Origin of the sequence: Streptomyces minutiscleroticus, assembly GCF_014650875.1 — a bacterium.
Lineage (GTDB): Bacteria > Actinomycetota > Actinomycetes > Streptomycetales > Streptomycetaceae > Streptomyces > Streptomyces minutiscleroticus.
This window is the reverse complement of record NZ_BMVU01000005.1, coordinates 57672-115342: the sequence shown is the minus strand read 5'-3', so window position 1 is coordinate 115342 and position 57671 is coordinate 57672. Positions and strand designations below refer to the sequence as shown.

44 protein-coding genes, 1 tRNA gene and 2 pseudogenes (2 of these 47 cut by a window edge) are annotated in these 57671 nt (G+C 73.4%); 19 read left to right on the top strand and 28 right to left on the bottom strand.

What is annotated here, in order from left to right; translation table 11 throughout:
• From IE271_RS09150 to IE271_RS09140, 3 genes are all read left to right on the top strand, one after another.
• On the top strand, positions 1-50 hold the 3' portion of the coding sequence (locus tag IE271_RS09150; protein ID WP_190189702.1) for a response regulator transcription factor. Its footprint begins 652 nt before the window's first position; 50 of the gene's 702 nt are visible here — the last part of the coding sequence; its start codon lies off the left edge, out of view; its stop codon occupies positions 48-50.
• Positions 47-1420: a sensor histidine kinase gene (locus IE271_RS09145; protein ID WP_190189701.1), complete on the top strand. Its 1374-nt coding sequence runs from the start codon at positions 47-49 to the stop codon at positions 1418-1420. The genes IE271_RS09150 and IE271_RS09145 overlap by 4 nt, the downstream gene beginning before the upstream one ends.
• 321 nt (positions 1421-1741) lie before the next feature.
• Entirely contained in the window at positions 1742-3247 is a 1506-nt protein-coding gene (locus tag IE271_RS09140; protein WP_190189700.1) for a glycoside hydrolase family 18 protein, read from the top strand.
• Positions 3248-3654: 407 nt separating this feature from the next.
• On the opposite strand, the gene IE271_RS09135 is transcribed toward IE271_RS09140, so the two are convergent.
• The 4 genes from IE271_RS09135 to IE271_RS09120 all read right to left on the bottom strand — a co-directional run bounded on the left by IE271_RS09135 (position 3655) and on the right by IE271_RS09120 (position 8503).
• Entirely contained in the window at positions 3655-5106 is a 1452-nt protein-coding gene (locus tag IE271_RS09135; protein WP_190189699.1) for a GH1 family beta-glucosidase, read from the bottom strand.
• Between the two features lie 95 nt (positions 5107-5201).
• Entirely contained in the window at positions 5202-6113 is a 912-nt protein-coding gene (locus IE271_RS09130; RefSeq protein WP_190189698.1) for a carbohydrate ABC transporter permease, read from the bottom strand.
• A 12-nt stretch (positions 6114-6125) separates the two neighbouring features.
• On the bottom strand, positions 6126-7136 hold the full coding sequence (locus IE271_RS09125; RefSeq protein ID WP_190189697.1) for a carbohydrate ABC transporter permease: 1011 nt from the start codon (positions 7134-7136) through the stop codon (positions 6126-6128).
• 5 nt (positions 7137-7141) lie between these two features.
• Positions 7142-8503, bottom strand: coding sequence for an ABC transporter substrate-binding protein (locus IE271_RS09120; protein WP_190189696.1), 1362 nt, complete (start codon positions 8501-8503; stop codon positions 7142-7144).
• A 510-nt stretch (positions 8504-9013) separates the two neighbouring features.
• Here IE271_RS09120 and IE271_RS09115 point away from each other — a divergent pair.
• A complete protein-coding gene (locus IE271_RS09115) occupies positions 9014-10069 on the top strand; it encodes a LacI family DNA-binding transcriptional regulator (protein WP_190189695.1) in 1056 nt (351 codons plus the stop codon).
• 111 nt (positions 10070-10180) lie between these two features.
• Here the strand turns inward: IE271_RS09115 and IE271_RS09110 are convergent.
• The 4 genes from IE271_RS09110 to IE271_RS09095 form a co-directional block, all read right to left on the bottom strand.
• Positions 10181-10253, bottom strand: a tRNA-His gene (locus IE271_RS09110).
• Between the two features lie 111 nt (positions 10254-10364).
• Positions 10365-10973 carry an oligoribonuclease gene (gene orn / locus IE271_RS09105; RefSeq protein ID WP_190189694.1) on the bottom strand — a complete coding sequence of 203 codons (609 nt, stop codon included), beginning with the start codon at positions 10971-10973 and terminating at the stop codon, positions 10365-10367.
• A 220-nt stretch (positions 10974-11193) separates the two neighbouring features.
• On the bottom strand, positions 11194-12447 hold the full coding sequence (locus IE271_RS09100; RefSeq protein WP_190189693.1) for a helix-turn-helix domain-containing protein: 1254 nt from the start codon (positions 12445-12447) through the stop codon (positions 11194-11196).
• 378 nt (positions 12448-12825) lie between these two features.
• On the bottom strand, positions 12826-13158 hold the full coding sequence (locus IE271_RS09095; RefSeq protein WP_229919210.1) for a hypothetical protein: 333 nt from the start codon (positions 13156-13158) through the stop codon (positions 12826-12828).
• A 376-nt stretch (positions 13159-13534) separates the two neighbouring features.
• Between IE271_RS09095 and IE271_RS09090 the strand changes: the two genes are divergently transcribed.
• Complete coding sequence (locus tag IE271_RS09090; RefSeq protein ID WP_190189692.1) at positions 13535-14062, top strand: universal stress protein; 528 nt, start codon at positions 13535-13537, stop codon at positions 14060-14062.
• A gap of 323 nt (positions 14063-14385) precedes the next feature.
• Here IE271_RS09090 and glmS read toward each other — a convergent pair whose 3' ends face one another.
• On the bottom strand, positions 14386-16203 hold the full coding sequence (glmS, locus tag IE271_RS09085) for a glutamine--fructose-6-phosphate transaminase (isomerizing) (RefSeq protein WP_190189691.1): 1818 nt from the start codon (positions 16201-16203) through the stop codon (positions 14386-14388).
• Positions 16204-16264: 61 nt separating this feature from the next.
• Positions 16265-16522 carry a hypothetical protein gene (locus IE271_RS09080; protein WP_190189690.1) on the bottom strand — a complete coding sequence of 86 codons (258 nt, stop codon included), beginning with the start codon at positions 16520-16522 and terminating at the stop codon, positions 16265-16267.
• Positions 16523-16718: 196 nt separating this feature from the next.
• On the opposite strand from IE271_RS09080, the pseudogene IE271_RS09075 reads away from it, so the two are divergent.
• Positions 16719-17093: pseudogene (locus IE271_RS09075) on the top strand (phosphoesterase); the annotation flags it as partial.
• A gap of 85 nt (positions 17094-17178) precedes the next feature.
• On the opposite strand, the pseudogene IE271_RS09070 reads toward IE271_RS09075, so the two are convergent.
• Positions 17179-18064, bottom strand: a pseudogene (locus tag IE271_RS09070) (DUF4429 domain-containing protein).
• Positions 18065-18189: 125 nt separating this feature from the next.
• Between IE271_RS09070 and IE271_RS09065 the strand changes: the two are divergent.
• Entirely contained in the window at positions 18190-19788 is a 1599-nt protein-coding gene (locus IE271_RS09065; protein WP_308435164.1) for a beta-N-acetylhexosaminidase, read from the top strand.
• 67 nt (positions 19789-19855) lie between these two features.
• Here IE271_RS09065 and IE271_RS09060 read toward each other — a convergent pair whose 3' ends face one another.
• The 9 genes from IE271_RS09060 to IE271_RS09020 form a co-directional block, all read right to left on the bottom strand.
• Positions 19856-21649, bottom strand: a complete 1794-nt coding sequence (locus IE271_RS09060; RefSeq protein WP_190189688.1) for an IucA/IucC family protein — start codon at positions 21647-21649, stop codon at positions 19856-19858.
• Entirely contained in the window at positions 21646-22191 is a 546-nt protein-coding gene (locus IE271_RS09055; RefSeq protein ID WP_190189687.1) for a GNAT family N-acetyltransferase, read from the bottom strand. Before IE271_RS09055 ends, IE271_RS09060 begins: the two co-directional genes overlap by 4 nt.
• Positions 22188-23468 (bottom strand): lysine N(6)-hydroxylase/L-ornithine N(5)-oxygenase family protein, encoded by a 1281-nt coding sequence (locus tag IE271_RS09050; RefSeq protein WP_190189686.1) that lies wholly within the window; start codon positions 23466-23468, stop codon positions 22188-22190. The genes IE271_RS09055 and IE271_RS09050 overlap by 4 nt, the downstream gene beginning before the upstream one ends.
• On the bottom strand, positions 23452-24894 hold the full coding sequence (locus IE271_RS09045; RefSeq protein WP_190189685.1) for a pyridoxal phosphate-dependent decarboxylase family protein: 1443 nt from the start codon (positions 24892-24894) through the stop codon (positions 23452-23454). Before IE271_RS09045 ends, IE271_RS09050 begins: the two co-directional genes overlap by 17 nt.
• A 254-nt stretch (positions 24895-25148) precedes the next feature.
• Positions 25149-26192: an ABC transporter substrate-binding protein gene (locus IE271_RS09040; protein WP_190189684.1), complete on the bottom strand. Its 1044-nt coding sequence runs from the start codon at positions 26190-26192 to the stop codon at positions 25149-25151.
• A 371-nt stretch (positions 26193-26563) separates the two neighbouring features.
• Positions 26564-27724, bottom strand: coding sequence for an acyl-CoA dehydrogenase family protein (locus IE271_RS09035; protein ID WP_190189683.1), 1161 nt, complete (start codon positions 27722-27724; stop codon positions 26564-26566).
• A gap of 3 nt (positions 27725-27727) precedes the next feature.
• Positions 27728-28657 (bottom strand): hydroxymethylglutaryl-CoA lyase, encoded by a 930-nt coding sequence (locus tag IE271_RS09030; protein ID WP_190189859.1) that lies wholly within the window; start codon positions 28655-28657, stop codon positions 27728-27730.
• Positions 28658-28770: 113 nt separating this feature from the next.
• Positions 28771-30723: an acetyl-CoA carboxylase biotin carboxylase subunit gene (locus IE271_RS09025; protein WP_190189858.1), complete on the bottom strand. Its 1953-nt coding sequence runs from the start codon at positions 30721-30723 to the stop codon at positions 28771-28773.
• A gap of 25 nt (positions 30724-30748) precedes the next feature.
• Positions 30749-32365 carry a carboxyl transferase domain-containing protein gene (locus IE271_RS09020; protein ID WP_190189682.1) on the bottom strand — a complete coding sequence of 539 codons (1617 nt, stop codon included), beginning with the start codon at positions 32363-32365 and terminating at the stop codon, positions 30749-30751.
• An 86-nt stretch (positions 32366-32451) separates the two neighbouring features.
• Between IE271_RS09020 and IE271_RS09015 the strand changes: the two genes are divergently transcribed.
• The 4 genes from IE271_RS09015 (at position 32452) to IE271_RS09000 (ending at position 36440) form a co-directional block, all read left to right on the top strand.
• A complete protein-coding gene (locus IE271_RS09015) occupies positions 32452-33054 on the top strand; it encodes an SACE_7040 family transcriptional regulator (RefSeq protein ID WP_190189681.1) in 603 nt (200 codons plus the stop codon).
• A gap of 196 nt (positions 33055-33250) precedes the next feature.
• Positions 33251-34408: an acyl-CoA dehydrogenase family protein gene (locus tag IE271_RS09010; RefSeq protein WP_190189680.1), complete on the top strand. Its 1158-nt coding sequence runs from the start codon at positions 33251-33253 to the stop codon at positions 34406-34408.
• A 32-nt stretch (positions 34409-34440) separates the two neighbouring features.
• Positions 34441-35313, top strand: coding sequence for an acyl-CoA thioesterase II (tesB, locus tag IE271_RS09005; RefSeq protein WP_190189679.1), 873 nt, complete (start codon positions 34441-34443; stop codon positions 35311-35313).
• A 146-nt stretch (positions 35314-35459) separates the two neighbouring features.
• Positions 35460-36440 (top strand): cation diffusion facilitator family transporter, encoded by a 981-nt coding sequence (locus tag IE271_RS09000; protein ID WP_190189678.1) that lies wholly within the window; start codon positions 35460-35462, stop codon positions 36438-36440.
• Positions 36441-36564: 124 nt separating this feature from the next.
• On the opposite strand, the gene IE271_RS08995 is transcribed toward IE271_RS09000, so the two are convergent.
• A complete protein-coding gene (locus IE271_RS08995) occupies positions 36565-37359 on the bottom strand; it encodes a phosphatase (protein ID WP_190189677.1) in 795 nt (264 codons plus the stop codon).
• A gap of 325 nt (positions 37360-37684) precedes the next feature.
• Positions 37685-39502, bottom strand: a complete 1818-nt coding sequence (locus IE271_RS08990; protein ID WP_190189676.1) for a PucR family transcriptional regulator — start codon at positions 39500-39502, stop codon at positions 37685-37687.
• Positions 39503-39685: 183 nt separating this feature from the next.
• Between IE271_RS08990 and IE271_RS08985 the strand changes: the two genes are divergently transcribed.
• From IE271_RS08985 to IE271_RS08975, 3 genes are read left to right on the top strand one after another with little or no spacing between them, the layout of a single operon-like run.
• Entirely contained in the window at positions 39686-41179 is a 1494-nt protein-coding gene (locus IE271_RS08985) for a sodium:solute symporter family protein (protein WP_190189675.1), read from the top strand.
• A gap of 51 nt (positions 41180-41230) precedes the next feature.
• The gene (gene speB / locus IE271_RS08980) at positions 41231-42211 is read left to right on the top strand and encodes an agmatinase (RefSeq protein ID WP_190189674.1); all 981 of its coding nucleotides are present in this window, start codon (positions 41231-41233) and stop codon (positions 42209-42211) included.
• Positions 42208-43905, top strand: a complete 1698-nt coding sequence (locus IE271_RS08975; protein WP_190189673.1) for a thiamine pyrophosphate-binding protein — start codon at positions 42208-42210, stop codon at positions 43903-43905. The genes speB and IE271_RS08975 overlap by 4 nt, the downstream gene beginning before the upstream one ends.
• 308 nt (positions 43906-44213) lie before the next feature.
• Here IE271_RS08975 and IE271_RS08970 read toward each other — a convergent pair whose 3' ends face one another.
• The 4 genes from IE271_RS08970 to IE271_RS08955 form a co-directional block, all read right to left on the bottom strand.
• A complete protein-coding gene (locus IE271_RS08970) occupies positions 44214-45038 on the bottom strand; it encodes an endonuclease I family protein (RefSeq protein ID WP_190189672.1) in 825 nt (274 codons plus the stop codon).
• Between the two features lie 300 nt (positions 45039-45338).
• Positions 45339-47651 (bottom strand): ArnT family glycosyltransferase, encoded by a 2313-nt coding sequence (locus IE271_RS08965; RefSeq protein ID WP_190189671.1) that lies wholly within the window; start codon positions 47649-47651, stop codon positions 45339-45341.
• Positions 47648-47950, bottom strand: a complete 303-nt coding sequence (locus IE271_RS08960) for a DUF397 domain-containing protein (RefSeq protein WP_190189670.1) — start codon at positions 47948-47950, stop codon at positions 47648-47650. Before IE271_RS08960 ends, IE271_RS08965 begins: the two co-directional genes overlap by 4 nt.
• A 216-nt stretch (positions 47951-48166) precedes the next feature.
• Positions 48167-48412 carry a hypothetical protein gene (locus IE271_RS08955; RefSeq protein ID WP_190189669.1) on the bottom strand — a complete coding sequence of 82 codons (246 nt, stop codon included), beginning with the start codon at positions 48410-48412 and terminating at the stop codon, positions 48167-48169.
• A gap of 544 nt (positions 48413-48956) precedes the next feature.
• On the opposite strand from IE271_RS08955, the gene IE271_RS08950 reads away from it, so the two are divergent.
• The 5 genes from IE271_RS08950 (at position 48957) to IE271_RS08930 (ending at position 56274) form a co-directional block, all read left to right on the top strand.
• On the top strand, positions 48957-49202 hold the full coding sequence (locus IE271_RS08950) for a GntR family transcriptional regulator (protein WP_190189668.1): 246 nt from the start codon (positions 48957-48959) through the stop codon (positions 49200-49202).
• Between the two features lie 85 nt (positions 49203-49287).
• The gene (locus IE271_RS08945; protein ID WP_190189667.1) at positions 49288-50397 is read left to right on the top strand and encodes an esterase-like activity of phytase family protein; all 1110 of its coding nucleotides are present in this window, start codon (positions 49288-49290) and stop codon (positions 50395-50397) included.
• Positions 50398-50485: 88 nt separating this feature from the next.
• A complete protein-coding gene (locus IE271_RS08940) occupies positions 50486-54220 on the top strand; it encodes an ABC transporter ATP-binding protein (protein WP_190189666.1) in 3735 nt (1244 codons plus the stop codon).
• A gap of 116 nt (positions 54221-54336) precedes the next feature.
• Positions 54337-54729, top strand: a complete 393-nt coding sequence (locus tag IE271_RS08935; protein ID WP_190189857.1) for a hypothetical protein — start codon at positions 54337-54339, stop codon at positions 54727-54729.
• A 93-nt stretch (positions 54730-54822) separates the two neighbouring features.
• Positions 54823-56274, top strand: a complete 1452-nt coding sequence (locus IE271_RS08930; protein WP_190189665.1) for a S28 family serine protease — start codon at positions 54823-54825, stop codon at positions 56272-56274.
• 137 nt (positions 56275-56411) lie between these two features.
• On the opposite strand, the gene IE271_RS08925 is transcribed toward IE271_RS08930, so the two are convergent.
• Both IE271_RS08925 and IE271_RS08920 read right to left on the bottom strand, forming a co-directional pair.
• The gene (locus IE271_RS08925) at positions 56412-57056 is read right to left on the bottom strand and encodes a hypothetical protein (RefSeq protein ID WP_190189664.1); all 645 of its coding nucleotides are present in this window, start codon (positions 57054-57056) and stop codon (positions 56412-56414) included.
• A 232-nt stretch (positions 57057-57288) separates the two neighbouring features.
• A protein-coding gene (locus tag IE271_RS08920) for a glycoside hydrolase family 3 protein (RefSeq protein ID WP_190189663.1) crosses the window boundary here: on the bottom strand, positions 57289-57671 show its 3' end. Its footprint extends 1552 nt past the window's final position; 383 of the gene's 1935 nt are visible here — the last part of the coding sequence; its start codon lies beyond the right edge, outside the window; the stop codon is at positions 57289-57291.

The window sequence follows — 57671 nt, the reverse complement described above, 5'->3', positions numbered from 1 at the left end:
GCGGGGTGGGCGTGAAGCTGGAGCCGCCGGGAGCGGAGCCGCCGCGATGAGGTGGGCACTGGTCAAGGTGTGCCTGGCGGTCACCGCGATGGTCGTGGTCGCCTTCGCGGTCCCGCTCGGTCTCGTCGTCCGCGAGATGGCCCGGGACCGGGCCTTCTCCAACGCCGAGCGGCAGGCGGCCACGCTCGCGCCCGCGCTCTCCATCACCACCGACCCGGAGCAGCTCGACCGGGTCGTCGCCTCCGCCGACGCCGACCTGCAGATGGCGGTGCACATACCCGCCGTCGACGGCGAGGAGGACCTGGACGTCGGCCGGCAGCGCGCCACCGCCGAGGAGCTCGCCATGACGCGCGAGCTGGGCCGCGCCTCCATCACCGAGGTGCCCGGCGGCTCCACGCTGCTCCAGCCCATCGCGCTCAGCTCCGGCGCGATAGCCGTCGTCGAGGTGTACGTCCCCGAGTCCGAGGTCACCAACGGCGTCGGCACGGCCTGGGCGGTGCTCGCCGGGGTCGGGGTCGCGCTGATCGTCGGCTCGGTCGCGGTCGCGGACCGGCTCGGGGTGCGCATGGTGCAGCCCGCGCAGCGGCTGGCCGAGGGCGCGCACGAGCTGGGGGAGGGCAAGCTCGGGGCGCGGGTCCCGGAGGAGGGTCCGACCGAACTGCGGCTCGCGGCGGCCGCCTTCAACTCGATGGCCGACCAGGTCGTCCAGCTCCTGGCGAACGAGCGGGAGCTGGCCGCCGACCTGTCCCACCGGCTGCGCACACCGCTGACCGTGCTCCGGCTGAACGCGGCCTCGCTGGGGGAGGGGCCCGCGGCCGAGCAGACCCGGGCGGCGGTCGAGCAGCTGGAGCGCGAGGTCGACACGATCATCCGTACGGCGCGCGAGGCCAAGCCGCAGACGGCGGCCGTCGCGGCGGTCGCGGGGTGCGACGTGGCGGAGGTGGTGCGCGAGCGGATGGACTTCTGGTCCGCGCTCGCCGAGGACGAGGGACGCAAGGTGCGGGTGGCCGGGGTCGACCGGCCCGTGCGCATACCCGTGCCCCGGGCCGACCTCGTGGCCGCCCTCGACGCGCTGCTCGGCAACGTCTTCCGGCACACGGCGGAGGGCACCGCCTTCGCGGTCGACGTGCACAACGGCGAGGACGCGGTGATCGTCCTCGTCTCCGACGCGGGACCGGGCATACCGGATCCCGAGGCGGCGATGGCCCGCGGCCGCGGCTCGGGCAGCGACGGCTCCACCGGCCTGGGGCTCGACATCGTGCGGCGGCTCGCGGAGTCGACGGGCGGCGACGTGCGGATCGGGCGGTCGGTGCTGGGCGGCACGGAGATCCGCATCTGGTTCCAGCTCGACGCCCGCGCCCCCGTACGGCGCGGCCACCGGGGCGCGGTGCGGCGCCGCAAGCGCCTGGCACTTCGCTGAGCACGCCGGGGCCGGGGACGGGCGGACTCCGGAGGCGGGCGGATTCCTGGGACGGGCGGACTTCGGAGGCGGGCGGTCGCCGGGGACGGGCGGGGTCGCGAAGTCCCTCGCCCGCTCCCGCGGAGCTCCTTCACCGCCCCTGTCCGGCCGCTATCTTTAACCGCTTCCGATGGCTTCCTTAAGCGCGCCCTAAGATCCGCGGCCGCCGCCCGGATCAGGGCTTTCGCCCGAATCCACCTCGCTAACGTCGCTGCCGCACCCCACCCCCGGAGCACCGCCGGGCACTCCCCGGCGAGGCAGCAGCGAAGGCAGGCACGCGAGATGAGCAGTACGCACCGGCGCAGAGGCAGCGGCAGGAACAAGGCGATCGGCGGCCTCGTGGCCGCGGCCGTCGCGGGCGGCGGCGCCTTCCTGTTCACCGGGACCGCGCAGGCGGCCGGCGTCGGCGCCGCGTACACGAAGACCAGCGACTGGTCGACCGGCTACACCGCGCAGTACGTCGTCACCAACGACAGCGACCGGGTCAAGGAGGACTGGTCGCTGGAGTTCGACCTGCCCTCCGGGAGCAGGCTCAGCTCGCTGTGGAACGCCGAGTCCAGCGTGAGCGGTCAGCACGTCACCGTGAAGCCGCCGTCCTGGGACAAGGACGGGCTGGCCCCGGGCGAGTCCGTGACCGTCGGGTTCGTCGTCAACGGCAGCGCGGACCCCACCGGCTGCCGGGTCGACGGCGCCACGTGCTCGGTGGACGCGGGCGCGACGCCGGAGCCCAGCGGCCGCCCGACCGGGACCCCCGAGCCCACCGGCGAGCCGACGTCCGGTTCCTCCCCGTCCGCCCCCTCCTCGCCCGACCCCACCGCATCGGAGGGCACGGGCGGCGGCAGCGGCGGTGACGCCGGCAGCGGCGGCGGCACCGACGCCGGCAGCGGCTCGGCGGCCACGGCCGGCTTCGCCCCGTACGTCGACACCTCGCTCTACCCGGCCTTCGACCTGCTCGGCGCGGCCGAGGCCACCGGTGTGAAGGAGTACAACCTCGCCTTCGTCACCGACGGCGGCGGCTGCACGCCCAAGTGGGGCGGCGTCTCCGACCTGGGCAGCGACGCGGTCGCGTCGCAGATCGGAGCCCTGCGGGACAAGGGCGGCGACGTCCGTGTCTCCTTCGGCGGCGCCGCCGGCTCGGAGCTCGCGACGACCTGCTCCTCCGCCGACGCGCTGGCCGCGGCGTACAGCGAGGTCGTGGACGCGTACGACCTCACGAAGGTCGACTTCGACGTCGAGGGCGGGGCGCTGCCGAACACGGCAGCCAACACCCGCCGCGCCCAGGCCATCGCCCAGGTGCAGAAGAGCCACCCGGACCTGGAGGTGTCCTTCACCCTCCCGGTGATGCCCGAGGGGCTCACTCAGGACGGGGTGAACCTGCTCTCCGACGCCAAGTCGAACGGCGTCTCCGTCGACGTCGTCAACATCATGGCGATGGACTACGGCGCCGCGTACAGCGGTGACATGGGCACCTACGCCGAGCAGGCCGCCACCGCGACGCAGGCGCAGATCAAGAGCGTCCTCGGGCTCTCGGACGCCGAGGCGTGGAAGTCCGTCGCCGTCACCCCGATGATCGGCGTCAACGACGTGGCCAGCGAGGTCTTCAAGGTGGAGGACGCCACGCAGCTGGTGGACTTCGCGAAGTCCAAGGGCCTCGCCTGGCTCTCGATGTGGTCCGCGACCCGCGACAAGCAGTGCGCCGGCGGCGCCAAGCCCACCGCGGACGCCACCTGCAGCTCGATCGTCCAGGACGGCAACGCGTTCGCGAAGGCCTTCGCCGCCTACCAGTAGGCGGAAGCCCCGGCGGGCCGGAGCCCAGGCAAGCGAGAGCTCCGGCCGGACGAGAGCCCCGGCGGGCGGAAGCCCGGCCGGACGAAGGCTCCGGCACGCGAAGACTCCGGCAGGCAGTGGCCCGGCAGGCGAAGGCCGGCGGGCGGAAGCCTCCCGGTGCGGCGAACCGGTGAGCCCCGGGTCCCCGACGGTCCCCACGGCCGTGTCCCGGTGATCCCCCCACACCCCCCAGAAAAAGAACGCGCCCCGGCCGGCTCACCCCCCACCCGGCCGGGGCGCGTCCCTTCCCCGGTCCCCCTTGCCTCCCCTCGGCCCTCACCGCTCCCTCCCCCCGGAGGGAGCGGCGGGGGGCCCGACGGCCGCCGGCGGCGCGTGTCCCGCCGGCGGCCGTACGTGCGTTCCGCGTCCTACTCGGCGGCGGTGCCGACGGCGTCCACCGTGCCCACGGCGTCCACCTCCGGCAGCGTCCCCGTGCGGGCGGCCTGCCCGTACCAGTGCGCGCTCGACTTCGGCGTCCGCTTCTGCGTGGCGTAGTCGACGTACACCGCGCCGAAGCGCTTCTCGTAGCCGTACGCCCACTCGAAGTTGTCCATCAGGGACCACAGGTAGTACCCGCGCACGTCGGCGCCGTCCGCGATGGCCTGGCGGACCGCCGACAGGTGGCCGTGCAGGTAGGCGATGCGCTCCGGGTCGTGCACGCGGCCGTCCGGACCGGGCTTGTCGTCGTAGGCCGCGCCGTTCTCCGTGACGTACAGCGCGAGGCCCGGGACCATGCGGGAGTAGCGCATGATCAGCTCGTGCAGGCCGGTCGGGTCGATCGTCCAGCCCATCTCCGTGCGGTCGCCCGGCGTCTGGTGGAACGCCACGTCGTCCGCGGCCGGCCAGGGCGAGTGCGCGCTGGCGCCGTGGCCGTCCGCGCGCGGCCCGTCCGGCGCGGACGCGGCGGCGGAGACGAGCGACGGCGTGTAGTAGTTCAGGCCCAGCGCGTCCAGCGGCTGGTGGATCGTCTCCAGGTCGCCGTCGCGCACGTACGACCAGTCGGTGACCGAGGCGGTGTCCGCGAACAGCCGCTCCGGGTAGGCGCCCTTGAGCATCGGCCCGTGGAAGACGCCGTTGGCGAGGTTGTCGATCCGCAGGGCCGCGTCCAGGTCGGCCGGGTCCTGCGTGAGGGTGCGCACGACGGAGGAGTTGAGGCTCACCGCGACGGAGTTGCGGGCCGGCGTCACCGCGCGCAGCGCCTGGGTGCCCAGGCCGTGCGCCAGGTTGAGGTGGTGGGCGGCGCGCAGCGCGGCCGCCGGGTCCGTGCGGCCGGGGGCGTGCACGCCGGAGCCGTAGCCCAGGAAGGCGCTGCACCACGGCTCGTTGAGGGTGATCCACTGCTCCACGCGGTCGCCCAGCGCCTCGCCGACGATCTGCGCGTACTCGGCGAAGCGGTACGCGGTCTCGCGCTCGGGCCAGCCGCCCGCGTCCTCCAGCTCCTGCGGCAGGTCCCAGTGGTAGAGGGTGATCGCGGGCTTGATGCCGTGGCTCAGCAGCTCGTCGACCAGCTTGCGGTAGAAGTCGAGCCCGCGCTGGACGGCCGGCCCGCGCCCGGTCGGCTGCACCCGCGACCAGGAGACGGAGAAGCGGTACGCGGTGAGCCCCAGCTCCGCCATGAGCGCCACGTCGTCGCGGTAGCGGTGGTAGTGGTCGACCGCCACGTCGCCGGTGTCGCCCCCGGCCGTCTTGCCCGGCGTATGGCTGAAGGTGTCCCAGATCGAGGGCGTACGGCCGTCCTCGCGCACGGCGCCCTCGATCTGGTACGCGGAGGTGGCCGCTCCCCAGAGGAAGGCGGGCGGGAAGGTCACAGGCTCAGGCATGGAAGCGCTCCCATAGAAGGTCGCGGAGACCTTCGGGTCGAAGAGAGAGGGGAAGGCGGGGCCGGGGCGGCGATGGCCCGGCCCCGCCGGGGGCGTCAGCCCTTGACGGCACCCTGCATGATGCCGCCGACGATCTGCTTGCCGAAGATCGCGAAGACGACCAGCAGCGGCAGCGTGCCCAGCAGCGCGCCCGCCATGATCAGGGACTGGTCGGGGGTGTAGCCGCGGCCGAGGCCGGCCACGGCGACCTGGACGGTCGGACTGCCGTTCTGCGTCAGCACCAGGAACGGCCACAGGAAGTCGTTCCAGGTCTGCACGAACATCAGCATGCCGAGGACGGCCATCGCGGGCCGCGCGGCCGGGAACACCACGTGCCACACCACGCGCCAGCTGCTGGCGCCGTCGACCCGGGCGGCCTCGATGATCTCGTCCGGCAGCGCCTGGAGCAGGTACTGCCGCATGAAGAACACACCGAAGGCGCTCACCAGCGACGGCAGGATGACCGCCTGCAGCTGGTCGGTCCAGTCGAGCTTGGCGACCATCATGTACAGCGGGATGATGCTCAGCTGCGGCGGCACCATCATCGTGCCGACCACGATCAGCATCAGCGCGCCGCGCCCCTTGAACCGCAGCTTGGCGAAGGCGAACCCCGCGATCGTGGACAGGAAGACGATGGTGAGCGCCGAGATGCCCGCCACGATGGTGGTGTTGAGGAACGCCTCGCCCAGGTTCGCGTCGGTCCAGGCCACCTCCAGCTTGTCGAAGAGGTTGGCCCCGAACCAGAACGGCGGCGGGTTCTGTGCCAGCCGCTGGTTGTCGCGGGAGGCGGCGATCGCCGTCCACACCAGCGGGAACAGCGAGCCGATGGTGAACAGGGCGAGGATGACGTAGGCGACCGGGCCGGCGTGCAGCTGTCCGCCGGCCCGGGCGGCCTTGGAGATCCGGGTCCGCTTGGGCGGCGGCGGGGGCACCGCGTCGGCCGGGGGTTTCGTCAGGGTCGTCGTCACGGCCGGTTCTCCTTAACTACTGGCGCGCAGCCGGCGCGAGATGACGGAGTTGACGATCCCGATCACGATGAGGATCAGGAACATCGCCCAGGCGATCGCGGAGGCGCGGCCCAGGTGCTGGTTGACCCAGCCCTGCTCGTACAGGTACAGGCCGAGCGTCTGGAACTGGTGCTGGGAGCCGCCGGACGCGCCCTTGTTCGCGTCGAACAGCAGCGGCTCGCCGAACACCTGGCTGGCGCCGATGGTCGACACGACCACGGTGAACAGGATCGTCGGCCGCAGCGAGGGCAGCGTGACGTGGATGAACTGCTGCCAGCGGCTGGCGCCGTCCAGCGCCGCCGACTCGTACAGGTCCTGCGGGATCGCCTGCATCGCGGCCAGGTAGATCAGCGCGTTGTAGCCGGTCCAGCGCCAGATGATGATGGAGGAGACGGCGATCTGGGAGTACCACTTGTCGTTCTGCCAGTCGATCGCGTCGATGCCGACGAGGTCGAGCGCCCAGTTGATCATGCCGTAGTCGCGGCCGAAGAGCAGCACGAAGACCAGGGACGCGGCGGCGATCGACGTCGCGTACGGGGCCAGCATCACGACCCGGTAGAAGGTCGAGCCGCGCAGCTTGTAGTTGAGGATGTGCGCCAGGCCCATCGCCATCAGCAGCTGCGGCACGGTGGAGATGATGCCGATGGTCAGCGTGTTCCGCGCCGCGTTCCAGAAGAACTCGTCGTCGAAGATCCGGGTGTAGTTGCGCAGGCCCACCCACTCCATGTCGGTGGGCGCGGTCAGCTCCACCGTGTGCAGCGAGGCCCAGCCGGTGTAGATCAGCGGGAACAGGCCGAACGCGAGGAAGAGCAGGAAGAAGGGCGAGACGAAGGCGTACGGGCTCCAGCGGATGTCCCGCTGCCAGCGGCGGGAGAGCCGGGCGCGCTTCTTCGCGGCCTCGGCGGCCGCCGCGTCGACCGGTGGACGGCCCGGGGCCGCGCCCCCCTTCACGGGGGGCGCGGCGGTGTCGTGCCGGGTGGCCATACCGGTCACTTCTCCAGGTTGTTGTCGATGGTCTTCACGGCGTTCTTCCAGGCCTCCGCGGGCGACTTGCCCTGGGTGACGAGGATGACGCCGTTGTCGGTCAGGCCCTGCTGGACGATCTGGTCCTTCGGGCCGATGACCTGGGCCGGGATCTCCTTGGCGGCCTCGGCGAAGATCGTGCCGATCGGGGAGTCACCGGTCATGTCGTTCTTCGCGTCCGTCACCTGCGGCAGGTCGTAGGCGGCCGGGGCGCTCGGGAAGCTGCCCTGCTTGGCGAAGAGCTTCGCCTGCTGCTCGGGCGCGGTCAGCCAGGCGGCCAGCTTCGCGGCCTCCTCGCTGTTCTTGCCCGACTTGGGCACGGCGAGGAAGGTGCCGCCCCAGTTGCCGGGCTTGGGCGCGGCGGCCACGTCCCACTTGCCCGCGGCGTCCGGCTGCGACTTGCCCTTGATGTAGCCGAGCATCCACGGCGGGCAGGAGATCGCGGCGAACTTGCTGTTGGCGATCGTGGTGTCCCAGGCGGGCTGGAACTGCGTCTGGTTGCCGGTCAGCCCGTCCTTCGCGGCCTTGGCCGTGAGGTCGAAGGCGTTCTTCACGGCCGGGTTGGTCTTGTAGATGACCTTGCCGGAGGCATCGTAGAACTTCTCGCTCTCACCGCTGAGGATGGCGTTGATCAGACCGCCGGGCGAGTCGAGGAAGGTGGTGTCCTTCGGCGCCTTCGCCTTGTAGTCCTCGCCCACCTCGACGAGCTTGTCCCAGCTGCCGGCCCACAGCTTGCCGACCTCTTCGCGGTCGGTGGGCAGCCCGGCCTTCTCGAACAGGTCCTTGCGGTAGCAGATCGCCATCGGGCCGACGTCCGTGCCCAGGCCGACGGTCTGCCCGTCCTTGGTGGTGGCCTGCTTCCACTTCCAGTCCAGCCAGCCGCTCGCCTTGACGCCCTCGACCTTGGACAGGTCCATCAGCTTCGAGGCCTGGGTCTCCACGACCTCGGCGATGTTGCCGACCTCGACGGCCTGGATGTCCTGCAGGCCGCTGTTGGTGGTGAGGTGGTTGACGAGAGCCGGGTAGTAGTTCTCGTTCCGCTCGACCACGTTCTCCTGGATCTTGATGTCCGGGTTGAGCTTCTCGTACTCGGCGTAGAGGCCGGCCTCCTTGAAGCCCTGGGTGCCGAACAGCCCCAGAGTGATCACGGTCTTGCCCTCGCCGCCGCCCGACGACGAGCCGGACTCGTCGCCGCCGTCGTCGGCACAGCCGGCCAGCAGCCCCATGCCCAGCGACACGACGGCCGTGAGGACCACCGCCTTGCGCCGGGTGGTGGCGGTTCCCCTGCTCGAACGCAGCTGAGACTGGGGGAGGGTACGTGCTCGCATTGCGTGTCCTCCTGTTGCCCTGACGTGCCGACCCCCCGGCCAACTGCTTTGTTGGGCCCGTTGGTTCACGCTGCGGCTCGGGCGGGGAACGTGCGGGTTGTGTATGTGCCAGGTACCGTGGGAGCGCTCCCACAGGTGATTGGTTGAAGAGTCGTCTCTCGGCGCTGGGGTGTCAAGGGAGCGAACAATGAGATCTCACTGGAGTTATCGGGCTGTTACGAGCCGACCGAAGCGTCGGGAAGGACGTCGCGCCGGGGCGTGAGCGCCTGATGTTACGGGTGAGGGGGCGCGGACGTCCCGGGGTCCGTTCGGGTTCCGAAGTCTGGCCGGAAGAACGCGCCCGGGCCGGAAGCACCCGGCCGCCCCGGGAGGGGCCGGCCGGGGCCCGCCGGCGCCGGCTCCGCGCCCCCGCGGGCGGCCGGGACCCGCGGCGCCGGGAGACCGGCTCGGGGCAGGCTGTTAGATTCCAGGCCAGAGGCGGTGCGAGCCGCGGCGGACGGGAGGCGGGCCATGGCAGTCCACGGAGCACGGGGACGGAGCGGCGGGCGGCCGACCCTGGAAGAGGTCGCCGCGCGCGCCGGCGTCGGCCGCGGCACGGTCTCCCGGGTCATCAACGGCTCGCCCCGGGTCAGCGACGCCACCCGCGCGGCCGTCGAGGCGGCGGTGGCGGAGCTCGGCTACGTACCGAACACCGCGGCCCGCGCCCTGGCCGCGAACCGCACCGACGCCATCGCCCTCGTCGTCCCCGAGCCGGAGACCCGCTTCTTCGCCGAGCCGTACTTCTCCGACATGCTGCGGGGCGTCGGCTCGGAGCTGTCGGAGACGGAGATGCAGCTGCTGCTGATCTTCGCGGGCAGCGACCGGGAGCGGCGCCGGCTGGCCCAGTACCTGGCGGCGCACCGCGTGGACGGCGTGCTGCTGGTCTCGGTCCACGCCAACGACCCGCTGCCCGACCTGCTGTCCCAGCTGGAGATCCCGGCGGTGATCAGCGGCCGCAGGTCCGCCGAGGAGACGCTGCCGTCGGTGGACTCGGACAACTACGGCGGCGGCCGCCTCGCCGTCGAGCACCTGCTGTCCCGGGGGCGCCGCACGATCGCCCACATCGCGGGCCGCCTGGACGTGTACGGCGCCCAGCGCCGCGTGGACGGCTACCGGGCGGCCCTGCGCGAGGCCGGCCAGGAGGACGACGAGCGGCTGATCGTGCCCGGCGACTTCACCGAGGAGGGCGGCCGCCGCGCGATGGCGGAGCTGCTGGAGCGCCGCCCCACGCTGGACGCGGTCTTCGCGGGCTCGGACGTGATGGCGGCCGGCGCCCGCCAGGTGCTGCGCGAGCGGGGCCTGCGCACCCCGGACGACGTGGCCCTGGTCGGCTACGACGACTCGGCGATCTCCCGTCACATGGACCCGCCGCTGACCAGCGTCCGCCAGCCCATAGAGGGGATGGGCCGGGCGATGACCGGCCTGCTCCTTGAGGAGATAGCCGACCGCCGTCCGGCGTCCTCGCGGAGTCTGGACCGACGCCAGGTGGTCCTGCCCACGGAGCTGGTGGTCCGGGAGTCCTCGTAGGCGGTCGCGGACCGGCGCGGGACCCGGGGCGCCCCCGGCCGCGGCGCGCCCGCGCGGGGCGGCGCGGATGCGGCGAGGGCCGGTCCGTACGGACCGGCCCTCGCCGTTCAGGGTGAGTGACGGGACTTGAACCCGCGACATCCTGGACCACAACCAGGTGCTCTACCAGCTGAGCTACACCCACCACGACCGGTGGTTCTCCGAGTGGTCTCCCCGACCGGCCGAGAAAAAGTGTACAGGGTCCGAAGGGGTGCTCGCGCCAACGTTTCCCCCGGGGCGTCGGCACGCCCCGTCGTCAGCCCCGCTCGGCGGGCAGGACGTGCTTCGCCGCGATGGCGCGCGCCGTGTCGGAGTCCGGGCCCGGCTGGGGCACGAAGACCGCCTCGCGGTAGTAGCGCAGCTCGGCGATCGACTCGCGGATGTCGGCGAGCGCCCGGTGGTTGCCGTTCTTCTGCGGACTGTTGAAGTACGCCCTCGGGTACCAGCGCCGGGCCAGTTCCTTGATCGAGGAGACGTCCACGATCCGGTAGTGGAGGTAGCCCTCCAGCGTGGGCATGTCGCGGAGCAGGAAGCCGCGGTCGGTGCCGACCGAGTTGCCGCACAGCGGGGCCTTGCCGGGCTCCTTCACGTGCTCGCGGACGTACGCCAGGACCTGCTCCTCGGCGTCCGCGAGCGTGGTGCCGCCGGCCAGCTCGTCCAGCAGCCCGGACGCGGTGTGCATCGTGCGCACCACCTCGGGCATGGTCTCCAGGGCCGCGTCCGGCGGGCGGATCACGATGTCCACCCCTTCGCCGAGCACGTTCAGCTCCGAGTCGGTGACCAGCGCGGCCACCTCGATGAGCGCGTCGTCGGACAGCGAGAGCCCGGTCATCTCGCAGTCGATCCACACCATGCGATCGTTCATGTGTCTCACCCTACGGCCCGGCCCGGCCCCGCGGACCACTCGTGCGGCGGGGTGATCGGCGACGGCGCGGCCGCTCGGGGGTGGAGAAGGGGACCGGGGCCGCCCGGGGTCCCGGGGACGGCCCGTCCGGGCGACCCGGGGTCCCGGGGCCGCCCCTCAGCGGCGCGGACGGCCGGCCCGCTCCGTACGGCGGGTCCGCGGCGTCCGGCCGCCGGCGGTGCTACGGCGCGCTGCGCTGGCCCGGCACACCGGCCCGGCTCGCGGCGTACATCTCCCGGCCCGGGTGACCCGGGTGCCCGGTGTGGTGACCCGAGTGCGCCGGGTCGGCCGCCAGGGAGGCCGCGGCGGGCCCCATGGTGTGCGCGGCCGCGGTGCGCCGCGTCTGCATGGGCAGCGGCGCCTCCGTCACCGGCGGCGGAGGCGGCGTGCTGTCGGCGTCCGAGGGCTTGTCGCCCTGCGGCCGCCGGGCCCGGTAGGCGGCCCGGTAGGCGGCCGGGGACGAGCCCAGCTGCCGCCGGAAGTGCCCGCGCAGGGCCACCGGGGAACGGAATCCGCAGCGTCCGGCGACCTCGTCGACCGAGTAGTCGGAGGTCTCCAGCAGCCGCTGGGCCTGCAGCACGCGCTGAGTGATCAGCCACTGCAGGGGAGCGCTCCCGGTGAGCGAGCGGAACCTCCGGTCGAAGGTCCGCCGGCTCATGTACGCACGCGCGGCGAGCGTCTCCACGTCGAACTGCTCGTGGAGGTGCTCCAGCGCCCAGGCGACGACCTCGGCCAGCGGGTCGGCGCCGATCTCCTCGGGTAAAGACCTGTCGAGGTAGCGCTCCTGGCCGCCGCTGCGCCGTGGCTGGACCACCAGGCGGCGGGCCAGCGCGCCGGCCGCCTCGTTGCCGTGGTCGGTCCGCACGATGTGCAGACACAGGTCGATCCCTGCCGCGGTGCCCGCGGACGTCAGCACGTCGCCGTCGTCCACGAACAGCTCACGGGGGTCGACGTGCACCGACGGATAGCGCTTGGCCAGCGTCGGCGCGTACATCCAGTGCGTGGTCGCCGGCCGCCCGTCGAGCAGTCCGGCGGCCGCCAGCACGAAGGCGCCCGTGCACAGCCCGACGATGCGGGCGCCCTCCTCATGCGCCTGGCGCAGTGCGTCGAGCGCTTCCTCCGGCGGCGGCGAGGTGATCGACCGCCAGGCCGGGACCACGACGGTGCCCGCCCTGGAGATCGCCTCCAGCCCATGTGGTGCGGTGAGTTCCAGCCCCCCTGTGGTCCGCAGAGGGCCCTCTTCCCCCGCGCACACCAGCAATCGGTAGCGCGGCACGCCGGCGTCCTGGCGGTCGATCCCGAACACCGACAGCGGTATGGAACTCTCGAAGATGGGGCCGCCGCTGAACAGCAGCACCGCGACGATCTCCTTGCGGCGTCGCCCGGAGAGTTTCCGGGCCGCGGCGTCCGGCGCGGCAGTGGAGTCGTGGCTCATCCTGCTAAGCCCCCCTCGGTGGTCGCGGCTCCTCGGTTGTGTCGCTCCTGCACGTTTCCCCTCGGTCCTGCACGAGTCCCCCGCCGTAAGACAGTCAAGATCGAATCTACTGTGTTGCGCAGTGCCGGCGTGACCAGTTCAGCACGCGGCACATTGTCGACATGGCAACTTGGCGTGAAGCATTCGATCACGAAGCGTTGCACTCGTGAGCCGCACAGGGAAGTGCGTCTCGGGTCAGTGGCCGGTCCCCGTAGGGTGTGCGGCCCCCGCGTACCCCTTTCAGTGCAGGTGGAACGGGGGGTGGGACCCCATTCCTGCAAGTGATGCCTATGACCCACAAGTTGGCTGAAAAGCGGTGGGAGGGGGTGCGGAAATCAGTCAGCCGACCGGCGTATTTCGATCGGTGCGCCACTCTGCCGCACGGGCTCCGGGGTCCGCCGCACCGGGCCGGCCGCGCGGTGGCGCGTGCTCCCCGGCGCCCTGTCGCGCCGCCCCGCGCTCGGAGCGGCGCAGCAGCAGCCGGCAGGCACCGGTGACCGCCGCGAGACCCAGGGCGGTGCCGCAGGCGCCCGCCAGAGAGGTTCCGTACCCCACCAGGACGACGGGAACCAGGACGCAGCTGAAAGCGCCCCAGCGGGCCACGTCGCCCGCCGCGTCGTGTGCGGCGGGCGGCCGGACGGAGGGCGGGGAGGTGGGCGGGGGACCGGACACGGAGGGCTCCTTGGGCGTGGCTTGTCCGGTTCAACGCGTGTTCGAGCGCGCGGTCACCCGCCGCCCGGCCCCGCCGTCCGCCCGGGGGCCCGTCCCGCGCGGGCGGACGGCCGGAATCCCGGGCCGGACGCGCGGTCCTCCCGGGCCCGGCGCCCGGGGGCGAAGTCCGCACAAACCACCTGTACGGGGCAGCGACCATTGCGCCGAGGGCGTCCCTCGTGCATGCTCCGGGGAACCCCACGAACCGTCAGCGGGATCTGGGCAGTGGAGGAGTGTCGCCGTACCCTGGAGGGTATGGCCTTGGGAAGATGATTCCCGGACACAGCTCTGCCGCACGTTGTCGTCCCCTCCAGAGGATCCATACGCCGAGACACTCATGGCCGGTCACGAATTCTTCGATCCCGCGGACCGCAACCGCCCCGTAGCCGATCCCACGGCGGACGGGCCGTTGGCGGCGGAAGAGCCGCGCAGCTCCTGCGACCCCGCCTTCAAGCACGGCGTCGTGGTCGGCTTCGACGGGTCCACCTCCAGCGAGCGCGCCCTCGCGTACGCCATCGGCATGGCCCACCGCTCCGGCGCGGGCCTGATCATCGTGCACGTCGCCAACCGGCTGCCCACCACGGTCTGGGCAGGCTGCGAGCCGCCCGTCTTCGTGGAGGTCCCGGACCACCGCACCGAGGTCCTCGGCCTCGAACTGGCCTGTGCCGACTACCTCGCCGAGGTGCCCTGGATCCTCGTCGAGCGCGGCGGCGACATCTGCCACGAGCTGGAGGAGGTCGGGCGGGAGTACGAGGCGGACGCGATCGTCGTCGGCTCCACGCACGGCATCGCGGGGCGCCTCTTCGGCTCCGTCGCGGGACGGCTCGCCAAGCGCGCGCAGCGCCCCGTCGTCGTCATCCCCTGAGACGCACCCGCATCCCCCGGGGACTCTCCCGGAACGCCGCGGGGCAGCGGTCGCTCCTCTTGCCTGACGCCACGTCAGTTCCCTTGCGTACCGGCATAAATCTACCCGTGCGTAGAGGTGCCGCGCGCCCTCGGGGCGGGTACCAACCGGGCAGCCGAGACAACCGCGCACCGGGAGCGGGGCGAGCGGACCCCGTTCCCGGCGGGCCGGGGTAATTGGGCGGCTCCGGCCCGTGCGGAACGATCCCCGTGCGCTGGTGGCACGCACGGGGATCGTTCATGTTCCGGGGCAGGGCCCGGCCGGACCGGGCCGCCCCGGTCCGGCTACTCGACCGTCACGGACTTGGCGAGGTTGCGGGGCTTGTCGATGTCCCGGCCCAGCGCCAGCGCCGTGTGGTAGGCGAGCAGCTGCAGCGGGATGCCCATGAGGATCGGGTCCAGCTCGTCCTCGTTCTTCGGCACGACGATCGTCCGGTCGGCCTTCTCCTGCTCGCGGTGGGCCACGGCGAGGATCCTGCCGCTGCGGGCCTTGATCTCCTCCAGGGCCGCCCGGTTCTTCTCCAGCAGGTCGTCGTCGGGGACGATCGCCACGGTCGGCAGGGCGGGCTCGATGAGCGCCAGCGGGCCGTGCTTGAGTTCCGAGGCGGGGTAGGCCTCCGCGTGGATGTAGGAGACCTCCTTGAGCTTCAGCGACGCCTCCAGGGCCACCGGATAGCCGCGGACCCGGCCGATGAAGAGCATCGAGCGCGCCTGGGCGTACTCCTCGGCGAGCTTCTTGATCTCCTCCTCCTGCTCCAGGATCTCGGAGATCTGGGCGGGCAGCCGGCGCAGGCCCTCGATGATCCGCCTGCCGTCGGCGACCGACAGGTCGCGGGTGCGGCCCAGGTGCAGCGCGAGCAGCGCGAAGGCGACCGTGGTGTTGGTGAAGCACTTGGTGGAGACCACGCAGACCTCGGGCCCGGCGTGCACGTACATGCCGCCGTCGGCCTCGCGGGCGATCGCCGAGCCGACGACGTTCACCACGCCGAGGACGCGGGCGCCCTTGCGCTTCAGCTCCTGGACCGCGGCGAGTACGTCGTACGTCTCGCCCGACTGGGACACGGCGACGTAGAGGGTGTCGGGGTCGACGACCGCGTTGCGGTAGCGGAACTCCGAGGCCGGCTCGGCGTCCGCGGGGATGCGGGCCAGCTCCTCGATCATCTGGGCGCCGATCATGCCCGCGTGGTACGAGGTGCCGCAGCCCAGGATCTTCACGCGGCGGATCTGGCGCGCCTCGCGGGCGTCCAGGTTCAGGCCGCCCAGGTGGACGGTGGAGAACCGGTCGTCGATGCGGCCGCGCAGCACCCGGTCCACGGCCTCGGCCTGCTCGTGGACCTCCTTGTGCATGTACGTCTCGTGGCCGCCCATGTCGTAGGACTCGGCCTCCCACTCGACGGTGGTCGGCTCGGACGTCGTCCGGGTGCCCTCGGTGGTGTACGTGCGGAAGTCGTCGGCCTTGAGGGTGGCCATCTCGCCGTCGTCGAGGGTGACGATCTGGCGGGTGTGCATCACCAGCGCGGCGACGTCGGAGGCGACGAACATCTCCTTCTCGCCGATGCCCAGGACGACCGGGGAGCCGTTGCGGGCCACCACGATGCGGTCGGGGAAGTCGGCGTGCAGGACGGCGATGCCGTACGTGCCCTCGATGACGCGCAGCGCCTCGCGGACCTTGTCCTCCAGCTTCTCGGCCTGGGCGCGGGCGACGAGGTGGGTGATGACCTCGGTGTCGGTCTCGGAGAGGAACTCGACGCCGTCCGCCTCCAGCTTGCGGCGCAGGTCGCCGGCGTTGTCGATGATGCCGTTGTGGACGACGGCGACCTTGCCCTCACCGTCCAGGTGCGGGTGGGCGTTGACGTCGGAGGGGGCGCCGTGGGTGGCCCAGCGGGTGTGGGCGATGCCCGTGGTGCCGGCGAAGCGCTTGGGGACGCGGGCCTCCAGGTCGCGGACGCGCCCCTTGGCCTTGACCGTCCTCAGGCCGCCCGCCTTGGGGCCGGTGACGGCGATGCCCGCCGAGTCGTAGCCCCGGTACTCCAGGCGCTGGAGCCCCTCGAGCAGCAGAGGCGCCACATCGCGCTTGCCGATATATCCCACGATTCCGCACATGTGAGGCTTTCCCCGTCCCTAGGTCGTCAGGTGGTGTCGATCGAGGAGCGCGTCCGGCGGCTCAGCCGTAGACGATGCGGCGCAGCTGCCTCAGGGAGAGGCCGGGCGGCGCGACCGCGCGGTAGCGCAGCTCCTCCGCGATCCGCTCGAAGATCGTCGCGTTCACCAGCCCCAGGCTCTGGAGCTCCCGGTGGCGGCGGCGGACGTAGTCCTCGGTCGTCTCGTCGAAGTAGGCGAGGACGTCCTGGACGACCCGCAGCGCCTCGCCCCGGCCGAGGGGCGTGGTGCGTGTCAGATGGTCGACCAGTTCGTCGTGCACTCGGATGATCCTGAAGTACCGAAGGCCGTTTCGCAAGAATTCTGCCCGATATCGGGCAAGCCTCTGTTGAAGCTCTCATGAGGGGCTGTTCGCCGGCTGTCCACCCCGTGTCCCGCGCCCATTTATATGTAACGAGCAACTTCTTCCCCCCGTGGACACTCCACGCAGGGGGATACCCGAGGAGCTCGCCGGCCGCATGAGCATGGCCGAGCGGCACGAGTATCTGCGCGCCAGGTTCTCCCGGCGCAGGGTGATCAGGGGCGGCGCCGTGACGCTGGACGCCGTCGCGGGCGGCGCCTTCGTCCCCGGCGCCGTCGACCCTCCCGGCGGTCCGGCCGCCGTGCCGCGCGCCGGCCGGACCGCCGAGAGGGTCGACGGCGCGCTCGTCGCCCCCTTCGGCCGCCACCTCGCCTACGGCGCCGACCCGCGCACCGAGATGACCGTCTTCTGGCGGGTCCCGGTCGCGGTACGGAAGCCGTTCATCCGTATCGGCGCCCACCCCTGGGACCTGTCCCGCAGGATCGAGGCCGAGGTGCGCACCCTGCACACCCCGGCCGGCGTCGGCGCGAGCCGGGTACGGACCGCCACGTGCGGACCGGCGGGTCCCGGCGAACCGGGCCCGTCGGCGCCTTTCCCGGACCGGGGGAGGCGGTCCCTCAGAGGCGTTTGAGGACCGCCTGCTTGGCCACCGTGAACTCCTCGTCCGTCAGGACGCCCGACCGGTGCAGCTCGCCGAGTTCGCGCAGCCGGCGCAGCAGGGCGTCGTGGTCGGACTCCGCGGGCGGCGCGGCCTGCGCGCCCGGCCCGAGCGCTCTCAGGGGCGCGTCCGCGGGCGCGGGCGCCGACGGGTGCGGCAGCCGCGCCTGCACCGCCGCCGCGACCAGCGCCATCAGCGGGTCCTTCTTGAAGCCGTACAGCTCCACGGCGTTGGGGTCGTACTTCGGCGGGGCCTTGGTCGCGGCGGCGCGCACGTGGAAGCGCAGGTACCCGTTCTCCAGGCCCGCCGCCGGGTGCCACTCCACCGAGCCGATGTCGGCGAGGGCGAGCACGCGGGTGCCCGCGGCGGCCTTGGCCTCCTCGGTCTTCCAGTTCCACTCCAGGCGGACGTGCTCGCCGTCGAAGCCCGCCGTGCCGTCCCCGGCCGAGGCCGACACGGGCACCGGCGGGCCGGGCAGCAGGTACCGGTCGACGGGCGTCGCCGGGACCTGCTCCAGCAGCAGCGCGGTGCGGATCTCCTCGGCGACGTACTCCGCGACGCCGTGGCGGTCGGCGTCCACGGCCAGTTGGTACGGGTCCTGGGCGTCCGGCAGCCGGCCCCGGGTCCACCTGCAGCAGCGGGTCGGCGCCGTCGCGCAGCCGCAGCCTGAGCCGCCCGGACTTCCTGCCCGGCTCGAAGGAGACGCCGGCCACCGCCTCCAGCGGCACGGTGACCTCGCCCAGCGTCCGGCGGAGCAGGCCGACGCCCTTGTCGCGCCCGGGCACCAGCCGGACGGCGTCCGCCTCGAAACTCCATGTCCCGTCGCGCTGGATGATGTCCGCCATACGGGGATTCTGACATCCGCACCCGCGGCGAATGGTCTATACCTTGACCCGGCTCCGGGCCGACGGTATCCATGGGGCGTTCGGTTGCTCCGTACACAGACGCGACCCCGTCGAAGGGACCGTACGTGACACAGCACCACAGGACGACCCGGCTGCTCGGCTCGCTGCTCCTCGTGGCCGCCGCCGCCCTCACCGCCGGCGCGGCGCCCGCGGCCGCCGGACCGGCCGCCCCCACCCCGCTCGACCGGGTGGTCCCGGCCCCCGCCTCCGTGCACCCGGGCGGCCCCGGCTACCGCATCACCCCCCGTACCGCGATCCGCGTCGGCGACTCCCGCGAGGCCCGGCGGATCGGCGCCTACCTCGCCGGCGTGCTGCGCCCCTCCACCGGCTACCGGCTGCCCGTCACCTCCGGCGCGGGCCGCGACGGCATCCGGCTGCGCCTGGGCGCGGGCGACCGGGCGCTCGGCGACGAGGGCTACCGCCTCGACAGCGGCCGCGACGGCGTCACCGTCACCGCCCGCACGGCGGCGGGCCTCTTCCACGGCGTGCAGACCCTGCGGCAGCTGCTGCCGGCCGCCGTGGAGAAGGACACCCGGCAGCCCGGGCCCTGGCGCGTCGCGGGCGGCACCGTCACCGACACGCCCCGCTACGCCCACCGCGGCGCGATGCTGGACGTCTCCCGGCACTTCTTCACCGTCGAGCAGGTCAAGCGGTACGTCGACCGGCTGGCGCTCTACAAGGTCAACACCCTGCACCTGCACCTCAGCGACGACCAGGGCTGGCGCATCGCGGTCGACTCCTGGCCGCGCCTGACCACGTACGGAGGTTCGACGCAGGTCGGCGGCGGGCCGGGCGGGTACTACACCAAGGCCCAGTACAAGGAGATCGTCCGGTACGCCGCCTCGCGGTACGTGGAGGTCGTGCCCGAGATCGACATGCCGGGGCACACCAACGCCGCGCTCGCCTCGTACCCGGAGCTGAACTGCGACGGCGTCGCGCCCCCGCTCTACACCGGCACCGAGGTCGGCTTCAGCTCGCTGTGCGTGGGCAAGGAGGTCACGTACGACTTCGTGGACGACGTGGTCCGCGAGCTGGCCGCGCTCACCCCCGGCCGCTACCTCCACATCGGCGGCGACGAGGCGCACTCCACCAGCCACGAGGACTACGTGGCGTTCATGGAGCGGGTGCAGCCGATCGTCGCGAAGTACGGCAAGACGGTGATCGGCTGGCACCAGCTGACCGGGGCGGAACCCGCGAAGGGCGCCCTCGCCCAGTACTGGGGCCTGGACTCGACCGCCGCCGCGGAGAAGGAGCGGGTCGTCGAGGCAGCGAAGAACGGCACCGGGCTGATCCTGTCGCCCGCCGACCGGGTCTACCTCGACATGAAGTACGACGAGGACACCCCGCTCGGCCTGTCCTGGGCCGGGTACGTGGACGTGCGGCGATCCTACGACTGGGACCCGGGCGCCTACCTGCCGGGCGTGCCGGCGTCGGCGGTGCGGGGCGTCGAGGCGCCGCTGTGGAGCGAGACGCTCACGGACTCCGACGAGATCGAGTACATGGCCTTCCCGCGGCTGCCCGGGGTCGCCGAGCTCGGCTGGTCGCCCGCGGCCACGCACGACTGGGACGCCTACAAGGTGCGCCTGGCGGCCCAGGCGCCGCGCTGGGACGCGCTCGGCATCGCCTACCACCGGGCGCCCGGGGTGCCCTGGCCCGCGCGGTAGGCCGGGAGACGGCGACGGGCGCCCCCGGGACCGTCCGGGGGCGCCCGCCTGTCTCCGGGGGCCCGGGTCAGAGCCCGGCGAGGGGGTTCCTCAGGGTGCCGACGAGCTGGAGCGCTCCGGACGGGTCGGCGAGGTCCACCATCTGCTGGTTGTTCCGCAGCTGGAGCCGGTTGAGGCAGGACAGCGCGAACTCGGGGGCGAACAGGTCGTACTGCCGGAACTTGTCCGCGAGTTCGGGCGTGGCCTCCTGGTAGGCGCGCACGCGCTCGGCGACCGTGCGCCAGAAGTCCTCCTCCCCGATCACGCCCGCCGTCGCCAGGTTCGCGGCCAGGAAGCGGAAGAAGCAGTCGAAGACGTCCGTGAGGACCGACAGCAGCTTCATGTCCTCGGGCACCTCCACGCGGATGCGCTCCACCGCGGGCGGCAGCACCGCCTGCGGGTCCATCACCGCGATCTCCTCGGCGATGTCCTTGAAGACCGCCCGCTGCACGGCGCCGTCCTTCAGGACGAGGATCACGTTCTCGCCGTGCGGCATGAACACCAGGTCGTACGCGTAGAAGCTGTGCAGCAGCGGCGTGAGGTAGGCGTCCAGGTAGCGGCGCAGCCACTCGGCGGGCGCCAGGCCCGAGCGCTCGACCAGCGCGGCCGCGAAGGAGCCGCCCTCGTGGTCGACGTGCAGCAGGGACGCCATCGTCGCCAGGGACTCGCCCTCCCGCAGCGAGGGGACCGGGCTCTCCCGCCACAGGGCGGCGAGCATCTTGCGGTAGGGCGAGTAGCGGTCGGTGGCCCGCTCGTACTCCAGGTGCCGGTAGCCGACGGCGGCGCGCTCGCGGATCACCGACAGGCCCGTGGCCTTCAGCACCGGGTCGCTGTCGATCAGCTGGGCCAGCCAGTCGTTGATGGCGGGCGTCGCCTCCATGTAGGCGGCGGACAGGCCCCGCATGAAGCCCATGTTGACCACCGACAGGGCGGTCTTGACGTAGTGCTTCTCCGGCGCGCTCCGGTTGAAGAAGGTCCGTATGGACTGCTGCGCCAGGTACTCGTCGTCGCCCTCGCCCAGGCACACCAGGTGCTTCTGCGCGACCTCGGCGGCGAAGGTGACCGCCAGCTTGTTCCACCACTGCCAGGGGTGCACGGGGATGAGCAGGTAGTCGTCCGGGTCCAGGTCCTGCGCGCGCAGGGTCTTCGAGAAGCGGGCGAGCGTCTCCTCGCCCAGCTCGGAGCGGAGCAGCGACTCGTAGTCCAGGCCGGCGCCCGCGGTGAAGGCGGCCCGCGAGCGGTGCGCGGCCAGCCAGACCAGCCGCACCGGGCTCGCGGTCTCCGGCGCGAACGCCAGGTACTCGTGGACGCCGAAGCCGAGCCGGCCGTTGTTGGCCACGAAGCACGGGTGGCCCTCGGTCATGCCGGTCTCGATCGCCTGGAAGCCGGCGTCCACCAGCTCCGCCGAGGTGATCCGCGGCTTGGCGAGCTTGTAGCAGGTGCCGGAGAGGGTGGAGGAGATCTCCTCCAGGTACACCGGGAGGATCGCGTCGCTCAGCCCGAGCGCCTGCCGGAACTCGATGAAGAACTCCAGCGCCCGCAGCGGCGCCTCGGAGCCGTTGCGGTGCCGGGTGACGGACTCCGCGTCCACCTCCCAGTGGTCCAGGGCACGGCGCCGCGCGGCGAAGCGGTACTCCACGGCGCCGTCGTCGCTTCGGACGGCGTACCGCCCGTCGTCCTGCGGCTCGGGTGTGATCAGCCGCTCGTGCGCGAACTCGGCGAGCGCCTTGCGCACGAGCAGCCGGTTGGCCGCCGCCCAGTGCTCGGGGGTCAGGTGGGCCACCGCGTCGGGCAGGGGGGCGCCGGTCGGGTACGGGGTCATGCGGTCACTCCTCGGGCTGCCAGGTACTGCTCGCGCGTGCAGAAGGACAGCAGCGCGCGCTTCTCCGGCTTGTCGATCTCGTGCGAGGGGACGAAGCCGACGGCCTCGTTCAGCGCGTGGACGGCCTTGTTGCGGACGTCGGGCTCGACGACGACCCGGCGGACGGCGGGGTCCTCGAACAGGAAGTCCATCACCGCGCCGATCACGGCCCGGGTGAAGCCGTGCACCGGCCGGTCGGTGGGCGCCACCAGGAAGTGCATGCCGACGTCGCCGGGCTCCGGCTCGTACAGGCCCACCAGCTCGCGGTGGGCGGGGTCGTAGCGCTCCACGAGGAACGCGGGCTCGCCGTCGCGCAGGCCGAGGAACGCGTCGTGGTGCTCGTCGGCCGCGATGGCCATGTAGGCGCGCTCCACGTCCTCCGGCTTCGCGTCCTGCATCATCCAGAACGCCGCCTTGGGGTGGGTGACCCAGCCGTGCAGCAGCCCGCCGTCCTCGACCGGGTCCAGGGGGCGCAGGGTCAGGGTGCCGATGGTCTCGCTCATACCGCGAACTCCTGGAAGGCGATGGTCTTCTCGACGGGGTAGTACTCGCTGCCGAGCAGCTCGCGGATGATGTACGCGTTGCGGTACGCGCCCATGCCGAGGTCGGGGCTGGTGACGGAGTGCGTGTGCACCCCGCCGTTCTGGAGGAAGATCCCGCGTCCGGTGACGTCGACGGCGTAGTTGCGGGCCACGTCGAAGTTGCCGTGGGCGTCGTAGCGCAGCCGGTCGCGCACGGGCTCAAGGAAGGCCGGCTCGGTGAACCGGTAGCCGGTCGCGAGGACCAGGCCCTCGGAGCGCAGCTCGTAGTCCTTGCCCTGCTCCTGCTGGCGCAGGCCGAGGACGTACGTGCCGTCCTCGTACCGGGCGCTCTCCAGGGATGAGTTGGTGAGCAGCCGCACGGGCACGGGGCCGCCGACGCTCTTCTGGTACAGCAGGTCGAAGATCTCGTCGATCAGGTCTCCGTCGATGCCCTTGAACAGGCCCTTCTGCCGCTCGGCCAGCCGGTAGCGGGTGTCCTCGGGCAGCGCGTGGAAGTAGTCCACGTACTCGGGCGAGGTCATCTCCAGCGTGAGCTTGGTGTACTCCAGCGGGAAGAAGCGCGGGGAGCGGGTCACCCAGTTCAGCCGGTAGCCGTGGACGTCGATCTCGCCGAGGAGGTCGTGGAAGATCTCGGCGGCGGACTGGCCGCTGCCGACCAGCGTGATCGACTCCTTGGCCTGGAGCGCGGCGCGGTGCTCCATGTAGCGGGAGTTGTGCAGGAAGTCGCCGCCGAGGTCCCGGCAGGCGTCCGGAATGTACGGCGGGGTGCCGGTGCCGACGACGAGGTGCCGGGCGCGGAACGTCCCGCCGCCCTCGGTCCGCACCGCGTAGACCTCGTCCGCCTCCTCGTACACGACCTCGGTGACCGTCGTGTTGAAGCGGATGTTCGACAGCCGCGCGGCCGCCCAGCGGCAGTAGTCGTCGTACTCGACGCGCAGCGGGTAGAAGTTCTCGCGGATGTAGAACGAGTACAGCCGGCCGGACTCCTTCAGGTAGTTGAGGAAGGAGTACGGGGAGGTGGGGTCGGCGAGGGTCACCAGGTCCGACATGAACGGCGTCTGCAGGTGCGCGCCGTCCAGGAACATGCCGTGGTGCCAGGCGAAGTCGGGCTTGGACTCCAGGAAGACGCCGTTCAGCTCCTCGATCGGCTCGGTGAGGCAGGCGAGGCCGAGGTTGAACGGGCCGAGTCCGATCCCGACGAAGTCGTACGGGGACGTGGGGTCAGCAGGCGCGGTCAAGGGAGGCTCCCAGGTACTGCTCGGCGTGGCCGGCGATCAGGTCGAGGACGGCGGTGATGTCGTCCACCGTCGTCTCGGGGTTGAGCAGGGTGAACTTCAGGTAGTGGCGGCCGTCGACCTTGGTGCCCGCCACGACGGCGTCACCGGAGGCGAACAGGGCCTTGCGGGCGTAGAGGTTGGCGCGGTCGATCTCGGCGGGGTCCGTGACGGAGTCCGGGACGCACCGGAAGACCAGCGTGGACAGCTGGGGCTCGACGACCACGTCGAAGCGCGGGTCGGCGGCCAGCAGCCGCCAGCCCTCGTGGGCCAGGTCGCAGACCTCGTCGAAGAGCCCGCCGACGCCGTCGGCGCCCATCACGCGCAGCGTCATCCACAGTTTGAGCGCGTCGAAGCGGCGGGTGGTCTGCAGGGACTTGTCGACCTGGTTGGGCACGCGCTCGCGCACCATGCGCCGCGGGTTGAGGTACTCCGCGTGGTACGTGGCGTGCCGCAGCGTGGCGGAGTCGCGCACCAGCACGGCGGAGGAGCTCACCGGCTGGAAGAAGGACTTGTGGTAGTCGACGGTGACGGAGTCGGCCCGCTCGATGCCGCGGATCCGGTCCCGGTTCTTCCGCGAGACCAGCAGCCCGCAGCCGTACGCGGCGTCCACGTGCATCCACGTGCGGTACCGGTCGCACAGTTCGGCGATCTCCGGCAGCGGGTCGATGGACCCGAAGTCCGTGGTGCCCGCGGTGGCGACGACGGCCATGGGGGTCAGCCCCTCGGCGGCGCAGCGCTCCAGCTCGCGGGCGAGCGCGACCGTGTGCATCCTGCGGTCGCGGTCGACGGGGACCGACACCACCGCGTCGTCGCCGAGGCCGAGCAGGGTGGCGGACTTGCGGACGCTGAAGTGGCTCGCCTCGGAGGCGAAGACGCGCAGCCCCGCGGGGGCGGCCGGCTTGGCCTCCTCGCGGGCGAGCAGCAGCGCCTGGAGGTTGGACTGGGTGCCGCCGCTGGTGAAGACGCCGTCGGCGGCGGGGCCGAAGCCGATGCGCCCGGCGGTCCAGTCGATCAGCCGGCGCTCGATGAGGGTGCCGCCCGCGGACTGGTCCCAGGTGTCCAGCGAGGAGTTGACGGCGGACAGCACGGCCTCGCCGACGACCGCCGGGATGACCACCGGGCAGTTGAGGTGGGCGAGGTAGCGGGGGTGGTGGAAGTAGACGGCGTCCCGCAGGTAGAGCTCTTCGAGTTCGTCGAGGGCGGCGGACGTGTCGTGCAGGGGGCGGTCGAGGTCGATCCGGTCCAGGGCGGGGGCGAGGTCGTCGGCCGTGACGCCGGTGAACGGCCGTTCCGTGGCGGCGATTCTGGCCGCCACCCGCTCGATTCCCTCGGTCACGGAGCGTCGGTACCGCTCCGTGGTCGTGCCGTTGAGCAGGTGCGAGCGCATGTGGGTTCCTTCGACGACAGATGGGGACGATGTCGCGACGTTTCAGTTAGGTTAGCCTAACCTCACCAGCGGTGGAACACCGCCCCCATCTGGCCCTTTTCGCCTCGGGCATATGCCCCTGTCTCAGGCGCCCTCACATGGCGGGGCCGCCCCGTCCGCGCGGCCCCTGAGGGCGGACGAGCGGGACGGGGCGGCCTCGGCCGTCGTCGAGGGGGCCCTGACGGCGTGTCGGGGAGGGCCGCAGTGGAAGAGGGTCAGCCGACCTTCTTGGCGTTCTCGATGGCCTCGGCGAGGTTCTCCAGGAGCGGGGCGCACTTGTCGTAGGACAGGATCGGCTCCGCGTCGCGCTCGATGACCTGACCGGCCTTGACCGCGGGGAGCTGCTTCCAGGTGGCCTCGGTGATGTCGGCGGGCTGGATGGCCGACGTGCGGTTGTCCATCATGATGATGTCCGCCTTGTACTTGTCGACGTTCTCCCAGCTCAGGTTCTCGAACCAGCCGCCGCTCTCCTTCTTGGCGGACTCCGGGGGCTCGATGAAGTTCACGCCGAGCGCCTTGAAGTACTCCAGGTCGATGGAGAGGTTCGTGCCGGAGACGTAGAAGATCGACTCGGAGGCGGAGCCGACGAGGACCTTGATGTCGGGGTGGGCCTTGGCGGCCTTGCGCAGCCGGGCGGCGGCGTCCTCGAAGCGCTTCTTGGCGCTCGTGATCTTCTCGGACCTCACGTCGGCGCCGAGGGACTCCGCCAGCTCCAGCATGCGCTGCAGCGGCTCGGTCAGCTGGCGGTCGTAGACCGAGATGCCGACGCTCGGGGCGAGCTTGAGGATCTTGTCCTTCGACTCCTCGGGGACGTACCAGAGGGTGCCCGCGTCGTCGAACATCGTGGAGATCAGCACGTCCGGGGCGAGCGCGGCGTACTTCTCGATGTTGAACTGGCCCCACGCGTTGCCGAGGACCGTCACCTTGGTGACGTCCATGTCGCCGGCCTGCACGTCGGCCTTGCCGTCCTTGGTCGTGGTCGGGCCGAAGACGCCCTTGACCTCGACGCCGTAGTCGTACAGGGCGGCGGCGACGCCGGTGAAGGCGACGATGTTCGCCGGGGTCTTGTCCGTCTTGGCGGTCTCGCCGCGGTCGTCCTTGAAGGACCAGGGGCCGGAGTCGGCCGCCGCCGTCGAGTCCGAACCGCCGTCCTCGGAGTCGCTGCCGCCGCACGCGGCCAGGGCGGCGCCGAGGCCGAGGGCGCCGCCGGCGGCCAGGATGCCGCGGCGGGTGAAGCGGGTGGCACGGGCGTTGGACATGGCTGTTGACTGCTTTCGGAGGTGGGGCGGAACGCCCGCAGGACAAAATCAAAGGTAGGTTAGCCTAACCTCATGATTTTGGTCAGTATCCGGCATCGCCTCCTGACGCATCCACCCCTTTGACCTCCGGGGCGGCCCCCGCCGCGACACGGCCCCGAGCGGCGTCGCCCGAGGCCGGGGCCGCCGCCCGGCGCCTCGAATCCCGCGTCGGCCCGTGAGCCCCCGGGACGACGCGCGCGCCCCTTGCGCCGGCCGCCGGCCCGTGCCCGCCACGGACCCTCCGCGGGCCGGCGCCTCCATGGGCCGGCGCCTTCGCGTCGGCCCGGAGGTGCCGGCTCCCGCCTCCCGGTGCCGGACCGTGGAGCCCGGTGTCAGCCCGCCAGCCCCAGCTCGCGGGCGATCAGCATGCGCTGCACCTCGCTCGTGCCCTCGCCGATCTCCAGGATCTTGGAGTCGCGCCACATGCGGGCCACCGGGTACTCGTTCATGAAGCCGTAGCCGCCGTGGACCTGGGTGGCGTCGCGGGCGTTGTCGACCGCGACCGTCGAGGAGTGGAGCTTGGCCAGCGCGGCCTGCTTCTTGAACGGCTCGCCCGCCACCAGCCGGGACGCCGCGTCGCGCCAGGCCAGCCGGGCCGTGTGCGCCTTCATCTCCATGTCCGCGATCTTGAACTGGATGGCCTGGTTGGCGCCGATGGGCCGGCCGAAGGCGTGCCGCTCCTTGGCGTACTTCACCGACTCGTCCACGCAGCCCTGCGCGAGCCCCGTGGCGAGCGCGGCGATGGCGATGCGGCCCTCGTCCAGGATGCGCAGGAACTGCGCGTAGCCGCGGCCCGCCTCGCCCAGCAGGTTCGCGGCCGGGACGCGCACGTCGCTGAAGGACAGCTCACGGGTGTCGGAGGCGTTCCAGCCGACCTTCGAGTACGGGGCGGCGACCGTGAAGCCGGGGGTGCCGGAGGGCACGATGATCGCCGAGATCAGGGGCCTGCCGTCCGGCTTGTGCCCCGTGACCGCCGTGACCGTCACCAGGCCCGTGATGTCCGTGCCGGAGTTGGTGATGAAGCACTTGCTGCCGTTGATCACCCATTCGTCCGTCGCCTCGTCCAGGCGGGCCGTCGTGCGCGTCGCGCCCGCGTCCGAGCCGCCGTCGGGCTCGGTCAGGCCGAAGGCGCCCAGGACCTCGCCGGAGCACAGCCGCGGCAGCCACGTGCGCTTCTGCTCCTCCGTGCCGAACAGGTGGATCGGCATGGCGCCCAGCGAGACGCCCGCCTCCAGAGTGATCGCCACCGAGGAGTCGACCCGGGCCAGCTCCTCCAGCACCAGGCCGAGGGCGAGGTAGTCGCCGCCCATGCCGCCGTACTCCTCGGGGAACGGCAGCCCGAACAGGCCCATCCGGCCCATCTCGCGGACGATCTCGTACGGGAACTCGTGCCGCTCGTAGAAGTCGCCGATCCTGGGCGCCACCACGTCGTGCGCGAACTCCTCCACGGTGCGGCGGAGTTCTTCCAGCTCGGGTGAGAGCCTGTGGTCCATGGGTCACTGCTCCTTGTGGGAGTCGGCCGTGAGGGCGCGGACGGTGCGGGACGGGCTGGGACGGCCCAGCCGTTCGGCCATCCACACGCTGGTGGCGGTGAGCCGGCCGAGGTCGACGCCGGTGTCGATGCCGAGGCCCCGCAGCATCCACACGAGGTCCTCGGTGGCGAGGTTGCCGGTGGCGCTCCTGGCGAAGGGGCAGCCGCCGAGGCCGCCGGCGGAGGCGTCGACGGTGGTCACGCCGTACCGGAGGGCGGCCAGGGTGTTGGCGAGCGCCTGGCCGTAGGTGTCGTGGAAGTGGACGCCGAGGGCCGCGACGGGCACGCCCGCCTCGTCCAGGGCGGTCAGCAGGGCCCCCACGTGCCCGGGCGTCGCGACGCCGATGGTGTCGCCGAGGCTCAGCTCGTCGCAGCCCATGTCCAGCAGGGCCGTGCAGACGCGGACGACCTGGGGGACGGGCACGGCGCCCTCCCACGGGTCGCCGAAGCACATGGAGAGATAGCCGCGCACGTGCGCCCCGTCGTCCTTGGCGCGGGCCACGACCGGCGCGAACATCGCGAGGGACTCGTCGACGGTGCGGTTGAGGTTGGCGCGGGCGAAGGACTCCGTGGCGCTGGCGAAGACGGCGATGCGGTCGGCGCCGAGCGCGAGCGCCCGGTCCAGGCCCCGCTCGTTCGGCACCAGGACCGGCAGGTCCACCGGCAGGTCCGAGACGAGCGGGAACAACTGCTCGGCGTCGGCCAGCTGCGGCACCCACCTGGGGTGCACGAAGCTGGTGGCCTCGATCGTGGTCAGGCCCGCGTCGGCCAGGCGGCGGATGAACTCCGCCTTGACCTCGGTCGGGACCGTGCCGGGCTCGTTCTGCAGGCCGTCGCGGGCGCCGACCTCGTGGACGCGGACCCGGGCGGGCAGGCCCGGGTCCGGGACGGTCATGGGCAGGCCGGGGGCGGGGGTGTCCGTGCCGGACCCGCTCCGCGCGCCGCCGCCCTGACCTCCGCCGCTGTCCTGGCCGCGGCTGCCGCCACCGCCGCCGTTCTCGGGGGCCGTCATGCCGTCGCCTCCTGCGCCGCGCCGTCCTCGTGGGGCGCGACCACGGCCAGCACCTGGTCCATGGCGACCGCGGTGCCCGGGGCGACGCCCAGCTCCGTGACGGTGCCGGCGTGCGGGGCGGCGATGACGTGCTCCATCTTCATCGCCTCCACCACCAGCAGGCTCTGCCCGGCGGCCACCTCGTCGCCGACGGCCGCCTTCACGACGGTGACCGTGCCGGGCATGGGGGCCGTGAGGGAGTCGGCGCCGGAGCGCGCGGCGCCGCTGAGTGACGCGGCGACCGGGTCGTGGTCGCGCACCTGCCAGGCGTCGCCGTCCCGGCCGAGCCAGTCGCCGGCCCGGTGGAAGGAGTGGCGCACGCCGTCGACGGTGACGTGTACGCGGTCCTCGGTGACCGTGTGCTCCCCGGCGGGGGAGTGCCGTACGGGGTCCGCGCCCGGCACCCGCAGGTCGAAGGAGGCGGGCCTCGCCTCCCCGCCCAGGCGCCAGCCGCTCGGCACCGCGAACGGGTCCGTCCAGCCGTCCCCTGCGGGCGTCAGCGCGGCCAGCCGCACGGCCGCCGCGGCCTCGTACACCTCCGGCGGCACCCCGCCCCCGGCCAGGGAGTCCGCCTCCCGCTCGACGAGCCCGGTGTCCAGCTCGCCCGCGACGACGGCGGGGTGGGCGAGCAGCCGGCGCAGGAAGCCCGCGTTGGTCTGCACGCCCAGGGTGACCGTCTCCGCGAGGGCCGCCCGCAGCCGCCGCAGGGCGGTGTCCCGGTCCGGACCGTACGCGATCACCTTCGACAGCATCGGGTCGTAGAGGCTGCCCACCTCCGTGCCCTCGCTGAGCCCGGAGTCGGTGCGCACGCCCTCGCCGTGCGGCTCGCGCAGCCGCAGCACCGTGCCGCCCGAGGGCAGGAACCCGCGCGCGGGGTCCTCGGCGCACAGGCGCGCCTCGACCGCGTGACCGGTGAGCGCGATGTCGTCCTGCGCGTACGGCAGTCGCTCGCCCGCCGCGACCCGCAGCTGCCACTCGACCAGGTCCAGGCCCGTGACCAGCTCCGTCACCGGGTGCTCGACCTGGAGGCGGGTGTTCATCTCCATGAAGTAGTACGCGCGGGGGTCGCCGCCGGGGACGATGAACTCCACCGTGCCCGCGCCGGTGTAGCCGCAGGAGCGGGCCGCCTGGACGGCCGCCTCGCCCATCGCCGCGCGGGTCGCCTCGTCCAGCAGAACGCTCGGCGCCTCCTCGACGATCTTCTGGTGGCGGCGCTGGAGGGAGCACTCGCGCTCGCCGAGGTGGACCACGGTGCCGTGGCCGTCGGCGAGGACCTGGATCTCGATGTGCCGGGGGCTCTCGACCCAGCGCTCGACGAGGAGGGTGTCGTCGCCGAAGGAGGCGCGGGCCTCGCGCCGGGCGGCCGCGATCTCGTCGGCGAGCAGCGCCTCGTCGCGCACCAGCCGCATGCCCTTGCCGCCGCCGCCCGCGCTGGGCTTGAGCAGCACGGGCGTGCCGATCTCCCGCGCGGCGGCGGCCAGTTCGGCGTCGTCCAGACCGCTGCCGGACGAGCCCGGCACCACCGGGACGCCCGCCGCCCGCACCGTCTCCTTGGCGCGGATCTTGTCGCCCATCAGGGCGATCGCGTCGGCGGGCGGCCCGACGAAGACGAGCCCGGCGTCGGCGCAGGCCCGCGCGAACGCGGCGTTCTCCGCGAGGAAGCCGTAGCCGGGGTGCACCGCCTGCGCGCCCGTCCGCGCGGCCGCGTCCAGCAGCCGCTCGACGGACAGATAGCTCTCGGCGGCGGGCGCGGGCCCGATCCGCACCGCCGTGTCGGCCTCCCGCACGTGCCGCGCGTCGGCGTCGGCGTCGCTGAAGACGGCCACCGAGCGCACGCCCAGGGAGCGCAGCGTACGGATGATCCGTACGGCGATCTCGCCCCGGTTGGCCACCAGGACCGTGTCGAACATGCTCATCCTGCGTTCTCCTCCCCGCTCACATCCGGAAGACGCCGAAGCCCGGGTCGCCCAGCGGGGCGTGGGCGCAGGCGGTCAGCGCGAGCCCCAGCACCTGCCGGGTCTCCATCGGGTCGATCACGCCGTCGTCCCAGAGGCGGGCCGTCGCGTAGTAGGCGCTGCCCTGCTCCTCGTACTGAGCGCGGATCGGGGCCTTGAAGCTCTCCTCCTCCTCGGCCGGCCAGCTCTCGCCGCGCGCCTCCAACTGGTCGCGCTTGACGGTGGCGAGGACGGAGGCGGCCTGCTCGCCGCCCATCACGGAGATCTTGGCGCCCGGCCACATCCACAGGAAGCGCGGCGAGTACGCCCGGCCGCACATGGAGTAGTTGCCCGCGCCGTACGAGCCGCCGATCACGACCGTCAGCTTCGGCACGCGCGTGCAGGCCACCGCCGTGACCATCTTGGCGCCGTGCTTGGCGATGCCGCCCGCCTCGTAGGAGCGGCCCACCATGAAGCCGGAGATGTTCTGGAGGAAGACGAGCGGGATGCCGCGCTGGTCGCACAGCTCGACGAAGTGGGCGCCCTTCTGGGCGGACTCGGAGAACAGGATGCCGTTGTTGGCGACGATCCCGACCGGGTGCCCGTGGACACGCGCGAAGCCGGTGACGAGGGTCTGCCCGTACTCGGCCTTGAACTCGGCGAAGCGCGAGCCGTCGACCACGCGCGCGATCACCTCGCGCACGTCGTACGGGGTGCGGGAGTCCACCGGCACCGCTCCGTACAGCCCGGCCGGGTCCACCTTCGGCTCGACGGAGGCCCGTACCTCCCAGGGCGGCGGCGCGCCCCCGGGCAGCGTGGAGACGATGGTCCGCACGATGCGCAGCGCGTGCGCGTCGTCCTCCGCGAGGTGGTCGGTGACCCCGGAGACGCGGGAGTGGACCTCGCCGCCGCCCAGCTCCTCGGCCGTGACGACCTCGCCGGTGGCGGCCTTCACCAGGGGCGGGCCGCCCAGGAAGATCGTGCCCTGGTCGCGTACGATCACGGCCTCGTCGCTCATCGCCGGGACGTACGCGCCGCCCGCCGTGCACGAGCCGAGCACGGCCGCGATCTGCGGGATGCCGGCGCCGGACATCCGGGCCTGGTTGTAGAAGATCCGCCCGAAGTGCTCGCGGTCGGGGAAGACCTCGTCCTGCATCGGCAGGAAGGCGCCCCCGGAGTCCACCAGGTACAGGCAGGGCAGGCGGTTCTCCAGCGCCACCTCCTGGGCGCGCAGGTGCTTCTTCACCGTCATCGGGTAGTACGTGCCGCCCTTGACCGTGGCGTCGTTGGCCACGATCACGCAGGTCCGGCCGCTCACCCGGCCGATCCCGGCGATCACGCCCGCCGCCGGGGCCTGCCCGTCGTACATCCCGTCCGCCGCCAGCGGGGCCAGCTCCAGGAACGGCGAGCCCGGGTCCAGCAGCGCGTCCACGCGGTCGCGCGGCAGCAGCTTGCCGCGCGCGGTGTGCCGTGCCCTCGCCCGCTCGCCGCCGCCCAGCCGGGCCGCCGCCAGCCTGTGCCGCAGCTCCTCGCCGAGCGCGCGGTGCGCCGCCTCATTGGCCTTCCAGGCCTCCGACGCGGGATCCGCCGCACTCGTCAGCTCCGGTGCCTCCTGCATCGCGCAGTCCCCTCATTCTTGTTAATGAGCGTTAACGCCTCGGGCTAAGGTTAACGACCGCTAACCACACTGTCTAGAATTGATCCATGACCACCAGGACCGACGCCCCCACCCGCCGCGAGCAGATCCTCAGGGAGGCGGCGCGGCTCTTCGCCGAACGCGGCTTCCACGGCGTCGGCGTGGACGAGATAGGCGCGGCCGTCGGCATCAGCGGCCCCGGCCTCTACCGGCACTTCGCGGGCAAGGACGCGATGCTCGCCGAGCTGCTCGTGGGCATCAGCGAGCGGCTGCTGACGGGCGGCAGGCGGCGGGTCGCGGAGGCCGCGGGCGACCCGGAGGCGGTCCTCGACTCGCTGGTCGAGGGGCACATCGACTTCGCCCTCGACGACCGCCCCCTGATCACCCTGCACGACCGCGAGCTGGACCGCCTGCGGGACAGCGACCGCAAGCTCGTGCGCCAGCTCCAGCGGCAGTACGTCGAGCTGTGGGTGGCGGCGCTCCGCGAGGTCCGCCCCGGGCTGCCGGAGCCGTCCGCGCGGGCCGCCGTGCACGCCGTCTTCGGGCTGCTCAACTCCACACCGCACCTCGGCCGCCCCGGGGCGCTGCCCGGCCGGACGGCCATGGCGGCGCTGCTGCACCGGATGGCGCGGGGCGCCTTCGCGGCGGCGGCCGAGGGGCAGGGGGAGTAGGCGTCCGCGGCCGCGGGGCCGGCCGGGGCCGGCCGGGGCGGTGCCCGCGGCCGCGGCCGAGGGGGCGCCGGGGTGACGCGGGTCTCTGGACGGCTGTCGTGACCGGCGGGTAACCTGACGTCTGAGCAAGCGCTTAGCCATAGTCGCTTGCGGATGCCTGGACCGAGCAGCGAGCGAGCCCGAGGAGAGCCGTCAGATGCGCCGTACCGTCTTCAACGAGGATCACGAGGCGTTCCGGGAGACCATCCGCGCCTTCATCGAGGCCGAGGTCGTCCCCGTCTACGACGAGTGGTTCGCGGCGGGCCAGGCGCCCCGCGACTTCTACTACAAGCTCGGCGAGCTGGGCATCTTCGGCATCAACGTCCCCGAGGAGTTCGGCGGCGCGGGCCTGGACAGCCACAAGTTCGAGGCCGTCCTCTACGAGGAGACCGCCCGCGCGGGCGTGCAGTTCGGCGGCTCCGGCGTGCACGTGCTGCTCGCCCTGCCGTACATCAAGATGCTCGCCACCGAGGAGCAGAAGAAGCGCTACCTGCCGAAGTTCGTCACCGGCGAGGAGATGTGGGCGATCGCGATGACGGAGCCGGGCACCGGCTCCGACCTCGCGGGCATGAAGTCCACCGCCAGGCTGAGCGAGGACGGCACGCACTACGTGCTCAACGGCGCCAAGACCTTCATCACCGGCGGCGTCCACGCCGACCGCGTGATCGTGTGCGCCCGCACCGCCGCGCCCACCGCCGAGGACCGCCGCCACGGCATCTCCCTGTTCGCCGTCGACACCAAGTCCGAGGGCTACTCCGTCGGGCGCAAGCTCGACAAGCTCGGCCTGCGCACCTCCGACACCGCCGAGCTGGCGTTCGTCGACGTCAAGGTCCCCGCCGAGGACCTGCTCGGCGAGGAGAACAAGGGCTTCTATTACCTCGGCCACAACCTGGCCTCGGAACGCTGGGGCATCGCCTTCGGCGCCTACGCGCAGGCCAAGGCCGCCGTCCGGTTCGCCAAGCAGTACGTGCAGGAGCGCACCGTCTTCGGCAAGCCGGTCGCCCACTTCCAGAACACCAAGTTCGAGCTGGCCGCCTGCCAGGCCGAGGTGGACGCGGCCGAGGCCGTCGCCGACCGCGCCACGGAGGCCCTGGACGCCGGCGAGCTGACGCCCGCCGAGGCCGCCAGCGCCAAGCTGTTCTGCACCGAGGTCGCCCACCGCGTCATCGACCGCTGCCTCCAGCTGCACGGCGGCTACGGCTACATGAACGAGTACCCGATCGCCCGCCTGTACGCGGACAACCGCGTCAACCGCATCTACGGCGGCACCAGCGAGATCATGAAGACGATCATCGCCAAGGACATGGGCCTGTAGCGGGGAGAAGGGCGCACGGTACGGCCGACGTGATGAGCCAGGCACTCCAGTCCCTCCTCGACCTGCTCGACCTGGAGCGGATCGAGGAGGACATCTACCGCGGGCAGTCGCGCTTCGCCGTCGTCCCGCGCGTCTTCGGCGGACAGGTCGCGGCGCAGGCGCTGGTCGCGGCCGGGCGGACGGTCCCCGCCGACCGGTTCGCGCACTCCCTGCACGCGTACTTCCTGCGCGCGGGGGACGCGGGCGCGCCCATCGTCTACACGGTCGACCGCATCCGCGACGGGCGCTCCTTCACCACCCGGCGGGTCGTCGCCGTCCAGCACGGGCAGCCGATCTTCCATCTCTCCGCGTCGTTCCAGACGTACGAGGAGGGCATGGAGCACCAGGTGGACATGCCGGACGCGCCCGACCCGGAGACGCTGCCGACGGCGGCCGAGATGCTGCCGCGCTACGCGGACGCCTTCGTCGAGCCGTCCGTGGTGCGGCGACTCCTCGAAGCGCGCGAGGCCGTCGACCTGCGCTACGTCGACGCGCCGCCCTTCGCCACCGTGGGCGAGCGGCGCGAGCCCCGCTCCCAGGTGTGGTTCCGCACCGACGGCAAGCTCGCCGACGACCCGCTGCTGCACGTCTGCCTCGCCACCTACGTCTCCGACATGACCCTGCTGGACTCGGTGCTGCTCGCGCACGGCCGGGGCGGCTGGGCGGTCGGGGACGTGGTGGGCGCCTCGCTGGACCACGCGATGTGGTTCCACCGCCCCTTCCGGGCCGACGAGTGGCTGCTGTACGACCAGCAGTCGCCGTCCGCGTCCGGCGGGCGCGGACTCGGGCAGGCGCGCATCCACACCCGGGACGGGCGGCTCGCGATCACGGTGATCCAGGAGGGCGTCGTCCGGATCCCCCGGTGACCGGACGGGCACCGTCCGGATCTCCCGGTGACCGGCGGTCGGGCCCCCAGGACCGGAGTGCCGATTCCGCCGGGGCCGGAGTGCCGATTCCGCCAGGGCCGGACGGGCGGATTCCCGGGTGATCAACCCGGGCATACGTTCCGGATGTGAGCACAGGCAAGGAAGCGGCGGAAAACGGAAGCGGCGGCGACAGCACGTTCACGGTGGTCGTCGCCGCGGCCGCCAACCTCGGCATCGCCCTGGCCAAGGCCGTGGCCGGAGTGGTCAGCGGCTCCAGCGCGATGCTCTCCGAGGCGGCGCACTCCCTGGCGGACACCGTCACCGAGCTGCTGCTGCTCGTCGCGCTGAAACGCAGCGGGAAACCCGCCGACGAGGACCATCCGCTCGGCTACGGGCCCGCGCGCTACGTCTGGGCGCTGCTCGCGGCCGTCGCCACCTTCGTGGGCGGCGCCGTCTTCTCCCTCTACGACGGGGTGCACACCCTCGTCGAGGGCGAGGAACTGGGCGACCCGCTGGTGGCGTACCTCGTGCTGGCCGTCGCGTTCCTGCTGGAGGGGTACTCGCTGCGGACGGCCGTGCGGCAGGCGCGCGGGCAGGCCGCGCGGTTCCGGATGCCGTTCGGGCGCTATCTGCGCCGCACGCCCGACACCCCCGTCAAGGCCGTCGTCCTGGAGGACTCCGCCGCCCTGGCCGGACTCCTGCTCGCCGCGGGCGGGCTGCTCGGCGGACAGCTCACCGGGTCCGGCGCGTGGGACGGCGCCGCCTCCCTCTGCATCGGCGCCCTGCTGCTGTACGTGGCCTGGGAGCTGGGCCGCTCCAACGCGGAACTGCTGGTCGGCCGGCCGCTGCCGCGCGCGATGCGGGGCGCCGTGCGCGCCGAGCTCCTCGCCGACCCGCTCGTCGAGGACGTGCTGGAGCTCGTCACCCTCGTGCAGGGCCCCGAGGAGGCGCTGGTCGCCGCGAAGGTCGACTTCCGGGACGTGTCCACCGCGGGCGAGGTCGAGTGGGCCTGCGAGCGGATGGAGCAGCGGCTGCGGGAGCGCTTCCCGGCGATCCGGCGGGTCTACCTCGACCCGACGCCGAAGCGCGCCCGGCACGGGGGAGAGGGGCCCGGGCCGCGGCCGTGAGACCCGCGGCCTCCCGTGTGCGGGCCCCGCGCCCGCCCTCTTCCGCGGGCCCGCCCCCGGAGAACGGCGCCCGGCGCGGACCGCTCCGGGCGCCCGGCGGGGCACCGCCCCGGAGCGGGACGGCTCAGCCGGTGGCCAGCCCCGCCTGGTCCAGCAGGTACGCCGTCATCGGGTCGTAGTGGCGGGGGCTCGTGACGTGGTCGTCGAGGGGGACCGTCACCTGGAGCGTGCCCTCGGCCTCGCCGAGGAAGAGGGCCGGGTCGTTGCAGTCCGCGTACCCCACCGCGTCGACGCCCAGCTGGCCCGCGCAGCCCGCCCAGCCGTGGTCGGCGACGACCAGGTCGGGCAGCGGCCGGCCCGCGCGCTCCAGGCCGGTCAGGATCGCCCGCATCGGCTCGGGGGAGTGGGTGTGCCACAGCGACGCCCCGTGCTCGAGGACCGCGACGTCCGCGAACTGGAAGACGTACCCCTCGTCCGTGCTCAGCCCGTCCGGGATCACCACGATGTCGCAGCCCGCCGCGCGCAGGGCCGCCGCCGTCGCCCGGTGCACGTCCAGCAGCCCGCCGGGATGGCCCGTCGCGAACAGCACGCGCTGCTCGCCGTCCGCCGCCTTGCGCAGCCGGGCCGCCATCCGCTCCAGCGCGTCGACCGTCAGGTCGGGGTCGATGGTGTCCTGGCCGTAGCGGTACTCCGGGTCGTCGTTGACGCCGCAGCGCTCCGCCATCACCGCGAGCACGTCCTGCTCGTCGGTCCAGCGGTCGCCGAGCTCCAGGCCGAGCCAGTAGTGCCGGTCGCCGTTCGCGAGCTTGCGGTAGTGGGAGAGGTTGTTCTCGCGGGGCGTGGCGACGTCGCCCGCGATACGGGTGCGGACGAGGTGATCGACGAGTTCGGCGCGGCTGGGTGTCCCGGGTATCGGCATGTCCCCATTCTGCCGGGCGGCGGGCCGGACGGGGCCCGGCCCGCCGCGACCTGGGACGCGGGTCACTCGGCTCCGCGCCGCCGGTCGCCGGGGCGCGGACGGTCCGGCCGCGGGGCCCCGGCCGGACGTGCCTCCGGCGTCCGGCGCCGGTGCGTCCGGCGCCCGACACCGGTGGGCCGAACGGAGGGGCGGACCGCGGGCCGGGCGGGTGGGCCGGGCGGCGGAGCGGACGGCGAGCCCGGCGGGTGGGCCGGGCGGCGAGCCCGGCGGCGGGCCGACCGCGGAGCGGACCGTGGGCCGAGGGACGGGCCGAGGGACGGGCCGCTCAGTCCTCCCGCGCCGTCCGCAGGGCGAACCACAGCTCCATGCGGACGTCCGGGTCGTCCAGGTCCGCCTCCAGCAGGCGGGCGCAGCGGGCGACGCGCTGGCGGACGGTGTTGCGGTGCACCCCCAGGGCCACCGCCGTGCGGTCCCAGCTGCCGTGCAGGGAAAGCCAGGTGCGCAGGGTCCCGGTGAGGGCCTCCGCCTGCGGGGCGCCGGTGACCGGTGCCAGCAGGGCGCGGGCGTGGGCCTCGGCGTCCGCCGGGGCGACCAGGCCCGCGAGGCCCGGCCGGTCGCAGTGGCGGACCAGCGGGGTGCGGCGGGCGCGGGCGCGGGACAGGGCGCGGGCCGCCTGCCGGTCGGCCGCCGCCCACTCGCGCGCGGTGGCCGGGGCGCTGACGCCGCAGGTCCAGCCCGGTTGCGCGGCCGGTTCGCGGCCGGCCGGTACCAGCACGCGGACGGTCCCGCCGGCCGCGTCGACCAGCGTGGAGCCGAGGGCCGCGCCGAGCGCGGAGGCGGCGACGGCGTCCGGGGGCGGGCCGTCGGGCCGCGCGTGCACGACGTACCAGCGCTCCTCGCCCAGCAGCGGCGCCACGTCCTCGGGCGCCGCGCCCAGCAGCAGCCGCACGAGCGCCGCGGAGCGGGCCGCGCCCGTACTGCCGCGGTGCTCGCCGGTGAGCAGCGCCAGGAGCACGGCGGCCAGCGAGGAGACGGCGTGGTCCCCGGCCCGCTGCCGCGGCGTCGCCACCCCCAGCACGAAGCCCTGCCCGGTCCCCAGCGCGTAGGCGGCGAGCCGGCACCCGGCGACGGTGTCGGCGGCGGAGGAGGGGGCCGTCCTGGGGGCGCCTCCGGCCGGGGGCGGAGGCGCACCGGCCGCCGTGGCTTGCCCGGCTGCCGTGGCCGTCCTGGCCGTTCCGGCCGACGCGGACCCCCCGGTCGCCTCGGGACCTGTTCCGGGCCGCGCCGTCGCCGTGGAAGGTGACGGCGCAGAAGGCGGTGCCGCGGAAGGTGACGGCCCGGAAGGCGGTGCCGCGGAGGGTGACGGCGCGGAAGGCGGCGGCGGCGTCGCCTCCGTCGGACGCACCACCCCCGCCAGCTCCGCCAGCGCGGTGTCCACCGCCGGGCCGGGGGTGCGGCCCGCGGACGCGACCTCCGTGCCGTCGGGGGCGTACAGGACCGCGCGGCCGCCGAGGCGCTGGGCGAGCCGGCGCAGGACCGAGGGGACCGGGTCGGGCCGGGCCGCCGCCGCGGCCAGGCTCTGCTGGGCCTCCGTGACGCGGCGCAGCTCGGTGTGGCGGGCCTGCGCCATCAGTTCCCAGACCGCCCGGGCGACCTGCGAGAACGTCGTGCGCGGCGGCACTTCGAGGAGCGGCAGGCCGTAGTGGTCGCAGGCCGCCACCAGCGCGCGCGGCACCGCGTCGTGCACCGGCGCCACCCCGAAGCCGAGCGCCGCCCCGCCCGCCGCCACGATCCGCGCCACGTAGTCGTCCAGGTAGACGCCCGACCCGGCCGCCTCCGGGATGTGCACGCCCGCCGTCAGCAGCAGCTCGCCGCCGAGCAGGTACGGGTACGGGTCCGCCATCTCCGAGGTCTGCGCCCAGTGGATCGCCGCCGCGGGGTCCACGGGGCCCGCGATCTGCCGCAGCCCCAGGTCCTCGCGCGCCAGCAGGGCCGCGAGCGGCACCGGAGGGGTCGGCGGGACGGCGGGAACAGCGGCGGAGGCGGCCGGGACGGCCGCGTGCGCCGTCGCCTCCGTAGTGGTCGGCGGCTCCGTCGTGCCCAGTGCCTCCGTAGTGGTCGGTGGGTCCAGCGGGTCCGTCATGGTGGACGTTTCCTCCACTCAACGGCGGCGGCAGTGGAGGAAACGTACACTTCGCAGCCGCTTTCCGGCCACCTAGGGTCGATGCCACCGGCGGCCGCGGGTACGGGCGGATGTCCCCGCGATCAGCCACCGGACACCCCCGTCACCTGCACGACACGCCACCGGACGCGCGGAGGAGGGCCCATGGCCGTCGACTACACAGTGATCGTCGTCTATCTGGCCGGGATGCTGGCCATGGGCTGGTGGGGCATGCGCCGCGCCAAGTCCAAGAGCGAGTTCCTGGTCGCCGGGCGCCGCCTCGGCCCCACCCTGTACTCCGGGACGATGGCCGCCATCGTGCTCGGCGGCGCCTCCACCATCGGCGGCGTCGGCCTCGGCTACCAGTACGGCCTCTCCGGCGCCTGGATGGTCTTCACCATCGGCCTCGGCCTGCTGGCCTTGAGCGTCTTCTTCTCCGCCCGCATCGCCCGGCTGAGGGTCTACACCGTCTCCGAGATGCTCGACCTGCGCTACGGCGGCCGGGCCGGCGTCGTCTCCGGCGTCGTCATGTGGGCGTACACGCTGATGCTCGCGGTCACCTCGACCATCGCGTACGCCACGATCTTCGACGTCCTCTTCGACGTCGACCGCACGCTCGCGATCGTCATCGGCGGCTCCATCGTCGTCGCGTACTCGACCCTCGGCGGCATGTGGTCGATCACGCTCACCGACATGGTGCAGTTCGTCGTGAAGACGATCGGCGTGCTGCTCCTGCTGCTGCCCATCGCCGTCGTCAAGGCGGGCGGCTTCGGCGAGATGAAGGCCGCACTGCCCACCGCGTACTTCGACCCGCTGGGCATAGGCGGCGAGACGATCTTCACCTACGTGCTGATCTACACCTTCGGCATGCTGATCGGGCAGGACATCTGGCAGCGCGTGTTCACCGCGCGCAGCGACCGCACCGCCCGGTACGGCGGCACCGTCGCGGGCACCTACTGCCTGGTCTACGCCCTCGCCGGCGCCGTCATCGGCACCGCGGCCAAGGTGCTCTACCCGACCCTCGGCAGCGCCGACGACGCCTTCGCCACCATCGTCAAGGACGAACTCCCCGTCGGCGTGCGCGGACTGGTGCTCGCCGCCGCGCTCGCGGCCGTCATGTCGACGTCCTCCGGCGCGCTCATCGCCTGCGCCACCGTCGCCAACAACGACATCTGGGCGCGGCTGCGCGGCGCCGTGACCGGCCGGGCCGGCGGGACCGGCGGGGCGGCACCGGCGGGCGAGGCGCACGACGAGGTCAAGGGCAACCGCGCGTTCATCCTCGTCATGGGTGTGGCCGTGATCGTCACCGCGATCGCCCTCAACGACGTCGTCGAGGCCCTGACCGTCGCCTACAACCTCCTCGTCGGCGGCCTGCTGGTGCCCATCCTCGGCGGCCTGCTGTGGCGGCGCGGCACCGCGGCCGGTGCCCTGGCCTCCGTCGCCGTCGGCGGCCTGGCCGTCGTCGGCCTGATGGCGGCCTACGGCATCCTCGCCAACGAGCCCGTCTACTACGGCCTGCTCGCCTCCCTCGCCGCCTACGCCGTCGTCTCCCTGGCCACCCCGCCCACCGACCCCGCCGTCCTCGCCGCCTGGCGCGAGCGCCTCGCGGGCCGGGCGGCCGCCGCACCCGTCCCCGAACCGGCCCCCGCCCGCCAGTAGAGTCACCCCCGCAGTACATACGCGACGTAGCGTAGGAAAGAAGGCACTTCCATGAGCAGCACCGAGACGCCCCGCGGCCCCGTCGACTCCTCGCGCGTGCCCCGGTACGCCGGGCCCGCGACCTTCGCCCGGCTGCCCCGTCTCGACGAGGTCGGCGCCACCGACGTCGCCGTGGTGGGCGTGCCGTTCGACACGGGCGTCTCGTACCGGCCGGGCGCCCGCTTCGGCGGCAACGCCATCCGGGAGGCGTCCCGGCTGCTGCGGCCCTACAACCCGGCCCAGGACGCCTCGCCCTTCGCCCTCGCGCAGGTCGCCGACGCGGGCGACATCGCGGTCAACCCGTTCGACATCCACGAGGCCGTGGAGACCGTCGAGGCCGCCGCCGACGACCTGCTCGGCACCGGCGCCCGGCTGATGACGCTCGGCGGCGACCACACCATCGCGCTGCCCCTGCTGCGCTCGGTCGCCAAGAAGCACGGCCCGGTCGCGCTGCTCCACTTCGACGCGCACCTCGACACCTGGGACACCTACTTCGGCGCCGAGTACACGCACGGCACGCCGTTCCGCCGGGCCGTGGAGGAGGGCGTCCTCGACACCTCCGCCCTCTCCCACGTGGGCACGCGCGGCCCGCTGTACGGCAAGCAGGACCTCACCGACGACGAGAAGCTCGGCTTCGGCATCGTCACCTCGGCGGACGTGATGCGGCGCGGCGTCGACGAGATCGCCGACCAGCTGCGGCAGCGCATCGGCGACCGCCCGCTGTACATCTCGGTCGACATCGACGTCCTGGACCCGGCGCACGCGCCCGGCACCGGCACCCCCGAGGCCGGCGGCCTCACCTCCCGCGAACTGCTGGAGATCCTGCGCGGCCTGGCCTCCTGCCGACTCGTCTCCGCCGACCTGGTCGAGGTCGCGCCCGCCTACGACCACGCCGAGATCACCTCGGTGGCCGCCTCCCACACGGCCTACGAACTCACCACGATCATGTCCCGACAGATCGCAGCAGCCCGCCAGGAGGACCGACCGCAGTGACGCACGACCACGACCTGGTACTCCGCCCCACCGAGGCGCAGATCTCCGCCGCCCTGAACCCTCCCCCCGGACGCAACGGCGGGGACCTGGTCGTGGAGACCCTGGCCGGGCTCGGCGCGACGACCGTCTTCGGCCTGCCCGGCCAGCACGCCCTCGGCGTGTTCGACGCGCTGCGCCGCTCGGACCTGCGCTACGTGGGCCTGCGCGTGGAGAACAACGCGGGCTTCGCGGCGGACGCGTACGGCCGGATCACCGGCGAGGCCGCGCCGCTGCTGCTGTCGACCGGACCGGGCGCGCTGACGTCGCTCGCCGCCCTCCAGGAGGCGGCCGCGGCCTCGGCGCCGGTCCTCGCGATCGGCAGCCAGGTCCCGGTGGCGGGCCTCGGCGGCGGCCGCCGCGGCTACCTGCACGAACTCCCGGACCAGGCCGCCTCCTTCCGGGGCGTCGTCAAGTCCGTCCACACCGTCCGCACCCAGTCGCAGATCCCCTCCGCGATCGCCGCCGCCTGGCAGTCGGCGCTGACGGCCCCGCACGGCCCGGTGTGGGTGGAGATCCCGCAGGACGTGCTGCTCGCGCCGGCGGCGGTCCCGGTGGTCACGGGCGTGGACGCCTACCCGGAGGAGCTGCCGCCGCGCCCCGAGCTGACGGCGGTGGCCGCCGACCTGCTGGCGAGGGCGGAGCGGCCCGCGATCATCGCGGGCGGCGGCGTCGTACGGGCGGACGCCGCGGGCAAGCTGCGGCAGCTGGCGGAGCGGCTGAACGCCCCGGTGGTCACCACCTTCGGCGGCAAGGGCGCGTTCCCCTGGACCCACCCGCTCTCCCTGCAGTCCTGGCTGGAGGACCGCCACACCACGGACTTCCTGGAGGACGCGGACGTCCTGCTGGTGATCGGCTCGGGCCTGGGCGAACTGTCGTCCAACTACCACACGTTCCGGCCCCGCGGCCGGGTGATCCAGATCGAGGCCGACGCGGGCAAGCTGGAGTCCAACCACCCCGCCCTCGGCATCCACGCCGACGCGCGCCTGGCGGTCCAGGCGCTGCTGGAGACGGTGGGCCCGCGCGAGGACGACACGGCGCCCGGGCGCGTACGGGCGCTGCTGGAGAAGGTGGGGGAGCGGATCGCGTCCCAGGACCTCGCCCTGGAGCAGGACGTGCTGGCCTCCGTCCGCCGGGCGCTCCCGCCGCGGGCGCCCTCCTTCTGGGACATGACGATCCTGGCGTACTGGGCCTGGTCGGCCTTCGACGCCCGCCACCCGAACACCATGCACTCGGCGCAGGGCGCGGGCGGCCTCGGCTACGCCTTCCCGGCGGCACTGGGCGCGGCGGTGGCCGATCCCACGCGGCCGGTGCTGGCCGTGTCCGGCGACGGCGGCGCGCTGTACTCGATCGCCGAGCTGGCCACGGCCCGGCAGTACGACCTGAACGTCACCTGGCTGATCGTCGACGACGGCGGCTACGGCATCCTGCGGGAGTACATGAACGACGCGTTCGGCGAGGCCACGGCGACGGAGCTGACCCGCCCCGACTTCGTTGCGCTCGCCGGGTCGTTCGGCGTCCCCGGGGTGCGCACCACGCCGGAGACCCTGGAGGCCGACCTCGGGAAGGCGCTGTCGGAGCCCGGCCCGTCGGTGGTCGTGCTCCCGGCGGTGCTGCGGATGTTCGCGCCGACGCACCTGGGCGGCGACGGGAGCTGACGCCCGGCGGGCGGCCGGGCCGTCCGCCGAGCCGGTCGGCCGGACGGCCGGGGCGGCGGACGACGGACACGGCGTACGACGGACACGGCGGACGGCCGGGGCGGTGGACGACCGGGGCGGCGGACGGCCGGGACCGGGCCCGCCGCCCCGTCACCGCTTGCTGCGTACCGCGTACCCGCGTACCGCAGGGCCGCGCCGAAGGCCGCCTTCACGGACCCACGGTGCTGCACGGCGACACGGACTTCGACACGGTGGCGAAGGTGACCGGGCAGCCCGTGCAGTGGGTGGCGCGGACCGGAGCGCGGTGGCTACCAGATCGCCTCGACCCACTCCGGGTGGTCGATGAACGGGTTGCGGTTGTGCTGGTAGCGGTCGTAGATGACCTGGTTGCGGTTCTGCTCGAAGGCGTCCGGCGGGTCCTCGTCGTTCCACTGCTTGAGGACGGAGAGCTTGCCGATGTACGGGCTGCTGCCGTTGTTCACCTTCTCGTTGGGCTCCAGGTCGGCCCAGCTGTCGTCGCCCTCGTAGCGGACGGCCATGTAGAGGATCATCCGGGCCACGTCGCCCTTGACGGCGTCGCGCGGCTCGAAGGAGTCGGAGTCGGTGAGGCTGCCGCCGCCGTTCGCGACCGCGCTGCCGCCGTTGTCGAAGTCCTTGTTGCCGCGGACCGAGTTGACCTGGACGTCCTCCGCGCGCAGGTGGTGCAGGTCGGTGCCGGGACCGGTCGAGGTGCCGAAGTCGCCGTGGGACTTGGCCCACACGTGCTCGCGGTTCCAGTCACCGGTGTCGCCGCCGTTCAGCGACTTGCTGCGGGAGATGCCCGAGTAGAGCAGCTTCACGTTGTTGCTGTTGGCCGGGTCCTGGTCGGTGACCTTCAGCGCGTCCCAGACCGCCGAGTACGAGATCTTCGTCTGGTTCCTGACGATCGTGTGCAGGCTGCTCTTGAGGGCGGTGCCGGTCTTGCCGATCGCGGCGGCGTAGTACGTGTCGTCGTACGCCGTGGTGGCGGCAGCCGCCGCGGGGGCCTCGGTGGCCGCGTCGGCCGCGGCGGAGGGGACGAGGGTGGCGGCCAGCAGCGCGGCGCTCGCCAGGGCGGGCACGGTCCAGCGGCGGCGTATGTGCGTGTCGGGCATGGGGGTGTCCGTTCTACGCGAGTTGACTTTCGAGCCAAGGGGGAGCGTGACACGAGAAAGCCCGGCAACGTGTGAACACACCGTGGCGATCGCGTGACGGGATGTGTGAAGTCGGGCGTGTCCAGGGCCATTCGGGACGTGCGAAGGCCCCCGGCCGGAGGGGCCGGGGGCCTTCGCGGGAGCGGCGTGCCGCGGCGGGCGCCGCCGGGCCGTGCGCGCGGACCGGTGCGGGGCCCGTGCGCGCGGACCGGTGCGGGGCCCGTGCGTGCGGACCGGCGCGTGCCGTGCACGCGGGCCGGGTCAGCCCAGGTCGGACGGGTCCAGACGGTAGAGGGTCCGGCCGCTGCCGGAGCCCGTGCCCGCACCGGCGTCGTCGCCGGACTCCGCGCTCTCGTCCGAACCGGACGCCGAGGAGTCCGAATCGCCGCTGCCGGAGGCGGAGCCGGAATCGGCGGACGGGCTCGTGCCGCCGTACTCGCTCGCGTCGACCGCCGTCGCGTGCTCCTGCACCCAGGCCGTCACCTCCGAGCCGACGCCGCCGGAGCCGCCGCCCGGACCGCCTCCCATGCCGCCGCCGAGCAGGATGTAGTGCAGCCGGCCGCTCTTCACCAGCTCCTTCAGCTTCGCGAGCGTCATGGCCTTGTCGCTGCCGCTCCAGCCCCACATGGAGATGACGGGCTGCCCGCTGCCGAGGATCATCTGGGCCGCGCTCTGGGAGCTGGACACCGCGACGAGCCACTCCGCGCCGTCCCGGTGCTCCTTCAGGTACGAGATCATCCCGGAGTCGGCGCCGCCGCCCATGCCGCCGCCGAAGCCGCCACCGCCGCCCTGCTGCGGGCCGCCCTGGGGCATCTCGTCGCCGCCGGGTGCGCTGCCGGAGGAGCCGGAAGAGCCGGAGGAACCGGAGTCGCCGGAACCGCCGTCCGGGGCGCCGCCGGGCGAGGTCCCCATCCGGCCGCCCCCGGGCATCCCGCCGCCCTGCGGGGCGCCCTGCTGACCGTCCGCCTGTCCGCCGTCCGCCTGCCCGCCGGGCGCCTCGCCCCGCGCGCCGGCCTCGCCGCCGCCGGGGAAACCGCCCCGGCCGCCGCCCGGACCGCCCATGCCGCCGCCGGTCGTCGGACCGGCGGTCGGGTTGGTGCCGCCCATGCCGCCGCCGCTGCCGGCCGGCACCGACGCGGCGTACGCGGCGGGACCCGCGACCGAGGCCACGACCGCCGCCGCCACGGAGGCGGCCAGCAGCCGGGTGCGGCGCCCGGAGCGGAAGAGGAGCAGACCGGCGATCGCCAGCGCCGTCACCACCGCGACGGCGGGCCACAGCCAGGTGTTCCAGCCGGAGGCCCGGCGCAGCAGGACGACCGCCCAGACGCCGGTGACGCCCAGGGCGAGCGGCAGCACCCACACCCACCGCCGGTCGGCCCGGAAGGCGCGCAGCAGCATCGCGCCGCCCCCGCCGCACAGCACCGCGATGCCCGGGGCGAGCGCGGTCGTGTAGTACGGGTGCATGGTGCCCTCGGCCATGCTGAAGGTCAGGTAGTGCAGAAGCGTCCAGCCGCCCCACAGCAGGAGCGCGGCGCGGGTGAGGTCGGTGCGCGGCGCGCGTCCGCACAGCACGAGCCCGCCGGCGAGCGCGATGCCCGCGAAGGGCAGCAGCCAGGAGATCTGGCCGCCGAGGACGTCGTTGAACATCCGGCCGATGCCCGCGGTGCCGGCGAAGCCGCCGCCTCCGCCGCCTCCGCCGCCCCCGCCGTTGCCCTCGCCGCCGAAGACGCGGCCGAGGCCGTTGTAGCCCATGATCAGGTCCCAGGCGGTGCCGTCCGTGGAGCCGCCGATGTACGGGCGCTGCGACGCGGGCACCAGCGAGACCGCCGCCGGCCACCAGAAGCCGGCGACGGCCAGGGCGACGCCCGCGAGCAGCAGGTTCACGATCCGCCTGCCCAGACCCGGCCTGGCCGCGAACAGGTACACGGCGAAGACGGCGGGCAGGGCGATCCAGCCCTGGAGCATCTTGGTGTCGAAGGCGAGGCCGAAGCAGACGGCCGAGCCGAGCAGCGGCAGCAGCCTGCCGTCGCGGACGGCGCGCAGCGCCAGGGCCGTGCCCGAGACCATCAGGAGGACGAGCAGGGTGTCCGGGTTGTTGTCGCGGTTGATCGCGACGGTGATCGGGGTCAGCGCGAGGACCAGCGCGGCGACGGCCGCCGCGCCGTGGCCCCAGATCCGCTTCACCGTGGAGTGCAGGATCCACAGGGTCGCGAGCGCGGAGGCGATCAGGGGCGCCATCATCTGCCAGGTGCCGTAGCCGAACACGCGGCAGGACAGGCCCATGACCATCAGGACGAACGGCGGCTTGTCGACGGTGAGGAAGTTCCCCGCGTCGAGCGAGCCGAAGAACCACGCCTTCCAGCTCTGGGTGCCGCTGAGCACGGCGGCGCTGTAGAAGCTGTTCAGACCGGAGGAGGAGAGGTTCCAGGAGTACAGCAGCCCGGCCAGGACGAGGATCGCGAGCAGCGCGGGCAGCGACCAGCGTGGCGCCTTGCCCACGACCGCCGGGGACGGCTCCGGCGGGAGCCGGTCGGGGGACGTGGTCGCTTGAGGGTGATCGGTGGCTGATGTCACCCTCGCATCGTCCGCGCGGCTCGTGAGCGGGCGCTGTGCCGTGCCTGGCCGTTGCCTGTGAATCGGCGGAGGGAGGGGCACGGGCGCGGGGCGCCGTTCTTGACGGCACTGACGAACGCGGCCCAGCCGGCCGTGGAGAGCAGCAGGACGGGACCTTCGGGGGCCTTGGAGTCGCGGACGGGTGTGCCGGAGGGGTGGTCGTCACGCACTTCGAGGCAGCTGCCTGCTTCGGGACCGCTGTGGGACGACTTGCGCCAGCCGGTCGGTTCGGCGGCGTCGGAGACGCCGCGTTCGGTCACGTCCGTTCTCCCTCACTGTCGTCTCGTCTTCGCCGGGTGTGCCCCGGACACGGATCGGCGGAAGGAGCCCGCCGTGAACGGGGTTCCGAATCGGCGCACCGATGACAAGGAACTCGCAGCGCCACGGGAGACGGTGAAGCCCCGCAAGTGCTCAGGGACGCCCCTGGATCGCTTACGAGGCTTCGACCAGGTGCGGACGAACCGAACCAGCTGTCCTCACAGCTCCCGAAGGGAGGTCCGAAGCCCGTCTGCTGCTGCCTCGGTGACAACGCGGAACGGACCCGGAGCGGTCACGCTGTCGACGCCCTTCGCCGCGATTCCGAGCGCACCTTCGAGGATGTCGGCGAGCCGCTCGGCGACGTGCCAGCCGGCATCCGGGTCCAGTGAGTCTGCCGAGTCGAGGATGCTCCGGGTCACTGCCAACAGGGCTGCCGCACTCTGGAGTTCGGCGATGTCCGCCAAGCGGTCGAGCGGACTGCCAGGGGTGGCCACGACGTACGCCGGGCATCCGTCCGGCTCATGGAACGGCAGGGGACGAGAAGTCGTACCGCGTACCCCGTCCCCATGACGCCGCAGGGGTAATCAACCCCGTAGGCGGCCAGCAGCGCTGCCGTTCGGCGCTCCTGCTGCAGATGCCGCCTCTCGTGTCGCTCCCAGGCTTCGAAGTACTTGGGGATCAGTCGTGTCTCGAAGGCCAGCGGCGGAAGCCGATCCACGCGTACAGCGGTGAGGAGGGACCTCGGTCGTGCCCTCTGCACCTGGACGGCCGGCGGGCGGTTGCGGACCGCGGGACGGGTGCCCGTCGGGGCGGCGTGTCGGCCGCGGGGCGGTAGCAGGACGCCGAGAATCAGCATGAGTAGGGTTCGCATACGTCGACTCCCGTTCAGTCGGCTCTGCCCTCGGGGAAGCCCTGCCCGGCTTCTTCGGGGGGTTTTCCGCTTCGGAGTATGTGCGTATACGCGTATTCGCGGTCGCGTGATTACGCATATCCGCGCACGCTGAGCCCATGGATCTCGACCGGAGCGTTCCCGTATGGCCTCGGGTGGCCGAAGAGCTGAAGCGACGCATCGCCACGGGCACCTACGCCCCGGGTACCCGTATGCCGGGCGTCGCCGTGCTCGCCGCCGAGTTGGACGTCGCACCGGCCACGGTGCAGAAGGCGTACGCCGGGCTCCGTACCGAGGGGTTGCTGCGCACGGTCCTCAGGCAGGGGTCCTTCGTCGCCGACGAGTCCGCGCCCGCGAAGGAGTAGGCGGCAGCGGGCCGGGCTCGGCCGCCGTCCCGCCCTTCACGCCCATGCCTCCCCACCGTCACCGGCGCCCCCTAACGTGCCCCGCATGCGCCTCCGAACCGCACTCGCCACCGCCACCGCCGCCCTCGCGGCGGCCACCTGCCTCACCGCCGCCGGACCCGCCCGGGCCGCCGCGCCGGGTACCGCCCAGGGAGCGGCTGCCGGGACCGCACCCGGCGGCAGCCGGGCCTGTTCGCCGTCCACCGCCCTCGCCGGCTTCTCCGACGCCCTCGACAAGACGACGTACGAGGGCACCTTCGTCGGGAACCTCTCCGCGCTCGCCGTGGACCGGGGCGGATCGGTCGCCGCGCTGTCGGACCGGTCCTCCCTCTTCACGCTCGACGCGTGGACGCTCGCGCCCCGCTCCGTCGTGCGGCTCGCCGACGGGGGCGGGGCCGCGCTCGACTCCGAGGGGCTGGCCGTCGACCGGGACGGCACGCGCCTGGTGTCCTCCGAGGGCGAGCCCGCCGTGCGCCGCTACACCCCCGGCGGCAGGCTGCTCGGGAGCCTGCCCGTGCCCGGCGAGCTGCGGGTCGCGCCCGCCGGGCGGGCCGTCCCCAACGGCACCTTCGAAGGGCTGACCCTGCTGCCGGGCGGGAAGCGCCTGCTCGCGGGGATGGAGTACGCGCTGGCCGGCGACGCCGCCGACATCGTGCGCCTCCAGACCTGGGAGCGGAAGGGAGGAAAGGGGAAGAGCGCGAGCACCGGGACCGGCGGCTTCCGGCTCGGCGCCCAGTACGGGTACCGCGCCGACGCCGGGCTCGGCGTCGCGGAGACCACCGCCACCCCCGACGGGCGCCTCCTCGTCCTGGAGCGCGGCTTCACCTCCGGCGTCGGGAACACCGTCCGCCTGTACCTCGCCGACCTGCGGCACGCCGCCGACACCCGGGGCGTGGAGGCGCTGACCGGGCAGGACGGCGTACGGCTGGTGCGCAAGACCCTCCTCGCCGACCTCGTCGGCTGCCCGTCCCTCGGCGCCACGGCCAAGCAGCCGCAGCCCAACCCCCTCCTCGACAACATCGAGGGCCTCGCCGTCACCGGACGGGAGCGCGGGCGGCTGAAGCTCCTGCTGGTCAGCGACGACAACCAGGGTGCCACGCAGACGACCCGCCTCTACTCCCTCACGGTCCGGCTCCCGAATATTGCGGAGGGATGAAATCCGCTTGTGCCCGTGTTGGTGCCTTCCGGTGGAACGGACCGATCGCCGCGGCTGATCGGTCCCCGGAACTGACGGAGGGCACCGCGTGGCAGCGGATCAGGGCGGAGCGGGGCGGCAGGCGTCCGGCTGGGCGCGGCGGCTGGCCGGGTACGCGTGGCGGTACCCCAGAGAGGTCCTGCTGGCGCTGGGGTCCTCGCTCGGCGGCATGGCCGTCACGGCGCTGGTCCCGCTGATCACCAAGGTGATCATCGACGACGTCGTCGGGGACCACTCCCGGGACATGGCGCCCTGGGCGGGCCTGCTGATCGGCGCCGCCGTCGTCGTGTACGCGCTGACCTACGTCCGGCGCTACTACGGCGGCCGCCTCGCCCTGCACGTCCAGCACGACCTGCGCACCGACATGTACGGGACGATCACCCGGCTGGACGGGCGGCGCCAGGACGAGCTGTCCACGGGGCAGGTCGTCGGGCGCGCCACCAGCGACCTCCAGCTGATCCAGGGCCTGCTCTTCATGCTGCCCATGACGATCGGCAACGTCCTGCTCTTCCTCGTCTCGCTCGGCGTCATGGCCGCCCTCTCGCTGCCGCTGACCCTGGTCGCGCTGGCCGTCGCCCCCGCCCTGTGGCTCATCGCCCGCCGCAGCCGCACCCGGCTGCACCCCGCCACCTGGTACGCCCAGGCGCAGGCCGCCGCCGTCGCGGGCGTGGTCGACGGCGCCGTCAGCGGCGTACGCGTGGTGAAGGGCTTCGGGCAGGAGGACCAGGAGACCGGCAAGCTGCGCGAGGTCGGCCGGCGGCTGTACGCGGGCCGTCTGCGCACCGTCCGGCTCAACGCCAGATACACCCCCGCCCTCCAGGCCGTGCCCGCCCTCGGGCAGGTCGCGATGCTGGCCCTCGGCGGCTGGCTCGCCGTGCGCGGCCAGGTCACCCTCGGCACCTTCGTCGCCTTCTCCTCCTACCTCGCCCAGCTCGTCTCGCCCGTGCGCATGCTCGCCGTGGTCCTCACCGTGGGCCAGCAGGCCCGCGCGGGCGCCGAGCGCGTGCTCGAACTGATCGACACCGAGCCGTCGATCGAGGACGGCGGGCTGCCGCTGCCCGCCGACGCGCCCGCGACCGTCGAGTTCGACGACGTGTCCTTCGCGTACGAGGACGGCAGGCCGGTCCTCGACGGACTGTCCTTCGAGATCCGGCCCGGCGAGACCCTCGCCGTCGTCGGCGCCTCCGGCTCCGGCAAGTCCACCGTCTCCCTGCTGCTGCCGCGCTTCTACGACGCCACGCGCGGCGCCGTCCTCGTCGGCGGCCACGACGTGCGCGAGCTGACCCTGGAGTCGCTGCGCGCCGCCGTCGGCCTCGTGCCCGAGGACTCCTTCCTCTTCTCCGACACCGTGCGCGACAACATCGCCTACGGGCGTCCGGACGCCACCCGGGAGGAGGTCGAGAAGGCCGCGCGGGCCGCCCAGGCGCACGGCTTCATCAGCGAGCTGCCCGAGGGCTACGACACCAAGGTCGGCGAGCACGGCCTGACCCTCTCCGGCGGGCAGCGCCAGCGCGTCGCCCTGGCCCGCGCCATCCTCAGCGACCCGCGCCTGCTCGTCCTCGACGACGCGACCTCCGCCGTCGACGCCCGGGTCGAGCACGAGATCCACGAGGCCCTGCGCGGCGTCATGGCCGGCCGCACGACCCTGCTGATAGCGCACCGGCGCTCCACCCTGAACCTCGCCGACCGCATCGCCGTCCTCGACGGCGGCCGGCTCGCGGACATCGGTACGCACGAGGAGCTGCAGAAACGCTCGGCGCTGTACCGGCGGCTGCTCACCGACCCCGACGAGCTGGGCGGCGTCTCGCCCGGCCACGTACGGCCCGCCTCCCCGGCGGAGGACACCGACACCTCCGTGCGCGAGGAGCTGGACGCCGAGTTCGACGCCGAGCGCGGCATCACCCCGCGCCTGTGGAGCGGCGAGCGCGAACCGAAGGACACCGCCCTGTCCGGGACGCCCGCCACGCCCGAGCTGCTCGCCCAGGTCGAGGCGCTGCCCCCGGCCACCGACACCCCCGGCGTCGACGAGGCGCGGGCGGTCGCGCCCGAGACGTCGTACGGCCTGCGCAGGCTGCTGCGCGGCTTCGGCGGGGCCCTGCTGGTCAGCCTCGGCCTGGTCGCCGTGGACGCGGGCATGGGCCTGCTGCTGCCGGTGCTGATCCGGCACGGCATCGACGAGGGCGTCGGGCACCTCGCGCTCGGCGCCGTGTGGACGGCCGCCGCCCTCGCGCTGGCCGCCGTGCTCGTGCAGTGGGCGGCGCAGGTCGGCGAGACCCGGATGACCGGCCGCACCGGCGAGCGGGTCCTCTACACGCTGCGGCTGAAGATCTTCGCCCACCTCCAGCGGCTCGGGCTCGACTACTACGAGCGCGAGCTGACCGGGCGGATCATGACCCGGATGACGACCGACGTCGACGCCCTGTCGACGTTCCTGCAGACCGGTCTGGTCACCGCCTTCGTCTCGGTCGTCACCTTCTTCGGCATCATGGCCGCCCTGCTGGTCATCGACGTGCAGCTGGCGCTCGTGGTCTTCCTGACCCTGCCGCCGCTGATCGTCGGCACCTTCTTCTTCCGCCGCTCCAGCGTCAAGGCGTACCAGCTGGCCCGCGAGCGGATCTCCGCCGTCAACGCCGACCTCCAGGAGTCGGTCTCCGGCCTGCGCGTCCTCCAGGCGTACGGGCGCGAGCGGGACAGCAGGGAGCGGTTCGCGGCGGGCAGCGACGGCTACCGCCGGGCGCGCATCCGCGGCCAGTGGCTGATCTCGGTCTACTTCCCGTTCGTGCAGCTGCTGTCCTCGGTCGCCGCGGCGGCCGTGCTGATCGTCGGCGCGGGCCGTGTCGACGCCGGGACGCTGACCACCGGCGCGCTGGTGGCGTACCTGCTCTACATCGACCTGTTCTTCGCCCCCGTGCAGCAGCTCTCCCAGGTCTTCGACGGCTACCAGCAGGCCACCGTCTCCCTCGGCCGCATCCAGGAGCTGCTGCGCGAGCCGACATCCACCAGGGCCGCCGAGGCGCCGCGCCGGGTGCCGGAGCTGCGCGGCGAGATCGCCTTCGAGCACGTCGACTTCGCGTACGGCGACGAGGAGCCGGCGCTCCACGACGTCGACCTGCGCATCCCCGCCGGGCAGACCGTCGCCTTCGTCGGCGAGACCGGCGCGGGCAAGTCGACGGTGGTGAAGCTGGTCGCCCGGTTCTACGACCCGACGGGCGGCCGGGTCACCGTCGACGGCACCGACCTGCGGGAGCTGGACCTCACCGCCTACCGGCACCGCCTCGGGATCGTGCCCCAGGAGGCGTACCTCTTCCCGGGCACGGTCCGCGACGCCATCGCCTACGGGCGGCCCGAGGCCACGGACGCCGAGGTGGAGGCGGCCGCGCGGGCCGTCGGCGCGCACGACATGATCGCCACGCTCGACGGCGGCTACCTGCACGAGGTCGCCGAGCGCGGCCGCAACCTCTCCGCCGGGCAGCGCCAGCTGATCGCGCTGGCCCGCGCGGAGCTGGTCGACCCCGACGTGCTGCTGCTGGACGAGGCGACCGCCGCGCTCGACCTGGCCACCGAGGCGCAGGTCAACCACGCCACCGACCGGCTCGCCGGCCGCCGTACGACGCTGGTGGTCGCCCACCGCCTGACGACCGCCGCCCGCGCGGACCGGGTCGTGGTGATGGACCACGGCCGCGTCGCCGAGGACGGCACCCACGACGAACTCCTCGCCCGCGGCGGCCGCTACGCCGCCCTGTGGCGCACGTTCGTCGGGGAGACGGAGCCCTCGGCGGTATGAGCCGGGCGGCCTCGCGGGCGCTGTGCGTCCGGCCGCCCGGCGCGGCCGGACGCAACCGTCCCGCCTACGTCATGCGTCCGTTCACCAGTACGCCGATCGCGTCGGGAGGGGCGGCAGTGGGAAGCGGTGCCATACGACGGCGGCTGACGGCCGGTACGGCCGTCCTGGCCGCGGCGGGACTGCTGGCACTGGCCGGCCCGGGTACGGCGCGCGCCGAGGCGGCCGCGCTCTGCTCCGGCCGCAAGGTGCGCACCCTGTCGTTCTCCACCGGGGCGGTGCACGTCCACAGGAGCGGCGGCTACGTCTGCGCCGTGACGTTCCCGAAGAAGCCCGGCGCGCGCAGGTCCATGTCCGTCAGCGTGCAGGCGCGCGGCAGCCGCCCGCTCGCCGACCGGGGCAGCTACGCGCACCACGCCGGGCCCGTCACCGTCCACGCCGGGCACCGCTGCGTCCGCGTGAAGGGCTCCGTCGGCCGCGGATCGGTCGCCTCCGGCTGGATCCTGTGCTGAGCCGCGCGGGCGCGGACCGCCGGCCTCCCCTGGTGCGAACCGGATCGCTCCGCTAGGTTCCGGCGGGCATCTGTACGAACCAGGGGAGAGTGCATGCGCACAACGCTCAGATGGCTGCTCGCGCTCGTCGTGCTCATAGGCACGGTGGGCACGGCCGGGACGGCCACCGCCGTCCAGCCGGTGGCCGACGGCACCGGCGCCACCGCCGGGACCACCGACATCAAGGACCGGCTCCTCGCCGTCAAGGGGATGAGCCTGATCGAGGAGAAGCCCTACACCGGCTACCGCTTCTTCGTCCTGAACTACACCCAGCCGGTCGACCACCGGCACCCGTCCAAGGGCACGTTCCAGCAGCGCATCACCGTGCTGCACAAGGACACGTCCCGGCCCACCGTCTTCTACACCGGCGGCTACAACGTCTCCACGACGCCGAGCCGCCGCGAGCCGACCCAGATCGTCGACGGCAACCAGGTCTCCATGGAGTACCGCTACTTCACGCCGTCCCGGCCGAGCCCGGCCGACTGGTCCAAGCTCGACATCTGGCAGGCGGCCAGCGACCAGCACCGCATCTTCCAGGCGCTCAAGCCGATCTACGGCAAGAAGTGGCTCTCGACCGGCGGCTCCAAGGGCGGCATGACCGCCACGTACTACGAGCGCTTCTACCCGCGCGACATGGACGGCGTCGTCGCGTACGTCGCGCCCAACGACGTGGTCAACAACGAGGACTCGGCCTACGACCGCTTCTTCGCGACCGTCGGCACCAAGGAGTGCCGCGACCGGCTGAACGCCGTCCAGCGCGAGGCGCTCGTGCGCCGTGAGCCGCTGAAGGAGAAGTACGAGGCGTACGCGGCCGAGAACGGCTACACCTTCAAGACCATCGGCGGCCTGGACCGCGCCTACGAGGCGACCGTCCTGGACTACGTGTGGGGCTTCTGGCAGTACAGCCTGCTCGCCGACTGCGCGGACATCCCGGCCGACGCCGCGCACGCGACCGACGACGAGATCTGGACCTCCGTCGACACGATCTCCGGCTTCTCCGCCTACACGGACCAGGGCCTGGAGACGTACACGCCGTACTACTACCAGGCGGGCACCCAGCTGGGCGCGCCCACCATCCACTTCCCGTACATCGAGAAGAAGTACATCCGCTACGGCTACCAGCCGCCGCGGAACTTCGTGCCGCGCGAGATCCCGATGAGGTTCCAGCCGGGCGCCATGCGCGACGTCGACACGTGGGTGAAGCACAACGCCGACCAGATGCTGTTCGTCTACGGCGAGAACGACCCGTGGGGCGCCGAGCCGTTCCACCTGGGCCGGGGCGCGCACGACTCGTACGTCTTCACCGCCCCGGGCGCCAACCACGGCGCCAACGTCGCCGGCCTGGTCGACGACGAGAAGGCCCTCGCCACGGCCCGCATCCTGGACTGGGCGGGCGTCGCCCCGGCCGCCGTCCAGGCGGACCCGGAGAAGGCGAAGCCGCTGGCCCGCTACGACGCCAAGCTGGACAAGCGCGACGTGGAGCGCGAGCCCGCGCTGCGGCCGTAGCACCGCGCGCCGCCCGAGGCGCCGCGCCCGCCCGCCGCTCACACCGGGCGGGCGCGGCCCACCGGGCCACCGGGTCCGCACTCGGGCGGGCGCGGTGTCTTCGGGCTCGCACCCGGGCGGGTGCCGGACCGGTGGGCTCACACCGGGCGGGCGCAGCCCACCGGTCCGGCACCGCCCAGCCGGACGTACAGGGTCGTGGCGGGCGGGCAGTCGGCGCGCCGGCCGACCGCCGAGACCACCTTGTGGTCGGGCCGCTCGCGGCCCGTCCCGTCGCACGCCGTCTCGCGCACCTCGCCCGCGCCGGTGCGGCGGACGCAGTCGCCGGCGATCGTGCGCGGGCCTCCGCCGCCGCCCGGGTCGCCCGGGTGCGGGGGCTGGAGCCTGCGCATGCAGGCGTAGCCCTGGGGGATCGTTCCCCCGCCGCCGTCCTCCCCGCTCCGGTCCCTCCCGCCCCCGGCGAGCCGCTGTTCGCCGATGTGCAGCACGAAGTCCGTGGTGGCCGGGCAGGCCGGGCCGTCCGCGGCCCCGCCGCCGTGGCGCGCGACGACCCGCGCCGCCGCCCGCTCGCCGTCGCACGGCACCTCGGTGAAGGTCTCCCGCCCGAACGAGCTGCACTCGTCCGCGCCGAGGAACACCGCCCCGTACCCGGAGGCACGCGTGGCCGCCGCCCCGCCGTCGATCCGCCCGTCCTGCGGCCCCGTCCGCTGACACCCCGTCACCGCCAGTGCCAGCGCCGCCGTCAGCAACGCGCACGACACCCCTGTGAACCGTCCGTCCCGCATGGCAACCCCCCCGAGCGCCGGACTCCAGCGTGGCCCCCGTACACGGGCGCACGCCAGCCACGCGGGGCGCTCTGCGCCGCTCGGAGGGGCCGGGGCGGTGTCCGGACGGGCGCGCGACGTACGCCGCGTACGGCGGGTGGGGCAGGTGGGGGCGGTCGCGGGCGGCGCACTGTCAGGGGTGCGCCGCCCGCGGCCGCCGGACGGGGGAGGGGCCGGTGACCGGGCCCCGTGCTCAGTACCTCAGTCCGTACCCGATCGGGTACAGCTCCCGCTCCGGGTCGTCGGCCCGCCGGACCGGCACCGGCAGCCTGCCGCGCGGGTCGGCCCGGCCCGCGATCACCCGGGCCGCCGCGCGGACCTCGACGTCGGTCCACGAGTACGCGGCCAGGAACGCGGACACGCCCGGCAGATGGGCCACGTCGTAGGGGTTGCGCACGGCCAGCGCGACCACCGGGCGGCCCGTCGCCGCCAGCCGCTCGACGAGCGTCCTCTGGGAGCTGGTCGCCGTGACGTTGTACGTGGCGACGACCACCGCGTCCGCGTCCCCGGCGGCGGTCACCGCCCCGGAGATCGCCGCCTCGGTGGGCGCCGTGCCGGTCGACCGCACCGTCACCG

What these genes read in the sequence shown, in the direction of transcription:
- IE271_RS09145 (WP_190189701.1), top strand. Translation starts at nt 47, where the DNA reads ATGAGGTGGGCACTGGTCAAGGTGTGCCTGGCGGTCACCGCGATGGTC.
- IE271_RS09020 (WP_190189682.1), bottom strand. Translation starts at nt 32,365, where the DNA reads ATGCAGGAGGCACCGGAGCTGACGAGTGCGGCGGATCCCGCGTCGGAG.
- IE271_RS09125 (WP_190189697.1), bottom strand. Translation starts at nt 7,136, where the DNA reads ATGGCCACCCGGCACGACACCGCCGCGCCCCCCGTGAAGGGGGGCGCG.
- IE271_RS09115 (WP_190189695.1), top strand. Translation starts at nt 9,014, where the DNA reads ATGGCAGTCCACGGAGCACGGGGACGGAGCGGCGGGCGGCCGACCCTG.
- IE271_RS09035 (WP_190189683.1), bottom strand. Translation starts at nt 27,724, where the DNA reads ATGGACCACAGGCTCTCACCCGAGCTGGAAGAACTCCGCCGCACCGTG.
- IE271_RS09025 (WP_190189858.1), bottom strand. Translation starts at nt 30,723, where the DNA reads ATGTTCGACACGGTCCTGGTGGCCAACCGGGGCGAGATCGCCGTACGG.
- IE271_RS09140 (WP_190189700.1), top strand. Translation starts at nt 1,742, where the DNA reads ATGAGCAGTACGCACCGGCGCAGAGGCAGCGGCAGGAACAAGGCGATC.
- IE271_RS09040 (WP_190189684.1), bottom strand. Translation starts at nt 26,192, where the DNA reads ATGTCCAACGCCCGTGCCACCCGCTTCACCCGCCGCGGCATCCTGGCC.
- IE271_RS09015 (WP_190189681.1), top strand. Translation starts at nt 32,452, where the DNA reads ATGACCACCAGGACCGACGCCCCCACCCGCCGCGAGCAGATCCTCAGG.
- IE271_RS08925 (WP_190189664.1), bottom strand. Translation starts at nt 57,056, where the DNA reads ATGCGGGACGGACGGTTCACAGGGGTGTCGTGCGCGTTGCTGACGGCG.
- IE271_RS09135 (WP_190189699.1), bottom strand. Translation starts at nt 5,106, where the DNA reads ATGCCTGAGCCTGTGACCTTCCCGCCCGCCTTCCTCTGGGGAGCGGCC.
- IE271_RS09055 (WP_190189687.1), bottom strand. Translation starts at nt 22,191, where the DNA reads ATGAGCGAGACCATCGGCACCCTGACCCTGCGCCCCCTGGACCCGGTC.
- tesB (WP_190189679.1), top strand. Translation starts at nt 34,441, where the DNA reads ATGAGCCAGGCACTCCAGTCCCTCCTCGACCTGCTCGACCTGGAGCGG.
- IE271_RS08950 (WP_190189668.1), top strand. Translation starts at nt 48,957, where the DNA reads ATGGATCTCGACCGGAGCGTTCCCGTATGGCCTCGGGTGGCCGAAGAG.
- IE271_RS09120 (WP_190189696.1), bottom strand. Translation starts at nt 8,503, where the DNA reads ATGCGAGCACGTACCCTCCCCCAGTCTCAGCTGCGTTCGAGCAGGGGA.
- glmS (WP_190189691.1), bottom strand. Translation starts at nt 16,203, where the DNA reads ATGTGCGGAATCGTGGGATATATCGGCAAGCGCGATGTGGCGCCTCTG.
- IE271_RS09030 (WP_190189859.1), bottom strand. Translation starts at nt 28,657, where the DNA reads ATGACCGTCCCGGACCCGGGCCTGCCCGCCCGGGTCCGCGTCCACGAG.
- IE271_RS09100 (WP_190189693.1), bottom strand. Translation starts at nt 12,447, where the DNA reads ATGAGCCACGACTCCACTGCCGCGCCGGACGCCGCGGCCCGGAAACTC.
- orn (WP_190189694.1), bottom strand. Translation starts at nt 10,973, where the DNA reads ATGAACGATCGCATGGTGTGGATCGACTGCGAGATGACCGGGCTCTCG.
- IE271_RS08970 (WP_190189672.1), bottom strand. Translation starts at nt 45,038, where the DNA reads ATGCCCGACACGCACATACGCCGCCGCTGGACCGTGCCCGCCCTGGCG.
- IE271_RS08945 (WP_190189667.1), top strand. Translation starts at nt 49,288, where the DNA reads ATGCGCCTCCGAACCGCACTCGCCACCGCCACCGCCGCCCTCGCGGCG.
- IE271_RS08985 (WP_190189675.1), top strand. Translation starts at nt 39,686, where the DNA reads ATGGCCGTCGACTACACAGTGATCGTCGTCTATCTGGCCGGGATGCTG.
- IE271_RS08930 (WP_190189665.1), top strand. Translation starts at nt 54,823, where the DNA reads ATGCGCACAACGCTCAGATGGCTGCTCGCGCTCGTCGTGCTCATAGGC.
- IE271_RS09010 (WP_190189680.1), top strand. Translation starts at nt 33,251, where the DNA reads ATGCGCCGTACCGTCTTCAACGAGGATCACGAGGCGTTCCGGGAGACC.
- IE271_RS09090 (WP_190189692.1), top strand. Translation starts at nt 13,535, where the DNA reads ATGGCCGGTCACGAATTCTTCGATCCCGCGGACCGCAACCGCCCCGTA.
- IE271_RS09060 (WP_190189688.1), bottom strand. Translation starts at nt 21,649, where the DNA reads ATGACCCCGTACCCGACCGGCGCCCCCCTGCCCGACGCGGTGGCCCAC.
- IE271_RS09045 (WP_190189685.1), bottom strand. Translation starts at nt 24,894, where the DNA reads ATGCGCTCGCACCTGCTCAACGGCACGACCACGGAGCGGTACCGACGC.
- IE271_RS08990 (WP_190189676.1), bottom strand. Translation starts at nt 39,502, where the DNA reads ATGACGGACCCGCTGGACCCACCGACCACTACGGAGGCACTGGGCACG.
- speB (WP_190189674.1), top strand. Translation starts at nt 41,231, where the DNA reads ATGAGCAGCACCGAGACGCCCCGCGGCCCCGTCGACTCCTCGCGCGTG.
- IE271_RS08995 (WP_190189677.1), bottom strand. Translation starts at nt 37,359, where the DNA reads ATGCCGATACCCGGGACACCCAGCCGCGCCGAACTCGTCGATCACCTC.